Raw genomic sequence first — 57,671 nt, 5'->3', positions numbered from 1 at the left:
TTTTAACAGAAATTGCCACCTGCCCGAGAAGGCTACAGCAATGTCTTTAAGGATGCCAACGAGGAAATCTCAATATGCGGCAACAGGCGCGCATCAGGAATCTTCATCAGATTGCCTTCGCGCAGGTTGATCCAGCAAGACTGCATACCACAGCGCACTGAACCTGCCACGTCAGTGGTAAGGTCATCGCCAACGTGCAGAATATGCGCCATCGGCACATTGAGACGTTCCGCCGCCATCTGATACATATCGACAAACGGCTTTGCGCGACCGTCGCGACCGGCCACCAGCGTAAACTCAAAATACTTTGATAACCCGCACAGGTCAGGATTGGCATTACCATTGGTAATGGCGACCAGCGGCCAACGCTTTCCAAGTTCGGTCAGCGTTTCGTGAGTCTCTTGCGGCACGTCTATTTTGCTGCGCCAGTAGGCAAAGTTCTGCATCGTCGCGTCGGCACCGTCGGCCGCTTCACTTTCTTTCAAACCGCGACGCAGCATGGTGTGATAGAGCGCCTTGTGACGCCAGGCGGTAACGTCGTGATAAATTTCAGCATCCTGCTCGAGCAATTCAGCCCGCACCGCACGCCACTCTTCTGATTCGATATCGGCCATTACCGGATGGTACTGTCGCAAGAACTGCACGGTTTCAGTTTCGGTGCGGCGGATAACCGGATAGTTATCGTAGAGGGTATCGTCGAGATCAAAGGTGATCGCATCGATCTGCTGCAGTGGACGGTAAAACTTCATCAGGATTTTCCTCGTTTAGCGCGGGGATGCGCGGCATCGTAAACCGACGCCAAATGTTGAAAGTCGAGGTGGGTATAGATTTGCGTGGTCGACAAATTGGCGTGGCCTAATAGTTCCTGAACTGCACGCAGATCGCCGCTCGACTCCAGAACGTGAGTCGCGAAAGAGTGGCGCAGCTTATGAGGATGAATATGGCTGTTCACCCCCTGTTTAATGCCCCACTCGGCAAAGCGCTTTTGCACATTGCGGGTAGAAATCCGACGCCCTTGATTAGACAGAAACATCGCGTCGTCCTCTGGGCCAAACAGGTCACGCAGCGCCAGCCAGTTTTCCAGCCAAGTGACCGCCGTGCGCCCGATCGGCAGTTTTCGTTCTTTACTGCCCTTACCTATCACCCAGACTTCTCCGGAAGGCAGGTCAACGTGGCCGAGATTAATCCCTACCAGTTCGGATAAACGCAGGCCCGCGCCATACATCACTTCAAGCATCGCGCGGTCGCGTACTGCCAGCGGATCGTTGAGGTCAATGTCCAGCAGTTGCCCGACTTCATCAACGTCAATATTTTTTGGCAGATGGCGCGGGGCGCGCGGAGTAGAAATGCCCTTTGCGGGATTGGCCTTGAGCACACCTTGATGCACCTGCCAGTCAAGAAAGCTGCGCAGGGCTGAAAGACGCAGCGCCAAACTGGAGGAACCGAGACCGGCACGCTTGCTGCGCGCGGTAAGCATTCTGACTTTAGCTGCGTCAAGCTGCGTCCAGTCGGTCAGCCCAATGTCGTCGGCCATGCCGATCAGGGCCTGAAGCTGATGATGATAACTGCTTTGCGTCAGCGGGCTGAGTTGGCGCTCGACCCGCAGATAACGTAAGAATGCCTCGACTGCGGGTTGCAGCAGCGAGTCAATTTGGCTCATGCCCGCTCAATCCAGCGCGACAGCAGACCGGGTAACATCTTGGCCAGCTGGTCGAGCATCACCGTGCCCATTCCCGCCTGGTAATGCTGCGGGTCTCGGCTACTGAAAATGAGCATACCAAGTTCGCCATTTTCCCCCATCATCGAGAGCGCCACCGATCCTACCGCTTTTGCCTGGGGTAAAACCAATAAAAGCTCCGGGCCGTTAAGGCTGCCGAGGAAGTGGTGGCTGTCACCCAGTCGTTGAATACGCAGTGATTCAAACGCGCTGCGGGTTAGTGCCAGATGGGTAAAGTCAGAAGGCGCACCAATGCGCCAGCTTTCGCTAAACAGGCGAACGTTGGCGCCTGCCAGGCCAAAACCGCGGCCCCAGCGCTGTAGCCGGTTCAGCATGTCTTGCAAACTGGTCGCGTCGGCAAGATTTGCCTGTAGCTCAATCAGTCGGCCAAACAACGTTTCATTGATGGTCGCCTGCTCCATCAACAGAGTAATTTCTTCTTCAAGTTGCGCAATCTGATTGCGCTGCCGTCCGAGCTGCCATTCAACCAGCGAAATGCTGCCTTTAACCGGATGCGGGACGTGCATTTGCTCAACGCTGCGCGCATTCCTGATAAAGAAATCAGGGTTTTGCAGCAAATACTGCATCACCAGCTCGTCGTCTAGCTCGGCGGCGTTAGCGCTTTCAATCTGACCATCAAGATTGTTCATAGATGAATAAATCCGTCATAAACATGGGTGGCGGGGCCAGTCATATACAGCGGATGGCCCGGGCCTTTCCAACGAATGTCGAGGCTGCCTCCCGGCAGTTCCACCTGAACTTCTTCTGCGAGCAGTCCCTGCTGGATACCAATAGCCACCGCTGCACAGGCTCCGCTTCCGCAGGCCTGAGTCTCACCCGCGCCGCGTTCGTAAACCCGAAGCTTCACGCTTTCGCGGTCAAGTACTTGCATAAAACCGACGTTAACGCGCTCGGGAAAACGTTCGTGACTTTCAAGCAGTGGCCCCAAGTGTTCTACGCTGGCAGTGACTACGTCGTCAACCTGCAACACGCAGTGAGGATTGCCCATTGAGACAACGCCGCAGAGCACAGTGTGCTCTTCTGCCCGTAAAATATAGGTTTTTTCTGGCTTAGGGGCGCGAAAAGGAATTTGCTGCGGTTCAAATATTGGCTCACCCATATTGACCTGCACCAGCTCGTCTTCCGTCACCGTGAGGGTCATACGCCCATTCTGGGTGCTGACCTGAATATCACGTTTGTTGGTCAATCCTTTAATGCGCACGAAGCGGGCAAAACAGCGAGCACCGTTGCCACACTGCATCACTTCGCTACCGTCGGCATTGAAAATACGGTAATGAAAATCTAATTCAGGATCGTAAGGCGGCTCAACGACCAGTAGCTGATCAAATCCTACACCACGGTTACGATCGGAAAGTCGGCGGATCAGTTCAGGAGAGAAGTAAACATTTTGAGTGACGGCGTCAACGACCATAAAGTCATTGCCCAATCCGTGCATTTTAGCGAACTGCATATCTGACTCCGCGTGACTTCTGGTCATTACCAGACGTAATTACCCTGTGGCTTGAGGACTAGTACTGTACCGATCCATTTTTTTGCGCATTCTGATCGGGAGATACGCCCGTCACCTGACCCGGCTTGGCGTTAGTCACCACCACCTTTTTGCCGTCGGCCTTGTCGGCAGGCGGAAAGTACAGCGGCCCTTTCAAACCACAACCAGAGAGCGCAAACAGGACCATCGAGGCCAAAGACCAGCGTAATGCGGTTTTCATATTCAAATTTTTCATTTTGATTGTTTTCATTTTAACCAGGATCTGCGATTCATCGTCCAAGCTCTCTATAATCGCAGGTGGATCATGAAAAGCAATAGGAATCGATTATCTAACGCTGTGAGCAGTACCGGAGATAGCGCGCACGAAAGCGCTTAATCAGTGGATTTGATACTGCTGTGCCAGCGTTGCAGGCTCTGAACTGCCTTCTGAGGCGGCGATATTCAGGTGAGACAGGACGTTACTGCGGAAAGGGATCACCTGGGTACGGCCTTCGAGAGAAACAATCTGGTAGAACTGCGGCAGATTGAAATTCACAAAACTTGACCCGTAAGTGAAGCGATCGTGTGACGACGAATAGAAACGACTGACGTCGCGCACCAGGTCTTCTTTACTGCCTTCGCAGTGGTGATACACCTCAACGCGGTTGGACTCATCAAGGATATAAATATTGAATCCAACGTCGTCGCTGCTGGTTTCAAAGAAGAACTGAATAATGCCTTCACTCGCGTAGCCGTCGACGACCGAAGGTAAATGCACCTGTGAGCTTTCAACTTTTACTGACAACCCGTGCAGTTTATTGTTGGAGATCGCGCCGTAAAATTCGATCGCATTTTCAAGCTTTTGTACTGATACGCTGAGGCGCTCAAAGAACAGGCCCCAGGTCTGGCCAGAGACGCGCACCGCTTTGAAACGGCCAGGCTCGAGGCGTTTGCTCGACAGACGCAGTTCAATGCACTCAGAAACCAGTTGCTGAATACGGGTACGAATCAGGCCGCGCAGATGCTGGCTGTAGCAAAAGACCTCCACGGACTCCGGCGGTGCCGCATCCTGATGCATTTTGCCCAAAATCGTTTTCAACGCCTCAAGCACTGCCTGCTCACTGTTGAAATGCAGAGTACGCACCTCATTCCACGAGTTGCGATAGAGCAAATCGATGCTGCCGACCAGGCACTGCTGCTGTTCGCCAAAGCTGAAAACGTCGAGTTTTCGGAAATCGAAATGCACCACCTGATTGCGGAAAGCCGCCGTCGGATCGTGTTCCAAATTAACAATAATAGAAAGATGGCGGATTTCACACGGGCTATACAGCGCTTTTGGCGTCGGCGCCGGCAGGCGAATCGGGAAATTATTTGAAATATCAGCCACTAACTCACGCAGCTTGGAGATATCGCACAGGTTGCCGCTCTTGATGTGCAGACGCGTGGTCGAGGTCAGCAGGCCGTTAAAGTAGGCCCAGGCAACCAGCTTACTCAGGTAGCGGTTATATTCCAGCGGCTGATGGCTGATTATCGAGTCCATCGACGGAGACTGGTTATAAAGATACCAGCCGGTGCGGTTGGCGCGGCCAATCGGCACGTGAATAAAGGTTAAATCGGTTTCTGACAGATCAGGCGAAATCTGCGGATTCACCAGCGTAACTTTACCCGGCAGTGCTTCAAACGCGGCGTAAAGTTTACGGGTTAATACCCCAATATCCTGAGGACTGGCGCTAACGCTTAGATTGTTGCGGCGCGCAAAGCGGATCAGGTTACGATAACTTTGCATCATCGCGTCAAGCAGCTCGTTGTGTGCTTCACGCACGCGCTCTATTTTCCAATTAGCGCGATTATCGAGAATAGCGATACGCTCGTCACTCCAGCCCCATTCGCTGACCAACTGCGTCAACACTTCACGACGCCAACCCACCGCTGCGCGGGCACGGGAAAGTTTTTCGCACACTTTGAGATAGAAGCAGCGGCGAACCAGATCAAGGCGCGTAAAGTCTTCGACCTGAGTCAGGTATCGAGTTACGCGTTCGAGCATCATGCAGTAAGAATCTAGCCCAAAGCAGACGATTTCGCCCTGATGCAAGCGCTGTTTAATGTCCATCGCCAACAGCTGAGTATTGGGATACTCCCAAGAATAGGCTTCGAGCAGCAGCGTTTTTAATACGGCCTTATAAGGCGAGTCGATACTTTTATATAGCTGCCACAGGCTGGCACCAAAGTACTCTTCGGCCGACAGCGTACTGAGGCCCCCGAGGTCCAGCCACTCATTCGGGGTCAACACGCCCTGAGAATAGAGAGAAAGGACATACTCGTCGTAGTGTGCTTCTTCTTCGCCCGGCACCATATTCCACAGAATACGCTTACCGGCAAGTCTTACGGCCGTGCGATAAAACTCGTCAAGCAACAGAATATGTTGGGTGGAACCACAGTCCTCACCGCTCAGGCTGCCGCTTTCATTATGACGGAAACGGTTTTCATCAATAAGGAAGAAGCTGACTTCAACGCCCAGCGACGCAGCCCACGTCTCAAGCATGACGCATTTTTGCTGTAGGCGGCTGCGCTCTTCATTATCAAGCCACGACTGATGGCAGACCCAAATATCGAGATCAGAAGTTTGACTTTGGCCAATCGACGACGTGCTGCCCATGGAATAAACGCCAGTAATCGGCAATTCGCCGCCTACGGTGGGTTCAAACGGACTACCCCATTTCTCTTCAAGGTCGCTTAGGTAGGACTGTTGGTGATCGTCAGGCGTGAAAATACAGACGCCGTGGGGCATTTTACCTTCAAGGTAACCCGGCATCAGTGGATGATGATGATGTAAAAAGACCGGCAACAAACTGTAGACCTGCTGAAAAGCGGGGCCTTGAGCCGCTACAGCGCGATCAACGCGTAGCTGATTTATTGCATCTAATCTTTGCTTTAATGTCTCGATGTAGAGGTACAAGACTTTTCGCCTGATTTTCCAGTGTCTAGAAACAACCCCGTATCCAAATCCGCCGTTAGTTTAAAAACTTTAATTTGATATAGGTATTTGACGGATTATTGCTGGAAACGTGATCAATTTAACACCTTGCTGTTTGACCGTAAAGGAAGTAACGCACCACAATAGCTGTTGCAGCTCTATACATTTTACTTCCTGAATCGCCATGCCACAAATTTCCCTGTTTACCCGTTGTTACTCCCCTGAACGCTGACACGCTTCCACAGTAGATGATAGGATGGTCTGCGAAATAAAAAAACGGTAACAAACATGTTAGACAAAATCATCCGAATTGCTACACGTCAGAGCCCTTTGGCCCTGTGGCAGGCACAATATGTGCAAAGCCAACTCAAGGCATTCCACCCTGATTTGCAGGTTGAATTAGTGCCGATGGTCACCAAAGGCGACATTATACTTGATACGCCGCTGGCCAAGGTTGGCGGTAAAGGTCTGTTTGTTAAAGAACTCGAGCTGGCAATGCTGGACGGGCGCGCGGATATCGCGGTTCACTCCATGAAGGACGTGCCGGTTGAGTTCCCTGAAGGTCTAGGACTGGTCGCCATCTGCGAACGCGAAGATCCGCGTGACGCTTTTGTGTCCAACGAATTTGCCAGCCTCGACGATTTACCCCTCGGCAGTATTGTTGGCACCTCAAGCCTACGTCGTCAGTGTCAGCTGCGCGAACAGCGCCCCGATCTGCAAATCCGCGATTTGCGCGGCAACGTCGGCACGCGTTTGTCCAAACTGGATAAAGGCGAGTATCACGCTATTATTCTTGCGGTAGCCGGTTTGAAGCGACTGGGTCTTGAATCACGAATTCGCACCGCGCTTACGCCCGAAGAGTGCCTGCCGGCGGTTGGACAAGGCGCGGTGGGTATCGAATGCCGTCTTGACGACCTGCGTACCCGCGAGCTTCTGGCGCCGTTAGCGCACGCTGAAACCACGCTGCGGGTAGCCGCAGAACGGGCAATGAATATGCGCCTTGAAGGAGGTTGCCAGGTGCCTATTGGCAGCTACGCCGAGCTTGAAGGCGACACGCTGTGGCTGCGGGCGCTGGTAGGTTCACCTGATGGCAGCCAAATGGTGCGCGGGGAACGTCGTGGCCCGAGTAGTGAAGCTGAAAGCATGGGCATCGACCTGGCAGAAGAACTGCTGGCCGGTGGCGCGCGCGAAATTCTGCAAGAAGTTTACCAAGGTAATGCGCCAAAATGACCATTCTGGTGACCCGTCCCTCTCCCTCGGGAGAACAGCTTGTTGCCCGGCTGCGCATGCTGGGCAGGGTTGCCTATCACTCTCCATTAATAGAGTTTGCGCCAGGAAGCGAGCTTTCTAAGCTCCCAGGAATGCTATCCTCTATGGATCCACAGGACATGGTTTTCGTCCTGTCACAGTATGCGGTGAACTACGCCAACCGCGCGCTACAACAGCAGGCTCAACACTGGCCTGATTTTGTAAGCTATTATGCTATAGGAAGAACAACCGGTTTGCTGATGCACCGCGCAACCAGCCTGCCGATTATTTATCCTCAGGATGGCGAAACCAGTGAAACCTTGCTGCACTTACCCGCGCTGCAGGCGATTCAAGGCAGAAGTGCGTTGATACTGCGCGGCAACGGTGGCCGAGAATTGCTGGCCGACACGCTGCGTGAGCGCGGCGTTAACGTCAGCTACTGTGAGTGTTACAGACGCAGTCCGCTTCACTACGACCCCAGCGAGCAAAGCTCGAGCTGGCAGCGGGCGGGCATCGACACGTTGGTGGTCACCAGCGGAGAAATGTTACAACAGTTATATACGTTAGTTCCTGATTACTATCGAACAACCTGGCTTTTAGGCTGTACGTTGATTGTAGTTAGCGAACGTTTGGCGACCCTGGCCCGCCAACTTGGCTGGCAATCTATTAGGGTTGCAGAGAACGCAGATAATGATGCGCTGATCCGTGCATTAAAATAACCTGACTAAGGGATGTGCCCAGATGACGGAACAAAAAAATCCTTCCGCAAAGGTAGAAGATACAACAACTGCGGTTGAGAGCCCCCAACAGCCAGATGCTGCTTTTCGTGAAACCGTACAAAAGGAAAAGCGTACGGGCCCAATATTGGGCGCAATTGCCATTGTGTTGGTGATTGCACTCGGCGTGGGTATTTATTATCACGGACACCAACAGGCGCAGGCTGATGCGGCGAGCAATGAGGAGCTCCAGGCGCAAATCGCCAGCCTCAAAAGCAGCCAACAGCAGGACAAACAGCAAATTGATACCTTGCTCGGCCAGCAGGATAAATCCCTCCAGGAAGCCTCGCGTCAGCAGGCCTCCTTTAGCCGTCAGTTAAGTGAGTTGCAGGATAAAGTCGCCAGCATCTCTGGCAGCGATGCCAAAACCTGGATGCTGTCACAGGCCGATTTCCTGGTGAAGCTGGCCGGTAGAAAACTGTGGAGCGATCAGGACGTCACCACGGCGGCCGCGTTGCTGAAAAGCGCCGATGCCAGCCTGGCAGACATGAATGACCCGAGCCTGATTGACGTGCGCAAGGCCATCAATGAAGACGTCGGCAGCCTTTCAGCGGTGACACAGGTTGATTTCGACGGCATCATTTTGAAAGTTAACCAGCTTTCCAATCAGGTAGATAATCTGCGTCTGGCCGACAACGACACCGATGATTCACCAATGGACAGTGACAGCGGCGAGCTTTCCAGCTCTCTGACCGAATGGCGTCAAAATCTCAGCAAAAGCTGGCACAGCTTTATGTCGGATTTCATTACTATCCGCCGCCGTGATACCAGTGCAGAGCCTTTACTGGCACCCAATCAGGACGTTTATCTGCGCGAAAACATCCGCTCTCGTCTGCTGATTGCCGCGCAGGCCGTGCCGCGCCATCAGAATGAAATCTACAAACAGTCGTTGGAAACCGTATCGACCTGGGTCCGCGCCTATTTTGATACCTCGGACCCAACGACCAAGGCATTTCTGGCCGACCTCGACACCCTGAGCCAGCAATCTATTTCGATGGACGTGCCCGACCAGCTGAAAAGCCAGCCAATGCTGGAAAAACTGATGCAAACGCGCGTGCGTAACCTGCTTCAGCAGCCCGCAGCCGCGACCACCGCCAAACAGGGGGAATAACGCATGTTACGTGTTCTCATACTGTTTTTGATTGTCATTGCCGGGATTGTCGTTGGCCCAATGCTCGCGGGTCATCAGGGCTATGTGCTTATCCAGACTGACAATTACAACGTTGAAACCAGCGTCACCGGCTTGGTGATTATGGCCATTCTGCTGTTTGTAGTGCTGTTCTTTATTGAATGGATATTGCGTCGCCTATTCCGCACCGGGGCACGCACCCGTGGCTGGTTTGTGGGCCGCAAACGTTCAAAAGCACGCAAGCAAACTCAGCGCGCCATGATTAAACTGGCCGAGGGTGACCATCGCCAAATGGAAAAACTGCTGGCGCGCAATGCCGATCACGCCGAGCAGCCGATGGTTAACTATCTGCTCGCTGCCGAAGCGGCCTCGCAGCGTGGCGACGAGATTCGCACCAATCAGTATCTAGAGCGCGCCGCCGAGATTGCTGATACTGACCAGTTGCCGGTGGATATCACCCGCGTGCGTATTCAACTGGCGCAGGGAGAAATTCATGCAGCACGTCACGGCGTCGACCGCCTGATTGCCCTGTCGCCTCGACACCCGGAAATACTGCGTCTGGCTGAACAGGCCTATATGCGCACCGGTGCCTATGGGTCGCTGATGGAAATTTTACCCTCAATGGCAAAAGCCGACATCTATGACGATGAGCAGCTGCAAGTCGTGCAGGAAAGAGCCTACGTCGGGATGATGGACCAACTGATGTCGGAAGAAGGCAGCGAAGGGCTTAAGCGCTGGTGGAAGGATCAGAGCCGTAAAACCCGCCATGAACCTGCTTTGCAGGTGGCGATGGCAATCCATCTGATTCAGTGCAACGACCACGATTTGGCGCAGGAGGTTATTCTCGACGGGCTGAAACGCCAGTACGACGAACGTCTGGTGGCGCTGATGCCGAAGCTGAAATCTGGCAATCCGGAGCAGCTTGAAAAGTTCCTGCGTCAATCTATTAAGCAAAACGGCGCTACGCCGCTGCTGAACAGCACGCTGGGGCAGATTCTGCTCAAGCACGGGGAATGGTTGCAGGCAAGTGACGCGTTCCGTGAGGCGCTTAAACAACGTCCGGATGCCTACGATTTTGCCTGGCTGGCGGATGCGTTGGATAAACAACATAAGCCTGCCGAGGCTGCCGAAATGCGTCATCAAGGACTGATGCTGACGATTAATAATTCGCAGCAGTAATCAGCCCGATTGCGGTTAACGATGATATTCGTCTCGTCCAATAAAAACCCCGCCAACTTGGCGGGGTTTTTTATATCCAACGGAAAATAACTGACTGTTCGTTCGCGGGTTATTTGTTATCTGCTAAGCGTTTATTTATTTTATAAGTAACACTCAGCGTCGATGTTGTTATATCGTCCTTTGTTGTAGCCTTAACCCACAGCTTGTTACGATATTGGCTAGTTAATGGGGATGCCAGTGAATTGCCGTTGCTAAACTTTTCACCGGCACTCACACCTAACTCTCCCACCTCTTTATTAATAAATGCCGCAAAGTCTTGTGCCCAAAGGAATCGGCTTGAACGCGTCACGGTGAAAGTATGCTCACTCTTTTGCTGGGTAGCAGAATCATTAACGCTAAGCACAATGGTCGATCCCACAGGTAAATCATCACCCTCTTTGGTAATAATTGCTGAAGGTTTTGTATTAAGTACCCACACTGGATCATACCTAAGCTCAGTTTCAGTCGTGGTCAGGCTGGCGGTATACCCTTTTGCCTGATAAAAATCAGGCAGCCACAGATGATTGCGCGACTGGCTGGCAATCGGCTTAATCTCGTCCGCTTCATTCTTAACACCGGCCTTGAGCATGCCTTTACTGTTGTTAATAGCTTCCGATACCAACAACGGCCAGCGATATTTGTCGAGCAGCATAGGATCGATACCATCAATGTTTACACTGCCCAGCTCAACGAGATTATTTTTCTCATCGCGCACTTCCCAGGCAATATTATGCGGTTTTTGCGGCAGGTCTTTGGCTTCAATTTGCTTAATGTCGACCATTTCAACGGGCGTGACGGCAGTTTGGCCGTTCAGACCATAGTTGTATAAGGTGTTATCGACGCTGACATAGAGCAAGCCATTCGAAATAGCCGGCGCAGACATCTTTTCAGCTTTACCTTTACGTACAAGCAGCGTTTTGCTTTGCTTACCGTCGGGTGAAAAACCTATTACGCTAACCAGCGGCTCGGGCGTCGTTTGAATATAACTGGTGTAGGCCCACCCGGTTTGTGGGTCGATAGCCAACTTGCCGGTGAACGCATTGTTTTTACCCTCGTCTATCGGTAGCGCGATTTGGAAAAGCTCTTTGCCCGTTTTAGTGTCGATAGCATAGATTTTATTGAAGAAAGATTCGTAGAGCTGGCCCTCAAGGCCGAGAATATAGTTTCTTTCTCGGAACGAAGGCGACAGTTGCTTACTGTCAAACGTCCACTGTTTAACCGCAGGATTATTAAACGGATGGAACTTAACTACAGAGCTGTCCGCAGCATACATCGGACCATAGAGATAGCCTTGGTCGTCTTGAACAACATCTCCGGAACGAATCTGAGGAAAACCTATGTGGCTAGTTTCTCCCTGTTCGGCATTGAGTAAATAGGCCTCATTTTCGTATTCCGAAGCATAAATTTGGCTTCCATCGTCATTAAGCACAATATAATTTAAGGTATTTTCAATATTCTCCCGCCATAATGGCGACCTTCCCGACGAAGAAACGCTTAATTTAAGGGCATAGACGCTGCTACCTGATAGTTTCCCATGAGGCGTCATCACATAAATTTTTCTATAATCAGGACTAAATAGCACCCCATTAATATTACTTGTCTTTGGCGCCTGAAAAACATAATTCTCCACCTGATAATTATTCGCGGCAATATATTTTGATATAGCTGAATAATTATCTTTAGTGGACGGAATATAAATTCCGTTATCTTTGCCGATGAAAGGCATCACCTGGGTACGCCTGACACCCTGTTCATTATATACCGAAGTCTGAACATGGCCACTCCGATCAACGACGTGAAATCCCTGAGCAGACTTATTTTCCCCTATGCCGGTCACGAAGGCCACGACGGTGCCATCACCTGTGGTGGCTACCTTATCGATCGTCTGGTCAAAGTCTACCGACCACAGCGGTTTTAGCGCCTGCCCAACGCCCTGAGCTATCGCGCTCACTGATGTTAATAATGAGACGGCCAGCAAAGAGGTTAAACCTATTCCAACAAGTGTTTTTTTCAAAGATAAAATTCCTTATTAAATACTTTCCATTATGTTAATAACAATCATAAAATAAAATGAAGACATTCATTTCAAGTAATGAATAAGGATAGTAAACGAGACATGTAATAAAATATATCCACTTATTATTTATTAATAATATTAAAATCTTTATGAAATATAAATAAGAATGAACTGCCGGGAGGGTATCGACTAAGTAACCGTAAATATTACAGGCAAAAAAAAACACTTGCCGGAGAGACAAGTGTAAAAACAATCAGGTCTTAGACAACAGGGGTAGTGTCACACTCAACGTATTGCCTGCTGGATGATAACCACAAGGTTATCGGTCAGATAGACAAGAGACACTGTAATTTGGCTCTGCATCATTCCCAGGTTTATGAAGCTACGCAGTCATAAGAGGGTGGAATGAGCATCTACACGATGGATTATGCAGAACCCATGCCAGCTTTAAAATACCCCTGTAAGTATGATGCAAAACATCAACTAAATAACTGATAATTAACAACTTTAAAAAATTATATTTTTTAAGTGATCCCGCCTGCGAACCCTTATCAGCAATCACTTTACCGTATACCTCGTGCAGAGTGTCGCCCTTGAGAGACAGTTTAGATCTATTAAATATTTATACAACAATATCAATAAGTTAAATGTCTCTTCTCGGCGACAGTTATCCCCCTACACGAGGAGAATAACTGCCTAACCTGCTTTTTTTAATATTAAATAGTCAAATAAAACATAGAGTTAAATCACTGTGTCGCCAAATACTCACAACGCATTGATCCGCTTAAGAATCGCCTGTTTTTCGTCCTGTAATTTTGACGAGTCTTTAGTAAACTCTGGTTTTAGCTTCAGCACCTCATCAAGCTTTTCACCCAGCGTTGGACTGCCCTCAATCCAGGCATTGGTTGCGTCATCCCCTATGACACTAGCAACAATAGTCGCTGCTTTTTCATAGGTTTGAATGTCAATCCACGGCGTATTAAAAGAAAATGCCGGCGTTTTTGAAATGACTAATAACGGTGTTTCAGCACGAATATCACGCGATGAACTGCCAATACGCAGCGTGAATTTACCGGGTTCAAGTACCCAGTCGCCTTTATCCGCGTCATAATAGGAGAAAGCACGCTTATCCAGCCTAAAGGACACACTTTTTTCTTCACCGGCGGGCAGGCTCACCTTTTGAAAAGCCTTTAACTCCTGCATCGGCCGATCGAGGCGTGAAGCGTCGTCATGCACATAAAGCTGCACTACCTCCCTTGCCGCTACCTTAGAAGTGTTTCTCACGGAAATGCTGACCTCTACGCTGCCCTGCTTATCAATGTTGAACTGCGGGCTTTGTGGCGTGATTTTTCCATACTCAATGGTTGAGTAAGAGAGCCCGTAGCCGAAGGGATACATCGGCGCGATGCGGCGGGTATCAAAATAACGATAACCGACGTAAATGCCTTCGCCGTAGTTTACGGTTTTAGCGTTGCCTGGATAATTGCCGTAACTCGGCGAGTCCTCTAAGCGTTTTGGAAACGTCAGCGGCAGCTTGCCGGAAGGATTGACCTTACCGGTCAGGATGTCTGCCACCGCGTTACCCGCCTGCTCACCGGGCTGCCAGGTGAGCAGAACGGCATCGGCGTTGTCCTCCCAGCCATTGATTTCAATCGGTGACCCTACGTTAAGCAGCACCGTGACTTTTTTATGCTGCCGATGGAAAGCCGCCGCCACCTTTTCAATCATCGCAACTTCATCGCCGTGCATAGCCATTGAGTAGCGATCTGCACCTTCAGTGGAGCTGCGTCCGATAGATATCAACGCCATGTCGCTTTCCTGCGCGGCACGGTTAATGATGTCGTCACTGGCCTGCTCATCCAGCTTATGCCCTTCAACGTTGTCTATCAGGGTCAGACCGGCGTTTTTAAGCCCCTGCGGCAGCGTCACCAGACGCTTGGGATCAATATTGACCTCGGCACTGCCGCCGCCCACCACGTAGAAATTATCAATATTATGGCCAAAGCCGGCAATACGCAGATTGGCCGGCACTGGCAGGGTCTGCGACTGGTTTTTCAGCAAAACCATCGAATCGGCTGCGGCCTGACGCGCCAACGCAGAGCGATCGCCAATCGCAGCGGCAACGGGCGCAGACTGTGTTTTAAAACGGTGGGTCTTGATGATGATATTTAAAATATTTTTAATATTTTCGTCTATCTGCTGCGGAGTAATTTCACCGGAATTCAACGCCGCTAATACGACGTCTTTCGGGTCGGTGTTACGTCGCAGAAAAGGGGTGTCTTTTTCGGACAGGCCGCCAGGCATATTAAGATCGTTACCCGCCAGCAATGACCTCACCGGATCGGTCACACCATACCAATCAGACATCACGAACCCGTTAAATTTCCACTGTTTTCGCAGAACCTCTTTCAGCAACCAAGGATTCTGCGACGAAGGCGTGCCGTTAATGGCCGGATAAGAGCTCATCACTGCCCACGGCTGGGCGTGATCCATGACATATTCAAAACCGGGAAAATAGATCTCGCGCAGTGCGCGGTCAGAAATAATCTCGTTCACCGTTTGGCGGCGCGTTTCTTGGTTGTTAGCGGCGAAATGTTTGACCACCGCCCCGACGCCTTCTGCCTGCATCCCGTTAATATAGGCGGCAGTAATCATGGCGTTAAGAAGGGGATCTTCGGTGAAATACTCGAAGTTACGGCCGTTAAGCGGGTTGCGCTGAATGTTAATGGCGGGTCCTAACATCAAATCAACACCGTAGGACTTGGCCTGTTCACCAATAGCGCCGCCTACGCGCTGAATGAGCGCGGGGTCCCAGGTGGCAGCCATCGCAACGGATACTGGAAATCCGGTGGCAAAACGTTTCTCGCCGCCGGTCGGACCGGCGCCTAACCGCACACCTATTGGCCCGTCGGCAAAGACAATCTGCGGAACGCCCAAGCGTGGGATCGCCAGCGTTGAGCCCGCCGCACCGGCAACGTTCGTCGCGTTGTTCATACCGGTGCCGGAAACAAAGGCGGCTTTCTCTTGCAGTGTCATGGCGGCGATTACAGCGGGTATCGAGGCGGCATCGGTTAACTGCGGCACGGCCAGTGCGGGGGCAGACAGCAGAGTAAAGGCAGTAAACAGGCCTATTTTATTTATCTTCATACTCTTCCCTTAGCAAAGTATTTCCAGAAATAAGAAATATTTAAGATTCCATTCCAGTGAGCCTTTTGCACGAATCACTCGGTGAACTGTTCTTATGAACCAATTGGTTATAGCTTTTATGAGGGAGGCTTTGCAGTGATCTGTGCCGCAGGGTAAAGAATTTTAAGCGTGATTGAGAAAATATTTGAGGGGGAAGTAGAAGAGATTAAAAAATCAGAAACGATAGAAAACAAAAAGCCCTGCATTTCTGCAGGGCTCTTTATTTGAATTGGTCGGCGAGAGAGGATTCGAACCTCCGACCCACTGGTCCCAAACCAGTTGCGCTACCAAGCTGCGCTACTCGCCGATGTATTGCCTTTACTATTACAACTTGTCTTTCTGGTTACGCTCAGAGCTTTTAAAGTTTTGTGTGGTGCGAAGAGAGGGACTTGAACCCTCACGTCCGTAAGAACACTAACACCTGAAGCTAGCGCGTCTACCAATTCCGCCACCTTCGCACAGTCACAAACTTTACTCTTTACTACTCACACATTCTTCTTTTAAAGGAAGAAGTGGGGTGGCTAATGGGACTCGAACCCACGACAACTGGAATCACAATCCAGGGCTCTACCAACTGAGCTATAGCCACCATCGTATCTTTACTTCACGTACCGAAACTAACACCGCAACTCTTTGCGCAAAACCGACCGAGGTCAATGGTGCGCCCGACAGGATTCGAACCTGAGACCTCTGCCTCCGGAGGGCAGCGCTCTATCCAGCTGAGCTACGGGCGCTTAGCGCCGTTGCGGGTGGGGATACTACGGCTTAACCGCCATACTGTCTAGTGCTTTTTTTTGAAAAAGTTTCGTTTGGTTACGAATTGCGCATTACGCACTAAAAGTAGGCATATCAAACACCCCACCCCCACTTATTTCCCTAAAAAGTCCTTAATGGCTGTGGCGATTCATCCCTAGAACCCGGTAAATCAGCGAGACGCCCGCGATAAAAATACCGCCAACCAGCAAAGAAACTCGCGTATCTGGGTTAATTGCCATCCCAATTAGCACGCAAAGGAGAAAAGCCAGCGTCAAATAGTTGCTGTAAGGGAACAGAATAGATTTAAACGGATGACTCTTCAGCGCCTCGCGATGCGCTTCACGAAAACGCAGCTGACTCACCAGCACCACAAACCACGGCACCATGCCCGGCAGGACGCTCGCACTGTAGACATAAACGAACACCTGCTCAGGATTGGGGATCAGGTAATTCAGGGCAGACCCCACCAGCAAGCACAGAATCGTTATCGCGATACCGTAAACCGGCACACCGCTGGCCGAGACTTTCGACAAAAATGCCGGCAGTTGACGGTTCTGCGACAGCGCATAGAGCATACGCCCGCAGCTGTACATGCCGCTGTTACAGCCAGAAAGCGCTGCGGTCAGCACCACAAAGTTGATAATACCGGCCGCCGCCGTGATCCCAACCTTAGCAAAGGTTAAAACAAACGGGCTGCCGTGGGTGCCCATTTCATTCCACGGGAAGAGAGTAATAATGACAAAAATCGCGCCGACGTAAAAAATCAGGATACGCCACAGGATGTTGTTGATTGCACGTTTGAGCGTGACCTGCGGATTTTTGGCTTCACCGGCGGTGATCCCCACCAGTTCAACGCCTTGATAGGAGGCGACCACAATACAGAGCGCAAACAGAAAGCCTTTCCAGCCTCCGGCAAAGAAGCCGCCGTGCACGGTCAGGTTATCGAAACCGATTGCCTGCCCATGATTACCAAAGCCAAAGAAAATAACCGCCAGACCGACGACGATCATCACAATAATGGTGGTGATTTTAATCAGTGCGAACCAGAACTCCATTTCGCCGTAGAGCTTGACCGCCGCCAGGTTAGCAGCAGCTACGATAGCTACGGCTGCCAGCGCGGGTATCCACTGGGGAAGCTCGGGGAACCAGTACTGGGCATAAACACCGATGGCGGTGATTTCAGAGATACCCACCGCTATCCACATGAACCAATAGCTCCAGGCGGTAAGATAGCCGAAGTAAGGTCCGAGGTATTTATGCGCGTAAACGGCAAACGAACCGGCAACCGGCTCCAGATGGAGCATCTCGCCCATAGAGCGCATGATGAAAAAGACAAAAACGCCGGCCAGTATGTAGGCCAATAATACGGACGGGCCGGCCCATTTAAGGGTGCTCGCCGCGCCCATAAACAGTCCTACGCCGATAGTCCCACCCAAGGCTATCAACTCGATGTGTCGGGCTTCCAACCCTCGGTGGAGCCCCTGCTTCTCTTCGCTACTCGCCATAAGTCCTCTGTTTCTCAAATTGTTGTGTTTGTTCTTTTCCGGGTTTTCCAGAATATTATTGTTATTTCCCAAGGTAAGGGCAGATAAAACGGCGGTATGTTTCCGTATTTTGCAGTCAGTTGCAAACGGGAATAAGCAAAAAAGCGGAGCAGGTCGAAATTTCGGCGGGATGATGTTAAGAAAAGTGATCGGGCCTGAGCAAGTGCGCAGGCCGTTAGAAGAGGTTACAGCCGGCGAGTATAAAAATAAAATACGTACTTGAGCAGCTTGAGCTGACGCGGTAATCGGCTGGGCTGCTTAACCAGGCGGTAAAGCCATTCCAGTCCGAGCTTTTGCCAAGCCTTGGGCGCACGTTTTACCGTGCCAATAAATACGTCGTAGGTGCCACCAACGCCCATATAGAGGGCATCGGGATACGCCTTGCGGCAGTCGCGCATCAAAATTTCTTGGCGCGGTGACCCCATGGCAACCGTGACCAGCTTAGCGCCGCTAAGGCTGACTCGTTCAAACAGACCGTCGCGCTCGCCTGGGGTGAAATAGCCATTTTGGCTGCCCACAATATTGACGTTCCAAAGACTGCGCAGTTTGGCTTCGGTCTGCGACAGCACGTCCTGCTGGCCGCCAATCAGAAATACCGGCGTACCCAGCTGTCCGGCGCGCTGCATCAGTGCTTCCCAAAGATCGGCTCCGGCCACTCGCTCAACCTCGGCCTGCGGGTACTTACGGCGGATCGACGCTGCAATACTGACGCCGTCGGCGTACTTGTAATCGGCCTCTTTGATAAGCGCACGCAGCTGCGCGTCGCGCTCGGTAGTCAGCACTTTTTCCGCGTTTATCGCCACCAGAGTGCCGATTTTTACGCCATCCTCAGACAGGAGATAGTCGCGGAACTGGTCCATGTTGCGAAAGCCCCACAGCTCAATGCCACGGATAGTGTATTTAGGAATAGGAAGAGGACGCATTATTATCCTTTATCGCGCACGAATGGCTCGGCGACAGCAGCCGGCTCGAGAGTGGACACGCGGCCAGCGCGAATTCGTATGAGTCCGGCCACGTCAAAAAGCCAGTACAGCAGCTTGGCGGCTATCAGACAAAGGCCAAAAATGACCGCAAAAAATACCACCCGCGAGAAGAATGAATCCAGACCTTCGCGCGCCAGCACAATGATATTGAATATTGCTCCGAAACAAAAGCTTTGCAAAATCGCTGCCTTGTAAGGGTTTACCGCATTTTTACCCAGCGTGTAGAGCCAGTCGAACCACTTGATAATCAGCCCTACGGCAATGGCACCCAGCGGAATAAACGCGGCGCCGCCCATCACGACCAGTGAGCCAATCAGCGTGGGAGAAATCGCCAGCCCCGAATGGTTGTCCAGTACTTCCCAGGTGAAATAATTACCGGTATTCATCACGGCCGATGGCCTGCCGTGCCACAGCCAGCTTGGAATGAACACGTAAAAGTCGCGAACAATCGGCATCAGTCCTTGGAAGTGAATTTTGTCGTAATTTTGTAGCAACAGCGCCAGGTTTTCCCACGGCGAGAAGGTGTCGCGGGTTAGATAGAGGAAGGTATAAAAAGCCTCTGGTCCGCTGACGTCGAGGTTATAGCGTTTAAGCGCCAGCCAGAACATGCCAAGCACCGCCATTACCCCGGCAATCAGCAGCATCCAAAGCGTGATCCAGCCGCGAATAATGCCGATAAACAAAAACAGCGCGAGGGCGATGATGATGTTGGCGCGCGTGCCGCCAACAACGACGTAAGTCAGCAGCCCAAAAGCAAAGGTGGCGGCCAAGAAGAGTAACCAGTTGCGGCGGTTTTGCTTGAGGAAATAGACCACTAGCATCGCCGGAATAAAGAAATAGAAGAAACGTTTGAGCGCCACGCCCGAGACGTTACTCGAAAAGATCTGGCTGTAAGTGGCAAGCTTAAACAGCAAGAAACCGTTGTGTGCGAAGAACACCCCTAAGGTGCCGAAGGCCACTAGCGCCATCAGTATCCAGGTTAAATGCGTTTCAACCCGATTCATGGAGAACACTTCACGCCGCGGCCCATCGCGTGCCTTTCTCAGGCGCGTTTTATATACCACGTAGTAGATGGCGTAGAAACAGGTGGCCGAGAGCATGGCCTGTAGCAAATACGGCACCGGCACCACGGTGACGTCAAACTGGAACACCAGCACGCAGGTGAGAGGAAAACCAAAATAGAAGGTGAGCAGATACAGGACCGAGAAAAACAGGTTGAAACTGAATCTGACGCGCCGAAACTCAAGGTAAGTCAGGCTTAAAATAAACAGCAAAGATAGGGCGTACACCACGCTCAGGCCACCCAATTGCGCCAAACTCATGATGATGCTCCGGCAGCCTTGCGCAATGCCTGCACCCAGCCCTGAATATAGTTCGGGCTAAAGAACTGAATATTCTGGCGGTCGGTGGTCAGCAATTGGCGACGCGCTTCCACCAGCGTGGCAGCATCAAGGGCGTCGTCATAGAACAGCACCGGCAAATTTTGCTCGGCCATGTCCTGCCAGAAAGGATTTTTACGACTCAGCACGAAGGGTACGCCAAACTGAATCAGCAGGCATAGCGTGCCAATCCCCTGCTGTCTCTCGAAGATAAAGTAACCCAGCGAACAGGTTTTCAGCATCTCCAGATAGTCGGCAAAGGCCATGGAATCTGTCATCAGTTCGACGTTTTCAGCGGGAAATAGCGCCAACGCTTCGCGGCGGACCTGCTCGATATAAGGCTGATTATTGGCAGGATAACCCATTGGAATAATCACCTTAACGCCCGCGCCCCACTGCTGATGCAGCGCTCGCAGGGCATCAATGTGACGATTGCTCGGGTCACCCGAGTTACCCACCAGCACGCGCGGCATGCCCTGCGGCACCGGCGTATCGGCGGGCAAGGTTAGCGCTGGGTCCATGCGAGTAGGGAAATAAAGCAGTGAAGACGGCACATGGGCATGGCGTTGATGATAGAAAGACAAATCACCGCGGGTGGCAAAAACGTGCCCTATCCGCCCCTGCGCCAGTCGGCGAAGCAAATAAAACATTTTAAACTTCAGACTGCCGGAGGTTTCATACAGATCTGCCCCCCAAATATGCCAAACACCCTGCCGTGCCTTGATTTTACCACTCAGCAACGCTAGCCAAAGGCCGGGATTAAACTGCCCATGAAAGAAGAAACGACAGTTTTTGTCAGCCTGCGCTTTGGCAATCACCGCCTGCGCCAGCGACTTTTTATCGGCGAGCACCTCAATGTGCAAATGCTTGAACTGCGCTAAGGCGGAAGCATCGCGGCTGGCAACCATGAAATTTTGCGCCTGCTCACGCGGGACGTGAGCGAGCAGCACGTCATTAAAGAAATGCAGCACGGTTAAATTATGATGCGGGATATCAGATCCCAAAACGTGAATCAGCGTTGTCATGCTCGTCTACGGTAGATAACAAAAAGGGTACAGCACAGCGCAAAGTAGATGATGTAAGTGGCCATGTAGGCCTGCGCTGCGCCCAGTGCGCCGTGCATCGGGATCAGCCAATGCGAAAACAGCGTGAGCAGCAGAAACTGGCTGATTTCAGTCAACAAATAAAAGCGCAACGACGCCTTGGCTATCACCAAATATCCAAAAATATAGGCGCTGACTTTTAACACATCGCCCACCAACTGCCAGGCAAAAAGGTCACGCATGGCGGCAAATTCGGGTGAAAAAAGTAGCCAGATAGCGAAATCACGCAGTAGCCACACCGTAAAGCTGGCAGCCGCTACCGCCGGAAGCACAAATTTCAGCGCTTTAACAATTTCCTGACTTATCTGCTTTTTGTCCGTCAGTCGGGCCAGCGTAGGCAAAAGATAGACGCTGTACGAGGCGGTAATAAACTGCAAATAAGCGTCTGATATACTGCTCACGCCCTGCCAAATACCTACTGCCTCCCAGCCATCATGCTTGGCCAACAGGTTACGCATCATCACGTAGGCTACTGGCAGAGTGACCGAGGTCATCAGCGCCATCACGGTAAACTTGCCGAACTGGCGGGCCAATGGCCGATCCCAGCGCAGCGCCAGAGCACTGAAGGTAAAGTTGCGACGACGCAGCAGCATTATCGCCGCAGGCCCCACGACCAGCGCGGGCACCAGCGCAAATCCCACCAGCGCACCCGCATAGCCGCCAAGCATAAAGCAGGCGTAATAGGCCAGCAGGCCAATCAGACTGCCGCCGATCACCGCCAAGGCATTGCCCTGCGCGTCGCGATAACCCTTTAAAATAGCCTGAAACAGGTTGGCGTAGGCAATGCCCATTTGAATCAGTGCCACCGCCCGCATCACCGATTGATACTCGGCGTGGCCAAACAGTGCGACGCTCAACGGTTGAGCTGCAACCAAAAAAATCAACGCCAGCGCAGTAGAGAAAACAAGAATCAGGGTTGAGGCGGTGCCCAATACGGCTTTTATCCGCTCGGCGTTGTCTTTGTTTTCGGCGACGTATTTGGTGACGCCGTTAAAAATTCCGGCACCCGAAAGCACGCCAAGTACGGTGATCAGCTGCCGAAAGTTACCGGCCTGCCCAACGCCAGCTGGCCCAAACGCTACGGCTAGCAGCTTGATGACTACCAGTCCGGCACCAATTTTAATCAGCGTCGAGGCGGCAGTCCAGATTGAAGCCTTGGCTAACGACATATCAGGCGAAGAAGCTTTTCAGGGTTGAAATTACCGCCTGCTGCATCGCGTTGCTCATGTTGTAGAACAGCGGTAAACGCAGCAGCTTGCCGCTTTCTTCTGTGGTATGCACGTCTTCACCGAAGAAATAGCCATATTTTTCACCCGCCGTCGAAGAGTGCAAGGGAATGTAGTGGAAAACGGTGAGGATCTCGGCCTCTTTCATATAGGCAATAAGGGCATCACGTTTTTCACTGGTTTCAAACTTTATATAAAACATGTGCGCATTGTGCACACAGCCCGGCGCAAGGGTCGGCAGCACCAGTTGGCCTTTCTCCTGCAACGGTTTCAACGCTTTATAGTAGTTGTTCCACAACGCCAGACGGCGGTTGTTAATCTCCTGCGCCGCTTCGAGCTGGGCCCATAAATAGGCCGCCTGCAAATCGGCCATTAAATAGCTGGAGCCGATATCATGCCAGGTGTATTTATCAACCTGCCCGCGGAAGAACTGGCTGCGGTTAGTGCCTTTTTCACGAATAATTTCGGCACGTTCGATAAGTTCGGGGCTGTTAATCAGCGTCGCGCCCCCTTCCCCACCGGCAGTGTAGTTTTTAGTTTCATGAAAACTAAAGCAGCCGATGTGGCCGATGGTGCCTAGCGCGCGGCCTTTATAGGTCGACATCACGCCCTGCGCGGCGTCTTCAACCACAAACAGGCCGTGCTTCTCGGCCAGCGCCATGATGACGTCCATCTCGCAGGCCACGCCCGCGTAGTGAACCGGCACAATCGCCCGCGTTTTATCGGTAATGGCCGCTTCAATGAGCGTCTCGTCAATGTTCATCGTGTCGGGACGAATATCGACGAAGACAATACGCGCGCCGCGCAGCACAAAGGCGTTGGCGGTCGATACAAAGGTATAGCTCGGCATAATCACTTCGTCGCCAGCTTTGATATCCAGCAAAATAGCGGCCATTTCGAGCGACGCTGTGCAGGAAGGCGTCAACAGCACCTTTGGGCAGCGAAAGTTCTTTTCAAACCACTGCTGGCAGCGTCGGGTAAATCCACCGTCACCGCAAAGCTTGCCGCTGCCCATCGCAGACTGCATGTACTCGAGTTCTGTGCCAACAATTGGCGGGGAGTTAAAGGGGATCATAAAATTACCTGTACAGCCAATAGGCCGAATGAGACAGAACACCGCCGCTAGCGCGATAAAGATTGAGTGCCGCGATGTTTCCGGTTTGAGTCGCGACGTTGAGTTGTCCGATACCGCGCTCGGCGCACCAGTGTCTGGCCGCGTTAATGAGCTGTTTGCCTACGCCACGCCCAGTCGCCTGGGGCTCAACCGCCAGTAAACCCACCCTCGCAACCCGAGGTTCGACGGTGCGCAAGGTGATAAACCCCAGCAGTTGGCCTTCAGGGGCGTTTAGCGTCAAGCAGTGGGTGTCAAAGGTACCGAGAATTGCTTTTTCCGCCCACAGCGCATAGAAACGGCCCGAATCTCTGGCCTGATACCACGGCGCGCGAAAGCGGCTGAGTTGAAAAGCACTGCCCGCCAACAGACTTACCCGAGCGATATCGCGCTCGGAGGCGAGCTGGTGCTGACTGGGAGATAATTCAGCGGAATTCACGTCGAGCGAAAAATCAATCTCGCCCTCAACCAGATGAAATCCGAGTTGATAAAGTGCGTCCAGCGAGTCGGTCTGGTCAGCGGATACTTTAACCTGCACCAGCGGATAGACACTCAGCGCGCTGCGCGTGACGGTATGCGCCGCCGGATCCAGCGTCAGCTTAGCACTTGGCCGGAAGAAAAAATCACTTTCCCACTGCAAATATTCAAGATGCCCGCGAATAAGATTATCGTTCATTTTGCCTCCAGCGCCTTAAGGTCATACTACGAAGGACTTAACGCCACACGCCTTTAGTATCTACCACCCAGCGTTGTTTTATTTGCTGGCCAGGGATCAGTTTAAATGCCGTGTGGTCAACGAGCATCACTATCACGTCGGCCTGCTCAAGCGCCAGTCCGAGTTCGCACAGTTGGACTTTTTTCTCAAGGCTTTCGGGCAGGCTTTCGACGTTGGGTTCCACTGCCCAGGTTTCCCCTGCATGCCAGTCGGCAATCAGTTCTGTGACATGCACAGCCGGGCTTTCACGCAGGTCATCAATGTTGGGTTTAAACGCCAGCCCAAAGCAGGCAATTTTCACCTCGGCTGCGCGTTTACCCGTCGCGGTCAGGCAGTCGGCAACCGCCGCTTTGACTTTATCGACTACCCACAGCGGCTTACTGTCGTTAACCTCACGCGCGGTGCGAATAAGACGAGCCAAATCAGGATGCTGCGATACGATGAACCACGGATCGACGGCGATACAGTGTCCGCCAACGCCGGGACCCGGTTGCAGTATATTGACGCGCGGATGCCGATTGGCCAGGCGGATAAGCTCCCAAACATCGATACCCTGCTCATCACAAATCAGCGATAGCTCATTGGCAAAGGCAATATTCACATCGCGAAAACTGTTTTCGGTGAGCTTACACATCTCGGCGGTACGGCTGTTAGTCGTCACACATTCGCCAAGCAGAAAAATATTATATAACTCACTGGCACGCACCGAGCATCGCGGCGTCATACCGCCGATCACCCGATCGTTTTTAATCAGTTCAACCATCACTTTGCCCGGCAGCACGCGCTCTGGGCAATAGGCAATATTGATATCTGGTGCCGTTGTATCCTGTTGCGGAAAGCGCAGATCGGGGCGCAGCGCCGCCAGCCACTCGGCCATTCGCTCGGTGGCGCCTACCGGCGAGGTCGATTCAAGAATAATCAAATCGCCTTTTTTTAGCACCGGTGCCAGTGAGGTTACTGCTTTTTCGACAAAAACCATGTCAGGCTGGTGACCTTCCCTGAACGGCGTCGGCACCGCAATGAGGAAGGCATCGGCGGGCTCCGGTGCAGTTACTGCGCGAAGATAGCCTACTTCAACGGCATTTTTGACCAACTCTTCAAGATCCGGCTCGATAATGTGCACGCCGCCGCGGTTGATGATGTCGACCGCGCGCTGGTTAATGTCTACGCCAATCACTTTTTTATGGCGTGAGGCGAAAGCTGCGGCCGTTGGCAGCCCAATGTAGCCCAATCCAATCACGGAAATAGTGTTAAAGGCGCTGTCTCTTTCAGCAAATTCTTTGTTTGCAGCGGTCATGGTGTCACTCTATTTTTCTTCAGCTCGGCCAGAATCCGGCCACAGGCATGCCCATCACCGTAAGGATTGTGCGCCCGGCTCATTTTTTGATAAGCATCCGCATCGTTCAACAACTGAGACACTTCATTGACGATAGTCGCGGTATTGGTACCCACCAGCTTGACCGTTCCCGCCTCAAGCGCCTCAGGCCTTTCGGTGGTCTCACGCATGACCAGTACAGGCTTACCCAGTGAAGGCGCTTCTTCCTGAATGCCGCCAGAGTCGGTGAGGATCAGGTAGGCTTTATCCATTAAATAGACAAAGGGCAGATAGTCCTGAGGCTCAATCAAAATAACGTTGTCGATACCCTGCAAAATGCGGTTTACCGGCTCGCTAACCTGAGGATTCAAGTGAACCGGATAAAGGATTTGCACCTCGGGATTCTGCTGGGCTATTTGCGCCAGCGCGCTGCAAATCCGTTCAAATCCGCCGCCAAAGCTCTCGCGTCGATGACCTGTGACCAGAATCAGCTTCTTGTTAGCATCGATAAAACGATAACGTCGGGCAATTTCTTCTGCGCGATCCGGTGAGTCGGTGAATAATTTACGCACGCTCAGCAGCGCATCAATCACCGTATTACCGGTGACGAGAATTCGGGCGTCTTCGATACCTTCGCGCAGCAAATTACCGCGGGCGGTTTCCGTGGGGGCAAAATGCCAATTTGCCAGATGCCCAGTCAGGCGGCGATTGCCCTCCTCTGGCCACGGAGAAAGTAAATATCCCGTGCGTAAACCGGCCTCAACGTGGCCAATGGGGATCTGTTGATAAAAAGCGGCCAGACTGGCAGAAAGCGCCGTGGTGGTATCGCCGTGCACCAGCACGACATCGGGTTTGAATTCTTCAAGTACCGGCTTAAGGCCCTGCAGAATACGAATGGTAATTTCGGTCAGATCCTGTCCGGGTTTCATGATATCGAGATCGTAATCCGGCTTGATAGAAAACAGGTTTAACACCTGATCCAACATTTCACGGTGCTGTGCCGTCACGCAGACTTTTGAAACAAAGGCATCATCCTGAGCCAAAGCATGAACCAGAGGAGCCATTTTTATTGCTTCCGGCCTGGTACCGAAAATCGTTAGTACTTTCACAGAGGCATTCTCTTTTTTATAGGCGCACTTTATTAGGCGCATAGCGTTGACGACTGAACGGGCGCGAATTCCGCACCCGAATATACGTCGCTATCTTTTTATCGTTATTTATTTGACGACGCGACGCCGTGCGAGTGCAACACCCGCACCGATTAATCCACCCACTATCCCCCACATGACAGCCAGCAGCACGCGACGCGGGCTGTCACGCTTCACCGGCTCCTCAGGGGTCCGCAGGTAGCGGTATGTCTGGAATTTTGCATTCAATACCGGCCCAACGTTAAGCGTAGCCAACATCGCTTTATTTTGATCGTAGTCGATATCGAAACTCGGGCCCGAGGCCTGAAGCAGCTTCAGTCGTGCCTGCAGCATCGGCGTGCCCAGCAGGAACATGTCAGAATCAGGCAGGCTGTCCGGCGTGGCCTGCGTCATGCTGTGATCGATATTTTGCTGTTGCGCAATGTTTAGCGCCTGCTGCGTGTTGTTGAGCTCGCGGCTGTAGATAGCATTGGCCACCGCCTCTTGGCGTTTAACCTGCGCCTTCATCGACTGCGCGCGCGTTGCCCAGGCTCCCTGAATTTCATCATAGAGGTTTGAAGCCGCACGGGCACTGGCAAAGTTAACGTACTGACGCAGCAGTTTATTCGCGTCGGCGGCACTTTCTGCGGTCAGTTTCACACTGTCGTTAGGCACTTTTTTATCATCACGCGGGACAAACTGAATGGCGGCGATCAGTTTGTCGAGCAACACCGCATCTTCACCGGCATTACCGGTTTTTCGTTGACTGTAGTAAGGATTAGCGATCCAAAAATCACGGCGCGTATCGTAAGCGGCCAATTGCATGATGAATTCACTGTAGGCACCGTCAGAAATGGACGACTGATCGCCCGCCGGTGTAAACGTATTTTTGGCGTCCAGATTGCGCAGGAACTGTTCCTGAGAGAAGTATGAAGCCAGGTTATTTACCGTGGGTTTATCGGTTACCGCCGTTGAGCTCCACTGCTGAGTCATCAACAGAGAAACCAGCAGTGCCATCAGAGCAAAACCGAGCCCAAGGCCGATAATCCACAGCTTGCCTTGCCACAGGGTCCGGCAAAGACCACGGATATCCAGCTCATTATCAATGGCGAGTTCATTCCTTGTAGACATCGTCTCTGACTTCATTATTCTCACCAATCTTTAAATTAATTCGTCATGCCACTGCACGATAACACATTGTTATTAATGGTTATTGCAAGCGACTGGTCGTATTGAGAGTAAGTGTTAACTGGCTGAATGGCGGCGCAGTCTTCGTTTTACTCGTTTGATAAAACGAGCCACGCGCCACGCACGTTTTATACAATAACCGTAGAGCATAAAAGCGACAAAGAATAAGCCCAGCATCAGCCATTCAGGAAACTGTAGATGTTCGCCAATGACGCCTATAGCTGCCAGCACGGCGGCCGCCAAGGTAATCAGCACAAAAGCCTGACGCGAGGAGAACCCAGCGCGCATGATCAAATGGTGTATATGCTGGCGGTCAGCGGAAAACGGGCTCATTCCTTTACGCAGACGACGGTACATGATGGCAATCATGTCCATCAGTGGAATGGCAATCAGCCACAGCGCCGTGACCGGCGTCATCGGAGGATGGGCAAAAGTACGGGTGGTTTGAGTACACTGGAGCAATATCCAGATCACCGTAAAGCCGATTAGCGTGCTGCCTGCATCGCCCATAAAAACCTTGTAGCGACGGCCAAAGGCCCCAAGATTCAGCAGCACGTAAGGGATAATGGCGGCAATCATTGCGAAGCACCACAGAGCCAACGCGTCATTGCCAGAATAGAGCATGACGATGCCCATTGAGCCAAAAGTTACGCAGGATAAGCCACCCAGTAGGCCATCAATACCGTCAACCATGTTGAAGGCGTTGATAGAAGCCCAAACGGCAAACAGGGTGACCAGATATCCAAACGGACCTAAGACCATCTGCCAGGGGCCGATAATTCTGCCGAGGTCGTGTAAAACCATGCCGCCTTCAGCCATCATTATCACGGCAACCAGCGCCTGAACGCAGGCGCGGAACTTCACACTGATATCGAATTTATCGTCTAGTGCACCGATAAAAACCAACAGGCCCGCACAGGCAAGATAAAGAAGATTATGGGGTACGGTGGAATGACTAATATAAAAGGTGAAGCAGACCCCTGCGTATACAGAGATGCCACCAACCAGGGGGATTAATCCTTGATGGCGTTTACGGAAGTCAGGTTTATCAACTAATCCAATTTTTTTGGCAACTTTACGAGCCAAAAACAAAAAGACAAATGAAAACAATAAGATAGCTACAAGCTCAGTACTCATAGTGAGTAAATTCACAGTTAACACGTCTCTGCATTAAAATAAATCTGCATAATTGATAGGGCAGCTTGGTTTTGAATCTGGCAACAGCCATACCACCACGCGGTTTTGTAGTCATATCCTATGATGACAATTCGGATTTTATGGAATCTTTTAACGTACTCCGAAGGATCCTTCCTGCCCGCTAAATCAGAGATAAAGTAATAAATGGCACCCATCCTGGGTATCCGGTGTTATCTGAATCTGATGCCGACGCGTAATATCACTACATATCGTAGCGACCAAAAGCAGAAAACGCCACGTCTTCACGTAGCGTTTTAACACATTTACGTTCTACTCTGCATTTTCGCGCTTTTGCAGCCTGGGCTGCAGCACTCATGCTAAGAGCACGCCGGTTTTTTTGAAGCTCAGGCTCCCTTCAAACCGGCATTGATGAATTAAGAACGTTTCATCATATCGAAGAACTCATCGTTGGTTTTGGTCATGGCCAACTTGTTGATGAGGAATTCCATTGCGTCGATTTCGCCCATTGGGTGAATGATTTTGCGCAGGATCCACATCTTTTGCAGTTCTTCCGAGGTAGTAAGCAGCTCTTCTTTACGGGTACCTGAACGGTTGTAGTCGATGGCAGGGAATACGCGTTTCTCAGCGATTTTACGCGCGAGATGCAGTTCCATGTTACCGGTACCTTTAAATTCTTCGTAAATCACTTCATCCATCTTCGAACCGGTATCAACCAGCGCGGTAGCGATGATAGTCAGGCTGCCGCCCTCTTCAACGTTACGTGCCGCACCGAAGAAGCGTTTAGGACGATGCAGGGCGTTGGCGTCAACACCACCGGTCAACACTTTGCCTGATGCCGGAACAACGGTGTTGTAGGCACGGGCCAGACGGGTGATTGAGTCGAGAAGGATAATAACGTCCTTCTTGTGCTCAACCAGGCGCTTGGCTTTTTCGATGACCATTTCGGCAACTTGAACGTGACGGGATGCGGGTTCGTCGAAGGTTGAAGCAATAACTTCACCTTTAACCAGACGCTGCATCTCGGTCACTTCTTCCGGTCGTTCGTCGATCAACAGCACCATCAGCACGCAGTCTGGGTGGTTGTAAGCAATGCTGGTTGCAATATTTTGCAGCAGCATGGTTTTACCGGCTTTCGGCGGTGCGACGATCAGGCCGCGCTGGCCACGACCGATTGGCGATGCCAGGTCGAGTACGCGAGCGGTTAAGTCTTCGGTAGAACCGTTACCGCGTTCCATACGCAAACGTGAGTTGGCGTGCAGGGGGGTCAAGTTCTCGAACAGGATCTTGTTACGGGCGTTTTCGGGTTTGTCGTAGTTAACTTCATTAACTTTCAACAGGGCAAAATAACGCTCGCCTTCTTTCGGCGGACGGATTTTACCGGAAATGGTGTCACCGGTACGCAGATTGAAGCGGCGAATTTGGCTGGGAGAAACGTAAATATCATCAGGACCGGCGAGGTAGGAGCTGTCTCCAGAGCGGAGGAAACCAAATCCGTCCTGCAGTATCTCCAGAACACCGTCACCGAAGATATCTTCTCCGCTCTTGGCGTGCTGTTTCAGTATTGAAAAAATGATGTCTTGCTTACGCATGCGGGCCTGGTTTTCCAGTCCCATATTTTCGCCGAGTGTAATCAGGTCAGAAACCGGCGTATTCTTTAATTCGGTAAGATTCATAATGGTGGGTTCTTAAACTCGGGGTGTATCTCGAAAATCTGTCGTGAATGGGGATGGCAAGGACATCCATGCCAGCTTAAATTACTTTAGGGTAGAGACTCTCAATTTGCAGCTTCTGATTACAGATCGTGGGCAAGGCTCGCGAACTATTTCTTGAAAGAGGGCAGACTTAAATTGAAGGTATCTCAAAGCCGATTTTTTTAAAACCGTTAGATTGTCAAAGCACATCGCCATTACACCTGTTTTTCAACAAGTCGTTTTCTACGCAGGCAGTTTTTATCAAAGCAACTTTAATAGGCAGATGTTTTCGACACAGAGTAAAACGCTAGAATCAAACTACAGGTAAGCTTAAATATGCAGTAAGCGTAAACTTAGCACGCTTCTTTGCAGGCGTCTAGCGGTCAGTGTGAAAAACACACGCTCCCCGCCAAACGCCTGATTTAGGTCATTCAAATCTATTACAGATTTGCGTTCAGGAATTCTTTCAACTGACCTTTGGACAGTGCGCCGACTTTCGTTGCCGCCACTTCACCGCCTTTGAAAAGCAGTAAAGTTGGGATGCCGCGAATGCCGTATTTTGGCGCGGTGCCCGGGTTTTCATCGATGTTCAGTTTGGCAACAGTGAGTTTGCCTTCGAACTCGGAGGCAATTTCATCGAGGATCGGAGCAATCATCTTGCAAGGACCACACCATTCTGCCCAAAAATCGACCAGCACCAATCCTTCGGCTTTTAGTACGTCTTTGTCGAAACTGTCATCAGAAAGGTGAATAATTTTATCGCTCATGTTCAACTCCAAAGGATTATCTTTACCTTGTTGATGTAGCATTAACCAACAGTAGGTTGACCGTATTTCACTATGTTTATTTCAACGGATATGCTTTCGTAAAGCAATAGTTAGCTGATATTCTACCACACTATGAGCAAAACACACTTAACTGAACAGAAGTTTTCCGACTTCGCCCTGCACCCGCTGGCAGTCGAAGCCCTTGAAAAGAAAGGGTTTCATTACTGCACGCCTATCCAGGCACTTGCATTGCCTATCACGCTCTCAGGACGTGATGTTGCAGGTCAGGCGCAAACCGGAACCGGCAAGACGCTGGCTTTTTTAGCGTCTACTTTCCATTATCTGCTTTCTAACCCTGCCGCTGAGGGTCGTCAGACCAATCAGCCGCGTGCTTTAATTATGGCACCGACGCGGGAATTGGCAGTACAAATTCATTCAGATGCCGAAGCGTTATCTGAGTCAACCGGACTGAAACTCGGTCTGGCATACGGTGGCGACGGCTACGACAAACAGCTAAAAGTGCTGGAAAGTGGCGTTGATATTCTTATCGGCACAACTGGCCGGTTAATCGATTATGTAAAACAGAACCATGTTAATCTGGGTGCAATCCAGGTCGTGGTGCTGGATGAAGCCGACCGCATGTTCGATCTTGGCTTTATCAAAGACATTCGCTGGCTGTTCCGTCGCATGCCTCCTGCGACTCAACGCCTGAACATGCTGTTCTCCGCGACGCTGTCATACCGCGTTAAAGAGCTGGCGTTTGAAAACATGAACAACGCCGAGTCGATTGAAATCGAACCGGAACAGAAAACGGGTCACCGTATTCAGGAAGAACTTTTCTATCCTTCTAACGAAGAGAAAATGCGTTTGTTGCAAACGCTTATAGAAGAAGAGTGGCCTGACCGTTGTATTATTTTCGCCAATACTAAGCACCGCTGTGAAGATGTCTGGGGCCATTTGGCCGCTGACGGACACCGCGTTGGCCTGCTGACCGGCGATGTCGCACAGAAAAAACGCCTGCGCGTACTCGAAGATTTTACCAAAGGTGATATCGATATTCTGGTCGCCACCGACGTAGCCGCCCGTGGTTTGCACATTCCAGCCGTAACGCACGTCTTTAACTATGACCTGCCTGACGACTGTGAAGACTATGTTCACCGCATTGGTCGTACCGGTCGTGCTGGCCTTAGCGGTCACTCAATCAGCCTGGCCTGTGAAGAATATGCCCTAAATCTACCGGCCATTGAAACCTACACCGGCCACAGTATTCCCGTCAGCAAGTACAATAGCGATGCGTTACTGACTGAATTGCCTGCGCCGAAACGCCTTGCACGTACCCGCAACGGCAACGGCCCACGCCGTAATTCATCATCATCATCACGACGCGGTGGTAGTGCACCACGTAACAACCGCAAACGTTCGGGCTAAAATTATGCTGAGCTCCACCTCACTTTATGCAGCGATCGATCTGGGTTCCAACAGCTTCCATATGTTGGTAGTCCGTGAGGTGGCAGGCAGTATTCAAACGCTGGCAAAAATTAAGCGCAAGGTGCGTTTGGCTGCTGGTCTTGATAAAAATAACCAACTCTCGGTGGAAGCGATGCAGAGAGGGTGGCAATGCCTGAAATTATTTTCTGAACGTCTGCAGGATATTCCCCGCGAGCAAATACGCGTGGTTGCTACGGCGACACTGCGCCTGGCCAAGAATGCCGACGAGTTTCTACAGGTGGCCGAAACCATTCTCGGTTGTCGGATACAGGTCATCACCGGCGAAGAAGAAGCGCGGCTGATTTACCACGGCGTTGCTCACACTACCGGCGGACCCGATCAGCGACTGGTAGTGGATATCGGCGGTGGCAGCACCGAACTGGTAACAGGCTCAGGTGCACAAGCCAATACACTGTTTAGCCTCTCAATGGGCTGTGTAACTTGGCTTGAACGTTATTTCGCCGACCGAAGCCTGGCAAAAGAGAATTTTGAACAGGCCGAGCTGGCCGCCGTTGAAATGATAACCCCCATAGCACCCGAGTTGCTGGCAAACGGCTGGCAAATTTGCGTGGGTGCTTCGGGCACCGTTCAGGCGCTACAGGAAATCATGGTGGCGCAGGGCATGGACGAGCGTATCACGCTGGCGAAGCTGCAACAGCTCAAGCAGCGTGCTATTCAGTGCGGCAAGCTTGAAGAGCTTGAAATTGAAGGCCTGACGCTGGAACGTGCGCTGGTGTTCCCGAGCGGTTTGTCGATTCTTATCGCCATTTTTAAAACGCTGCATATCGAGTCGATGATGCTGGCAGGCGGCGCACTGCGAGAGGGCCTGGTCTATGGCATGCTGCATCTGCCGGTCGAACAGGACATTCGTCAACGCACGCTTCACAACCTGCAACGTCGTTATCTGCTCGACGTGGAGCAGGCAAAACGCGTAGCAACGCTTGCCGAAAACTTTTCGATTCAGGTTTCCAGTGTCTGGCAGTTGGATGCGCGCGCGCGTGAATTGCTGACCAGCGCCTGTTTCATCCACGAAATTGGGTTGAGTGTCGATTTTAAACAGGCGCAGAACCATGCGGCCTATCTGATTCGTCATCTTGATTTACCGGGTTTCACGCCGGCACAGAAAAAACTGTTGGCCACGCTGCTGCAAAACCAGAGTAACAACCTGGATTTGGCGCTACTGAATCAGCAAAATGCCCTGCCCCCGCGTCAGGCAGAACGTTTGTGCCGCATCATGCGACTGGCGATTATTTTCGCCAGCCGTCGCCGTGACGACACACTGCCCGCGGTTCGCCTGCGGGCCAATGATGATGAACTCAACGTCTTAGTGCCCAATGGATGGCTCGAACAGCATCCACTGCGCGCTGAAGAGCTGGAGCAGGAAAGCCACTGGCAAAGTTATGTCCATTGGCCACTTTACGTTGAAGAAGCCAGCAAATAGCCGACGTTAGCGTTAAATAGAGCAAAGTATTAGGGAGCCTCAGGCTCCCTTTTTCTTGGCCTCTGCCAGCTGCGCGCGGATTTTTTCCAGATGACTTTGCCCCTTTACCATTCGCTCCTGTGGCGACACCACTTTGCGCTCACTCTCCCATGCCAGATCATCCTGTGGCAGCTCCAGCAAGAACCGGCTTGGCTCAGGGCGGATCAGTTCACCGTACTGCCTGCGCTCGCGACACAGGGTAAAGAAAAGCTCTTTCTGCGCACGTGTGATGCCCACATAGGCCAGACGACGCTCTTCGTCAACGTTATCTTCATCGATACTGCTTTGGTGCGGCAACAGGCCCTCTTCCATGCCAACCAAGAAGACATAGGGAAACTCCAGCCCTTTTGAGGCGTGCAGCGTCATCAACTGAACCTGATCCAGCTCTTCTTCGTTTTCACCGCGCTCCATCATGTCTCGCAGTGTAAAGCGGGTGACGACCTGCGTTAACGACATAGGTTCGTCGAGGTCAGTTCCCTCAAGCATTTCCGTCATCCAGCTAAACAGTTGGTTGACGTTTTTCATGCGCATCTCGGCGGCCTTTGGACTTGGCGAGGTCTCAAACAGCCAGCTTTCATAATCCATGCCGTGGATCAGGTCACGTACGGCGACGATCGGCTCGCGTTCTGCCAGCTCGGCAATCGAGCCCATCCAGTGAGTAAAGCGCTGCAAAGACTCCAGACCACGTCCAGTCAAGGTTTGACTCAACCCAAAATCGGAGCTGGCCTTGAACAGTCCTTTATTGCGCTGATTAGCCCATTCGCCCAGTTTTTGCAGCGTGGCCGCGCCAATCTCACGCCGTGGCGTATTCACGATGCGTAAAAACGCGCTGTCGTCATCGGGATTGGTCAACACCCGTAGATAGGCCAGTAAATCTTTGATTTCGGGGCGTGAGAAGAACGACGTGCCACCCGAGATACGGTAAGGAATGCGGTTCTGCATCAGCATTTTTTCAAACAACCGCGACTGATGGTTGCCACGATAAAGGATGGCATAATCCCCGTGGTTGGTTTTATTCATAAAACGATGGGCAATCAGTTCACCGACCACGCGCTCGGCTTCATGGTCTTCATTATTGGCGGTGATCACCTTTAAATCCTGACCATAGGCCAGCTCCGAGAACAGTCGTTTCTCGAAAACGTGCGGATTGTTGGCGATCAGAATATTGGCGGCTTTAAGGATGCGCTGTGAAGACCGGTAGTTTTGCTCAAGCTTGATAACCTGTAATGCCGGAAAGTCTTCTTTCAACAGCACCAGATTTTGTGGACGTGCGCCGCGCCAAGAGTAAATCGACTGGTCGTCGTCGCCCACCACGGTAAAACGTGCACGGTTGCCGACCAGCAGTTTCACCATCATATACTGGCTGGTGTTGGTATCCTGATACTCGTCCACCAGCAGATAGCGCAGCTTATTTTGCCAGCGTTCACGCACCTCTTCGTTGCGTTGCAGCAGCAGCGTAGGCAGCAGGATCAGGTCGTCGAAGTCGAGAATATTACAGGCCCGCATATGGTCGTGATACAGGGCATAACAGTGGGCAAACAGCTTGTCGCGCTCCGTTCGTGCTAGCTTGGCAGCACCGGAGGGGTCGACCAGATCGTTTTTCCATTTCGAGATCGTCGAGATCAACTGCTGCAACAGCGTCTTGTCATTTTCCAGCCACTTTTCACTCAGCTCTTTGAGCAGCGCCAACTGGTCCTGATCGTCAAACAGTGAAAAGTTGGACTTCATCCCAAGCGCCGCGAACTCGCGCTTGATAATTTCCAAACCCAGCGTGTGGAAGGTTGAAATCAGCAGCCCGCGGGACTCTTTGCGCCCCAGCGTTTGCGACACACGCTCCTTCATTTCGCGCGCGGCCTTGTTGGTAAAGGTCACGGCGGCGATATGCTTCGCTTGATAGCCACACTCGCGTATTAAGTGAGCAATTTTATTGGTAATAACCCGCGTTTTACCCGAGCCCGCACCGGCCAGAACCAGGCAGGGTCCGGTAACAAATTCGACGGCGTGTTGTTGGCTGGGATTTAATCGCATTGGCTTAATTTTGCTCACTTGTTTGATGCAGGAGGAGGATTGTAGCAGAAACTTCCGTCGGAAATGACAGTCAAAAGTGTCAGGTTCGAAGGTTGGGTGACATCGCGCATTCCACATCCGGCGTTGCAGATGTTACATTACGCCCCTCAGCAGTTTTTGATTAATTTATCTAAAAGGTCACGATTATGGCGAACACCGCTTCTGCATTACACATCCTGGTGGATGACGAAAAGAAGGCTAACGAGCTGCTGGCTCAGTTGGAACAAGGCGCTGATTTCCAGGAGCTGGCGCGCAAGCATTCTACCTGCCCGTCCAAACGCGACGGCGGTTCACTGGGTGAATTCCGTAAAGGCGACATGGTTCCTGCGTTTGATAAAGTGGTATTCAGCGGTGAACTGCTTAAGCCGCTCGGCCCGGTTAAGACCCAGTTTGGTTACCACCTGATCAAGGTGCTGTACCGCAACTAAGTGTGCTCTGCCGGCTGTAAGCACTGTAAAAGAAAAAGCACCGCCTTGGCGGTGCTTTTCAATTGTGTAGGGTAAAACAGGCCGTGCTTTATTTATTAGCTGGCAACCGCGATGCGTTTCATGTCAGTCATGTAGCCGCGCAGTTTGTGGCCTACTGCTTCAATAGCGTGGGCACGGATTGCTTCGTTCACGTCGCGCAGCTGTGCGTTGTCAACTTCGGCGGCCGCAACAGATTTGCCCAGGTCGCCCGCTTGCAGAGTAGTCATAAACTCTTTCAGCAACGGAACAGCGGCGTTAGCGAACAGGTAATTACCGTATTCTGCAGTATCAGAGATAACCACGTTCATTTCATACAAACGCTTACGGGCAATGGTGTTGGCAATCAGCGGCAGCTCGTGCAGTGATTCGTAGTAAGCAGACTCTTCGATGATGCCGGAAGAAACCATGGTTTCAAACGCCAGCTCAACGCCCGCTTTAACCATTGCAATCATCAGTACGCCGTGGTCGAAGTACTCTTGCTCCGAGATTTTCCCTTCAAACTGCGGTGCGTTTTCGAATGCGGTTGCGCCGGTCTCTTCACGCCAAGTCAGCAGTTTAACGTCGTCTGCTGCCCAGTCAGCCATCATACCGCTGGAGAATTCGCCAGAGATGATGTCGTCCATGTGTTTCTGGAACAGCGGAGCCATAATGCCTTTCAACTGCTCTGACAGCGCGAAAGCACGCAGTTTTGCAGGATTAGACAGGCGATCCATCATCAGGGTGATACCGCCCTGCTTCAGCGCTTCGGTAATAGTTTCCCAGCCAAACTGCTGCAGTTTCTCGGCGTAAGCCGGATCAACACCTTCAGAAACCAGTTTGTCGAAGCACAGCAGTGAACCCGCTTGCAGCATACCGCACAGGATAGTCTGCTCGCCCATCAGGTCAGATTTAACTTCAGCAACGAAAGAAGATTCCAAAACGCCCGCACGGTGGCCGCCAGTTGCTGCAGCCCAAGCCTTGGCAATCGCCATGCCTTCGCCTTTAGGGTCGTTTTCTGGGTGAACAGCGATAAGCGTAGGCACGCCGAAACCGCGTTTGTACTCTTCACGAACTTCAGTACCCGGACATTTTGGTGCAACCATCACCACGGTGATGTCTTTACGGATTTGCTCGCCCACTTCAACGATGTTGAAACCGTGAGAGTAGCCCAAGGTTGCGCCGTCTTTCATCAGGGGCTGAACCGCTTTTACCACCGCGCTGTGCTGCTTGTCTGGCGTCAGGTTAACCACCAGATCAGCCTGTGGGATCAGTTCTTCGTAAGTGCCCACTTTGAAACCGTTTTCGGTCGCTTTACGCCATGAAGCACGCTTCTCGGCAATGGCTTCTGCACGCAGGGTGTAGGAAACGTCAAGACCGGAGTCACGCATGTTCAGACCTTGGTTGAGGCCCTGCGCGCCACAGCCAACGATCACCACTTTTTTACCCTTTAGGAAGCTGGCTTCATCAGCGAATTCATCGCGAGCCATAAAGCGGCACTTGCCTAATTGCGCCAGCTGCTGACGCAGGTTCAAGGTGTTGAAATAGTTAGCCATGGTAAAACTCCGTTGCGGTTGTTGGGTACGAAATTGTTGAGCCCTAAATGATTCGAGTTGCAGGAAGGCGGCAAGTTCGTGAGTCCAAGGGCGCTTACTTAGGTAAGTGACTGGGGTGAACGAGCGTAGCCAACACATCTGTAACTTGAAGCATGACGGGTTGCTGTAAAATCACTATATGTCATGCAGAGCATTGCTTAAATTGATATATTAAGAAGATGATATTGCAGTTTATGCAACACGAATAAATCCACACTACACGCATGACACAGTCGGGAAATCTTATGGACTTACGCGATCTGAAACTGTTTCTGAATTTGGCTGAAAGCCGGCATTTCGGGCGTTCAGCCAAGGCTATGCACGTCAGCCCTTCTACGCTCTCGCGTCAAATACAGCGGCTCGAAGAGGAGCTGGGGCAGACACTTTTTCAGCGCGATAACCGCACCGTGCAGTTAACCCAAGCGGGCGAACAGCTTAAAACCTTCGCCCAGCAGACGTTGTTGCAATATCAGCAGCTGCGTCACGCCATGGGGCAAAACGGTCCAACGCTTTCCGGTGAGCTGCGGCTGTTTTGCTCGGTGACGGCCGCCTACAGCCATTTACCGCCAATACTGGACCGCTTTCGCGCGCAGCATCCGCTGGTAGAAATTAAATTGACCACCGGCGATGCCGCCGACGCAGTGCAAAAAGTGCAGTCCACCGAAGCCGACCTTGGCATTGCCGGACATCCCGAACTGCTACCAACAAGTATAGACTTCACGCCGATTGGTGAAATAACTATGGCGCTAATTGTGCCTTCGCTGCCCTGTGCGGTGCGTACGCAGGTTTTAGTGCCGACGCCGGACTGGTCACAAATTCCGTTTATCATTCCTGAACACGGGCCGGCGCGTAAGCGCATCGACAGCTGGTTCCGCCACCAAAAATTGGCTAATCCGCTGATTTACGCCACGGTATCCGGCCATGAAGCCATTGTCTCGATGGTCGCGTTAGGCTGCGGTGTGGCGCTTATTCCGGGCGTAGTGCTCGACAATAGCCCCGAGCCTATCCGCAACCGTATTTCTGTTCTGGACAACGTTGCGCCGGGTGCTCCGCTGCCGTTAGGCGTGTGCGTGCAGCGTAAACGCCTCGACGAACCGCTGATTGAGGCGTTCTGGCAACTGCTGTTGTAAAGCGTCAAACCGCCGAATGAAAAGATCGGTTCTGCGATTAAAGATCGGCAGGATCGACCTGTTTCATGGTTTCAACCCGCATTAGCCAGTGGTACATAGGTTCAAGCTGTTGAAAACCGATGACCAGCTCGTCAACCAGTGCGGGACTGAAAAGCTTCTCGACCTGATTATCCGTGGCCATCACCGCAAACGACTTTCGGTTGTACCAGGTGGCAATCTCGGGGTCCTGCTCTTTTACCAAAAGACGCTTGTAGCTCTCACCCACCAGCTCAAAAGGCGCACGACAACACTCTGCCACCTCAAGAAACTGATCGGGTTGGCGAGAAAGCGTGTGGCGGAACAGGTCCATCGTGTGTTTATTGGCGCTGTAATAACCCAGGCCATAGCGCAGCATGTCGGGGCCTAGCTCGAAGAAATAGACCGGCGCGTCTTTCCAGTCTTTACTCGGGCGTTTAAAGGTCAGCCACATGCGGCTGCGATAACGCGATTTATCATGGGAGAAACGCGTGTCGCGATGAATGCGCGACAGCGTTTTACCGATAGCAGGACGGATTTCGAACTGAGGATCGATGAGCAGCATGCTGTCGCTCAGCGCTTCCACCAGCGCGCGAAACGGCGTAAGAATTTCCCGATCGTACACGTGCCGGTTTTCTTCAAACCACTCTTTGTCGTTTTCAATCCGCACCTGCTGAAGAAAATTCAGCCCTTGCTGGCTAAAACCGCTGAACGTGGAGCTCATACGCCGTCCCTGTTTTCAAATACCACTTTTTAGTAAAAAACTAGCCCTGCAGAAAGAATCTGAACGCCGGATTGTCCGATTCATTGTGGCAATCGTAACCCAGTGCAGAGAGATTCTTTTCAAACTCAGGCTCTTGCTCCGTCAGCTCAAACGCGGCCAGCACGCGACCAAAATCGGTGCCGTGGCTGCGGTAGTGGAACAGAGAAATATTCCAGTGCGTTCCCAAGGTATGCAGGAATTTCAGCAGCGCGCCCGGTGACTCAGGGAATTCGAAGCTGTAAAGACGCTCACGCAGCGGCTTGCTCGGACGACCGCCGACCATGTAGCGTACGTGCAGTTTTGCCATCTCGTCATCGGACAAATCCACTACCTGATAACCGCCTTCGTTCAGCAGATCGATGATCTCTTTGCGCTCGGCGTTACCACGCGTCAAACGAACGCCAACAAAAATGCAGGCATTATCGGCATCAGCGTAGCGGTAGTTGAATTCCGTGACTGAACGACCGCCCAGCAGCTGACAGAAGTTCAGGAAGCTGCCCTTACGCTCAGGGATCGTTACGGCCAGCAGGGCTTCACGCTGTTCGCCAATCTCGCAGCGTTCTGAAACATAACGCAAACCGTGGAAATTAACGTTAGCCCCTGACAGCACGTGCGCCAGGCGCTCGCCCTGAATATTATGCTCTTGCACATATTTCTTCAGACCCGCCAGCGCCAGCGCACCCGAAGGCTCGGCGATGGCACGCACGTCTTCAAACAGGTCTTTCACTGCCGCACAGATGGCGTCGCTGTCTACGGTTATCACGTCGTCGAGATATTCACGACACAGGCGGAAAGTTTCATTGCCGATGCGTTTAACCGCTACGCCCTCTGCAAACAAACCCACACGCGCTAGGTCTACCGGTTCACCGGCGTCCAGCGCCGCGCGCAGGCAGGCTGAGTCTTCGGCTTCAACGCCAATGACTTTAATTTGCGGCATCAGCTGTTTGATTAACACCGCAACACCCGCCGCTAGACCGCCGCCGCCGACCGGAACAAATACTCGGTCGAGGTGCGCGTCCTGCTGAAGCAGTTCCATCGCCAGCGTTCCCTGTCCGGCGATCACCGCTGGATGGTCAAACGGTGGCACAAAGGTCATGCCCTGCGACTGTGAAAGCTCAATCGCCTTGCCTTTAGCTTCATCAAAATTAGCACCATGCAGCAGAACTTCCCCGCCGAAATTACGCACGGCATCCACTTTGATATCGGCCGTCGCGACCGGCATCACAATCAGCGCTTTTATCCCTTTTCGAGTCGCCGACAGGGCAACGCCCTGCGCGTGGTTACCGGCCGAAGCCGTGACCACGCCGCGTGCGCCCTGCTCTTCGGTCAATCCAGCAATCATCGCGTAGGCGCCGCGCAGTTTAAAACTGTGCACCGCCTGACGGTCTTCGCGCTTGACCAAAATAACGTTATTCAGGCGGGTCGAAATTTTTTCCATCACCTGCAATGGGGTAACTTGCGCCACCTCATAAACCGGCGCCCGCAACACGGCGCGCAGATATTCTGCACCGCTAGGTTGCTCAGGCAGAGGTTGTGATACCGCCATGACAGTTAGCCTCCCAGCTTACTTTTGTCGCGAATTGCGCCTTTGTCAGCGCTGGTTGCCAGTAATGCATAGGCACGCAGGGCATAGGAAACTTCACGAACGCGATTTTTCGGCGTCCAAGCTTTATCGCCACGGGCCAGTTCAATTTCGCGACGCGCAGCCAGTTCGCTGTCTGACACGTCAAGCACCATGCCGCGATTAGGAATGTCGATGTCGATGATGTCGCCGTCTTCGATAAGCGCAATCAGGCCGCCGCTGCCCGCTTCAGGAGAAACGTGGCCGATAGACAGGCCAGAAGTACCGCCGGAGAAACGACCGTCGGTGATAAGCGCACAGGCTTTACCCAGACCCATTGATTTCAGGTAGGTCGTCGGATAGAGCATTTCCTGCATACCCGGTCCTCCTTTAGGTCCTTCGTAACGAATAACGACCACGTCACCAGCAACCACTTTGCCACCGAGAATCGCTTCTACCGCCGCATCCTGGCTTTCGTACACTTTGGCCGGGCCACGGAAGGTCAGGTTGTCTTTATCAACGCCTGCGGTTTTCACGATGCTGCCGTCGAGCGCCATATTGCCGTAAAGCACGGCCAGGCCGCCTTCTTTGCTGAATGCGTGGTCAATAGAGCGAATGCAGCCCTCTGCACGGTCATCGTCCAGCGTGTCCCAGCGGCAATCCTGTGAGAACGCCTTGGTGGTGCGGATACCGGCCGGGCCTGCGCGGAACATTTTTTTAATCGCTTCGTCTTCGGTCAGCATGATGTCGTATTTTTGCAGCGTCTCAGGGAAGTTCATCTCCAGCACGTTGCTAACATTACGATTCATCAAACCCGCGCGGTCGAGCTCGCCCAGAATACCCCAGACGCCACCGGCGCGGTGAACGTCTTCCATATGATACTTCGGCGTACTTGGCGCAACTTTACACAGGTGTGGGACCTTGCGGGACAGCGCGTCGATGTCAGTCATGTTGAAATCGATTTCGCCTTCCTGCGCGGCGGCCAGCAGGTGAAGAATGGTGTTAGTTGAGCCGCCCATCGCGATGTCCAGCGTCATGGCGTTTTCGAACGCGGCCTTGCTGGCAATGCTGCGCGGCAATACGCTTTCGTCGTCTTTTTCGTAGTAACGCTTGGCCAGGCTTACGATGCGTGTACCGGCAGACAGGAACAGCTCTTTACGGTCGGCGTGGGTCGCCAGCAGTGAGCCATTGCCAGGCTGGGACAGGCCCAGCACTTCGGTCAGACAGTTCATCGAGTTGGCGGTGAACATACCAGAGCATGAACCACAGGTCGGGCAGGCAGAACGTTCAATTTGCTCGCTGTCGGCGTCGCTGACTTTCGGGTTGGCACCTTGAATCATCGCGTCAACCAAGTCGAGTTTGATGATTTTGTCAGACAGCTTGGTTTTACCCGCTTCCATAGGACCACCGGAAACGAAGATAACCGGAATGTTGAGACGCAGAGCGGCCATCAGCATCCCCGGGGTAATTTTGTCACAGTTGGAGATACACACCATGGCGTCGGCGCAGTGCGCGTTAACCATATACTCCACTGAGTCGGCAATCAGCTCGCGCGAAGGCAGTGAATAAAGCATGCCGCCGTGGCCCATGGCAATACCGTCGTCCACGGCAATGGTGTTGAACTCTTTTGCCACACCGCCGCAGGCTTCTATCTGTTCTGCAACCAGTTTGCCCATGTCGCGCAGGTGAACGTGACCCGGTACGAACTGGGTAAAGGAGTTAACGACGGCGATAATCGGTTTATTAAAATCGTCGTCAGTCATTCCAGTGGCGCGCCATAATGCGCGGGCGCCGGCCATGTTGCGGCCTTGAGTCGTGGTAGCGGAACGTAACTTTGGCATGCTCTATTTACTCCAATTAATGCTTTTATGCGGACGGCGCAACCGCCGCCCACGACTTTATTTCTCACCCTATAGATTTCATGGTGCAGGAAGGCGGCAACTGAATGAATCCCCAGGAGCTTACTCAAGTAAGTGACTGGGGTAAGTGAGGGCGGCCAACGCACCTGCAACGTGAAAGATGACGGGTGTTTTTATTAAGGATTTACCTGGTCTAACCAACCATATTTGTCTTCGGTTTCACCGGTGAACAGGCCGAAGAATGCGCTCTGTATTTTCTGAGTAATCGGACCTCGTTTGCCTTCTCCGACCTGAATACCGTCTACGCTGCGAACCGGCGTAATTTCTGCCGCGGTGCCAGACATGAACACTTCGTCGGCCAGATAAAGAGACTCGCGAGACAGCACCTGCTCACGCACTTCGATGCCCAGATCTTTCGCTAATTTAATGATGGCGTCACGGGTGATGCCCGGCAGTGCAGATGAAGTGAATGGCGGAGTAAACAGAATGCCCTCTTTCACTTCAAACAGGTTTTCGCCCGCGCCTTCAGAAACGTAGCCATTCACGTCCAGTGCAATACCTTCCTGGTAACCGTGGCGGCGCGCTTCACTGCCCACCAGCAGGGAGGAAAGGTAGTTACCCCCGGCTTTCGCGGCGGTTGGAATGGTATTTGCCGCAACACGATTCCATGAAGAAACCATGGCATCGATACCGTTTTCCAACGCTTCAGCACCGAGGTAAGCACCCCAAGGGAAGGCCGCAATGATCACATCAGTTTCATAACCGTCCGGCGGGTTAACGCCTAAACCTACGTCGCCAACAAAGACCAGCGGACGAATGTATGCGCTTTTCAGATTATTTTTGCGCAGCACGTCACGGCAGGCTTCCATCAATTCTTCAACGGACTGCTTAACAGGGAATCGATAGATTTTTGCAGAGTCATGCAGACGCTGCATATGTTCACGATGACGGAAAACTACTGGTCCTTTGTGCGAGTCGTAGCAGCGGACGCCTTCAAATACTGACGTGCCGTAGTGCAGTGCGTGGGACATTACGCTTACCTTTGCGTCTTCCCACTTAACCATCTCGCCATTGAACCAAATAAAATCAGCTTTCTTCGTAGACATTCTTCTTTTCCTTACTTACGCGTTGGCGCGTATTTGTTGGTTAGTTAGTTGTGATGTGTGTTGCTGGACTTCGACACAGGCGACATCCATTAATTTGCTTAACTGTACTGACAGTAAATCGACTGACCGCAGGCTGGCAACGGTCAATTCAATATTAATATTTTCGTCATTGCCCCTTGAGGACATGTTCATGGCGCAAACCTGAAATCCGCGGTGGCGAACAACGCGCAGTACGCGCTCCAACATTTCCGGACGGAAACGGGCCTGAATTGAGACGTTATGCTGCATCATGACATTTTCTCCAACATGGTTTCGTTGCCTGCACCCGGCGGTACCAAAGGCCAGACATTTTGATTTTCGTCGATGGATACCTGAAGCAGATAAGGGCCTTTACTATTGAAGAAAGCGTCCAGAGCAGCGTCGACTTGGTCTTTACGGCTAATACGTTGGCCCGGGATATCGAATGCGCTGGCCAACGTTATAAAATCGGGGTTATCTGAAAGGTTGGTTTCACTGTAGCGTCCATCAAAAAACAGTTCCTGCCACTGTCGAACCATCCCCAACCGCTGGTTATCCAGCAGCAGGATTTTCAGCGGTAACTGTTTTCGTTTAATGGTGCCCAGTTCCTGAACGTTCATCATGAATGAACCATCACCAGAAACGCAGATAACCATATCATCAGGGCGAGCAACCTGTGCACCTACGGCGGCGGGAACGCCAAAGCCCATCGTTCCCAGACCGCTAGAGGTGATGAAATTCTCGGGACGTGAGAAAGTCATGTGCTGCGCGGTCCACATTTGATGCTGGCCCACGTCGGTTGTCACCACGGTATTGGCGTCCTTGCGATCGGAAATTTGCTTGAGCAACAGCGGGGCGAAAATAGCCTCACCCGGGTGGTCATAGCGCCACTCACCGGTTGCTTTCAACGTCATGACTTCATCACGCCACGCATTGATTGATAATGACTGTGCCAGCGCGGGCAGCATTGCGGATAACGAGCCCTGAAGTGCAACGTGCGTCTGACGCAGTTTGTTTAATTCTGCCGGATCGATATCCATGTGGATAACGCGGGCATGTGGCGCGAAGGTGTTCAGCTTGCCGGTTACGCGGTCGTCGAAACGTGCACCGACGGCGATCAGCAGGTCGCAGGACTGCACCGCCACGTTGGCGGCCTTGGTGCCGTGCATGCCCAACATGCCCAAATAGCAAGGGTCGTTGGCATCCGGTGCGCCCAATCCTTTAAGTGTAGCAACACAGGGAATTCCTGTAGCACGAATAAACGCGCGCAGGGCGGGAACGGCTCCGGCAATACCCACGCCACCGCCGACGTAAAGCATCGGTTTCTGCGCGGCGGCGATCATGTCATACGCCTGTGCTAATTCGGTAAGGGGTTGCGGCATTTCTTGCTCAACAGGCATCAGATGCGGTAATAAATCGCCCACCGCCAATTGGATGTCTTTAGGGATATCAACCAATACCGGCCCTGGACGGCCGCTGCTGGCTATGGCGAAGGCTTCCGCCATGATTTCCGGCAGTGCCTCCAGCGACTCAACCAAAAAGCTGTGTTTGGTGCAGGCCAGAGACAGGCCCAATACGTCGATTTCCTGAAAGGCATCGGTGCCAATGAAGGCGGAGCCTACCTGACCGGTGATAGCAACCACCGGAACGGAGTCCATCAACGCGTCGGCAAGGCCGGTTATCAGATTGGTTGCTCCCGGACCGGAGGTGGCGATACATACGCCAACTTTGCCGGTTGAACGGGCATAGCCGATTGCTGCCATTGCCGCGCCTTGCTCGTGTCGGCACAGTAGGTGTTCCACGCCGCCGTCATAGAGTGCGTCGTATACTGGCATAATTGCTCCGCCAGGATAACCAAAGACCATCTCGACCCCTTGCGAACGCAAAGCTTGTACTACCCACTGTGCACCATTCATCTTTATTCCCCTGCCTTTTGGCTACTAGCGCAGAATATTATGCTGTTGTTCATATTTTCTCCCGCCTCTTTCCGCTACAAATTAATCTGACCAAAAAAAAACCCCCGTACCTTTCGGTGCGGGGGTTCTTTTCAGGTTCAGGCTTGTTTATTAAGCCTTTCTTCGTCCAAGTGCAGCCCCGCACGGTGGGATAATAATCACCACCACACGAATAACGACTAGGCTTAGTACTAGGACGAGGGCTTTCATTTTTAGGTTTCTTAATTTCTTATTTCGAACGATTGCCTACAGAGTTATCACAGTTAGATAAGTAAAGACAATACTTTTCTTACGTTATTAACTCAGGCCGTTGTACAAAAAATCACAAAAAACTCAGGTTTTTCAGGCTCTCGAGTCGATATCTTAGCCTTTAGCAATTGATGCGGCAGTAATGACCTTACCGCGAGTATCGCGTCCGAAGAACACCAGCACTGAAATCACAATCGCCACCGTTCCGGCGACCATCGCCATCGCTAATCCGTAGTTGTGGCCATGACTTTCGGCAATATAAACTTGCAGTGTTGCGTTAACTGAAGCGATCAGGTTACCCAACTGATAAACGAAACCAGGAAGAACGGCTCGCGTATTGTCCGGCACCAGTTCGGTAAGGTAACTCGGTATCACACCCCATGCACCCTGCACCGTAAACTGCATCAGGAAAGCACCGAGTCCCAAAGTCCATGACCCACCGGCAAACGCCCACAGCGGCAGAACCGGCAGCGACAGCAGCGCGGCGATAATAATGGCTTTCTTGCGGCCAATTCGCTCGGACAAGATGCCGAAGGTGACACCACCAATGATCGAGGCGATGTTGTAGCAGATAGCGATAATACTGACGGTATGGGCGTCAAATCCGTGCTGAACTTTCAGGAAGGTCGGATAAAGATCCTGAGTTCCGTGGCTGAAGAAGTTAAACGCCGCCATCAGTACCACCAGATACACGCACAGTTTCCAGTGCGTTTTCAGCACCGGCAGCAGTGCAGTACTTTCATGACGTTCTCGAGCCGCCAGCCAGACCGGTGACTCCTGAACTTTGAAATAGATAAACGGCAGCAGGAAAATCGGCACCGCGCCGATAACAAACATGCCGCGCCAGCCCACTACGTTATAGAGCAACCCATAAACCACGCCCGCCAGCAGATATCCAAACGGGTAACCTGCCTGGAAAATACCGGACATTAGACCGCGTGAACGGTCTGGAATAGTCTCCATCGCCAGCGATGATGCCACACCCCATACGCCGCCCATTGCCACGCCGTAAATCACCCTGAGGATCAGGAAAACGGTCAGCGACGGCGCCGCAGCGGTGCAGAGTTCGAAGAAGGAGAAGAACAGAATATTGACCATCAACACCGGCTTGCGCCCGAACTTTTCAGCCGCGCGGCCAAACAGCAACGCACCAATCGGTCGCACGGCTAACGTAAGTAAAATGGCCAACGTTACGTCTTTAATATCAACGTGATACGAGGTGGCGATATCACTGAGCAAAAAAACCAGCAGAAAGAAGTCGAAGGCGTCCAGAGTCCAACTAAGGAAACTGGCAATGGCGACATTACGTTGCCGGGAAGTCCAACCAAACATGATGAGATACCTTATTCGAATAGTAGGGGTAACGACGGCTCAGGAAAGATGTATTTGTTTATTTATTGTTAAATACACTGCTTTAATTAATACACGCGGCTTAAAAAGCCAGCAAGATTATTAGCGGGCTAATTTGTATCGAAAAAAGGCTAAGTGTTAATGAGTGTTGCGGAGGATTTGGAGACACTTCCCACAAAAATGCATTTTGGTAAGTGTTGCAAAGAAAACCTGCGGCAGGTCTTGGAGAAAAAAGCTTTGCCAATTCACGGCCAGAGTTTGCACGACCATAATGCGTTTTTCATGCACACAGGGAGGCTGCATGTCGCTGTCGATTGTGAACACTCGGGCATCGTTAGGCGTGGTCGCCCCCCGCGTATCCATTGAGGTTCATATCAGCAACGGATTACCCGCCCTCACGCTGGTCGGCCTGCCGGAGACGGCGGTTAAAGAGGCCAGAGACCGCGTTCGCAGTGCGCTAATCAACTGCGGATTCACCTTTCCCCCCAAACGCATTACGGTAAATCTCGCCCCCGCCGATTTGCCCAAAGAAGGTGGCCGTTATGACCTGCCGATCGCGCTGGCGATTCTGGCGGCCTCTGAGCAACTTGCTACCGACCAGTTAGGGAAATACGAGTTTATTGGTGAATTAGGGCTATCAGGCGCGATACGCGGCGTTAATGGTGCTATTCCGGCGGCTATTGCTGCACAAAAAGAGGGGAGGAAGCTGATTTTACCCGCGGATAACCAGCGGGAGATGGCACTGCTTGAAGAAGATCAGGTGTGGGTGACCGATCACCTGCTGCAGGTTTGCGCCTTTTTACAGGGAACCGGCAGCTTGTTGGCCGTAGAGCGCGATGCCGAGTTATCATCCGAACCCGAGGTTGGAGATCTCAGCGAGATTATCGGCCAGGAGCAGTCAAAAAGAGCGCTCGAAATTGCCGCCGCCGGGGGGCACAATCTTTTGTTGCTCGGCCCTCCGGGTACGGGGAAAACCATGTTGGCCAGCAGGTTGCGTGGTATTTTGCCGCCGCTCACCCAGCAGGAAGCACTAGAAACTGCGGCCATAGCCAGTCTGGTTTCTTCATCACAAGGGCAGTACGAAGGCTGTTCAGCCAATACACGCCTGCGCCCTTTTCGCTCACCTCATCACAGTATTTCGCTTAATGCCTTGGTCGGCGGCGGCACCATTCCGCGCCCCGGAGAAATTTCGCTGGCGCATAACGGCGTACTGTTTCTTGACGAGCTGCCCGAATTTGAGCGCAAAGTGCTCGACGCGCTGCGACAGCCGATGGAGTCAGGCCAAATCACCATCTCGCGAACCCGTGCAAAGGTTGATTTCCCTGCACGTATGCAGCTTATAGCGGCGATGAACCCTAGTCCGACCGGCCACTACCAAGGTCAGCACAACCGAACGCCGCCACAGCAGATACTGCGCTACCTGAGCCGATTATCCGGACCGTTTCTCGACCGGTTCGATCTTTCCCTTGAGGTGCCGCTATTGCCGCCCGGGTTGCTTAGCCAGCAGCACCAGCAGGCGAGTCGCGTAACGCAGGAAACCAGCCAGCAGGTGAGAACGCGCGTGATCGCCGCCCGCGAGCGTCAGCTGGCTCGAGCCGGTAAGCTAAATGCGCATTTAAGCAGTACGGAGGTACAGCAATTTTGCAAATTAACTCGGGAGGATGCCGTGTTTCTGGAAAGTGTGTTACAAAAGCTGGGGTTATCAGTACGGGCGTGGCACAGGATATTGAAAGTCGCCAGGACGCTGGCCGATCTCAATCGGCAGGAAACAATACAAAAAGCGCAACTCGCTGAAGCATTAAGCTATCGCTGTATGGATCGGCTATTGTTAACGTTGCATAAAAATTTGGCATAAAAAAACGGGGACAAGCCCCGTTTTGTTAATCGTCGCTGTCTGTATAGTCTTCCACCGTGTCAGCCTGCGGTTTGCCGCCTGACAACGTATGGAATTTCTTTGGACGACGGGTGCGAATAATATATTTATTCCACACTTTTTCAGCGTCGGTTGCTGGCTCGCGGGTGCCGCGGCAAACATCCAGAAACAGCTTTTCTTCTTCGGTTACCGGTTCGCGTTTTCCCAGATCCAGCTCGTTGAAAGCATAGCCATAACGTTCTAGCAATTGCGCTTCTTTAATGGTGAAATCGCCATGCCGGGAGAACCCGCGAGGGTAATGTTTATTGTCAAAAAAACGATTTGTCGTGGTGAAGCTTTCCGCCATCTGACACGCTCCTAATTCTCTCATGGTCGTGCTGTTATGGCGCGGAGTATTAGATAGGCTTGACAATCTGTAAAACAAAACATTTAAATCTTAACGACAAAAAAATTTGGAGATGGTAGTGGACACGGAATTACTGAAAACCTTTTTGGAGGTCAGTAGAACTCGTCACTTTGGTCGGGCGGCTGAATCTCTGTATTTGACGCAGTCAGCGGTGAGCTTTCGAATACGCCAATTGGAGACCCAACTTGGCGCAAATTTGTTTACACGTCATAGAAATAATATCCGCCTGACGCCCGCAGGAGAGCGCCTGCTGCCTTACGCAGAAAACCTGATGTCAACATGGCAATTAGCCAAAAAAGAGGTTGTACGCTCTCTACAGCACACAGAATTATCGATTGGTGCAACGGCTTCGCTTTGGGAGGCTTATTTAACACCGTGGCTACAGGCTTTATATGAGCAACGTGAATCATTACGTCTGGAGGCACGAGTTGCGCTGCGCCATTCATTAGTAAAACAGCTGCATGAAAGACAGCTCGATTTGCTCATCACCACCGAGCCGCCAAAGATGGATGAGCTCTCCAGTCAGCTTCTGGGTAATTTTTCGTTACGTCTTTTTTGCTCGCATAAACAAGATAAAACGGCTCAGGGGGCGTACATCAGACTGGAATGGGGCGCGGATTTTCCACAGCAGGAAAGCCGAATGCAGGCCAGCGATCAGGAACCTGTGCTAACGACGACGTCGGCACATCTAACCCGCCAGCTGCTTGATACTACTGGCGGATGTGCCTTCCTCCCAAGCCACTGGGAGAAAGACTATCCTCAACTGTCGGTTTATAAAGATATTCCGCCGGTTATCAGGCCGCTATACGCCGTTTGGCTGCAAAACAGCGATCAGCAAGTACTGATCAGACAGCTACTGAAAACGCCGATGAGCACCGGTATTTAGCTCTGGACTGGTGAGTCAGGTTGTTTTTAGCTGCGGGTGACGGGCTCGGCGAGTTAACCAATAGGAGCCCATGCCTTTTTGCAGCGCGATGAAAATAAACAGCAGCACGCCCATCACTATTTTTGTCCACCACGAGCTCAGCGTTCCGTCGAAGGTGATATAGGTTTGAATCAATCCCTGGATCATCACGCCAAACAGGCTGCCCAGCACCGTACCTACGCCGCCGCTCAACAGCGTACCGCCGATAACCACTGCGGCGATAGCATCAAGCTCTACGCCGCTTGCCGCTAGGGCATAACCGGCCGAGGTATAAAGCGAAAAAATAATGCCTGACAGCACTGCCAGTGAGCTTGAAAGCATATAAATATAAATCGTGGTTTTTCTCACCGGCACGCCCATCAGTCCGGCAGAGTGCGCATTGCCACCGATGGCATAAACGTTGTTACCAAACCGCGTCCTGTGAGCCAGAATAATCCCCACCGCCACCACGCAAAGCATCACCAGCGCCAGCAGGGTAAATCGCCCTCCTCCGGGCACCTTCCAGGCATAATTGGCCAGGGTGGCATACAGCGGATGATTAATCGGTAAAGACTCCTCAGAGACCACAAAACTCATGCCGCGAATAAAGAACATCCCGGCCAAGGTTATGATAAAAGCTGGCAGCTTGAGGGTGTCGATTATCCACCCCATCAGTCCGCCAAAAAGCGCGCCCATAATCAATACGATAGCAAACGCATAGACGGGCGGTACGCCGTAATCACCAATAAGTTTTGCTAACGCAACGCCGGTAAAAGCGATGACTGATCCGACTGAAAGGTCTATGCCACCGGAAAGAATAACAAAAGTCATGCCCACGGCGACGATACCGAGGAAGGCGTTATCCGTCAGCAGGTCGCATAATACGCGCGTGGAAGCGAAGCCGGGGAACTGATAAAAACAGTAGCCGTAGCCTGCGATAAAAACCAAAATGGTAATCAACAGGGGGAGATTGCGCTTGAGCATTACTCTTTCCTCCGAAACAGACCGCGAAGAGAAACGCGAGGTGACTGGACGACCAGCACGGCTAACACCACCACCGCTTTGAGCACCAGGTTAAACTCGGGTTTGAAGCCCGAAAGAAGAATACCGGTATTCATGCCCTGAATAATAAGCGCACCGATAAGTGAAAGAAGCAGATTGAATCGCCCTCCCAAGAGTGAACCGCCACCGATAACCACGGCTAAAATGGCGTCCAGCTCCAGCCACAGTCCGGCGTTATTGGCGTCGGCTCCGCGAATGTCAGCCGTTACAATCACGCCCGCCACCGCGGCGCAGACTCCGCAGATGATGTAAACCGAAATTAGCACCAGACGCGCATTAACGCCGGCGTTGTAAGACGATCGAACGTTGATACCCACAGATTCGATAAACAGCCCCAGCGCCGTTTTACGCGTTAACAGCCACAGCAACAACAGCATCACCGCGGCAATAATCACCGGCATCGGCAACGTCAGCAGCGATCCGCTGCCAAACTGCGAGAGTCCATTGTGCTCGAAGGTGACGATTTGTCCCTCGGTGATCAACTGCGCAATACCGCGTCCGGCAACCATTAGCATCAGCGTGGCAACGATCGGCTGTATTTGCAGTACGGCGACTAAAAAGCCGTTCCACAGGCCACAGACTGCGCCAACGCCAACGGCGGCCAGTATTACCGTGGTAAGAGGATAGCCATTGACGGTCATCGTGGCCGCCGTGGCACCCGCAATGGCCATCACGGCACCGACGGAGAGGTCTATTCCTCCGGTGGCGATAACCAGCGTCATACCCAGTGCAAGAATAGCTACTGGGGCACCGCGGTTGAAAATATCGACCAAACTGCCAAACAGTCGGCCGTCCTGTAGGTGAATGTTAAAAAAACCGGGCGCGACAAGGCTATCAATTACCAAGATAGCCAGAAACGCGCCAACCTGAGTAGCCCCTTTGGGAAATACCCAGCGGACCTTGCGCGGCCTTCCTGTCATCGGCAGACTCCTGTTCGTCATGGATATCCCCTTATTGAACCGCAATCGCAGTCATGATGGCCGGAACCGAAATTTGGTCCTGCTCGATTTGAGTAATATGACGACGGTCGCGAAGAACCACGATTCGGTCAGCGTAGCCCGCAAGCTCCTCAAGTTCGGAGGAAATAACCAGCAGTGCCAGCCCTTCATCACAGAGTTTTTCAATCAGACGAATAATTTCAGCATGTGCGCCGACGTCGATGCCGCGAGTAGGCTCATCGAGGATAAGAAAGCGGGGATTGGTCGCCAGCCAGCGCGAAAGCAGCACCTTTTGCTGATTACCGCCCGACAGGTACTGTATTTCCTGTTCGGCACTGGGGGTGCGGATCCCCAACAGTTTGATAAACTTGTCGGCAATCTGATTTTGTTCTTTCATCGAAAGGGGACGTAGCCAGCCACGCTGGGCCTGCAGCGCCAAAATAATGTTTTCACGCACCGTCGCGGCACCAATAATACCGTCAGTTTTGCGATCCTCCGGGCAGTAACCAAACCCCAGCTTTGCCGCTTTGCGCGGGGTACGAATGGTCACATCCTGACCATTAACTTTAGCGGTACCCGTATCATGACTTTTGATGCCAAAGATAAGCTGAGCGGTTTCAGTACGCCCAGACCCCAGCAAACCGGCAAGCCCGACAATTTCGCCACGCCGTACGCTGAGGTCAAAGTTCTCGACCAGTCCACGTCGGCCATAATTTTTAAAATCAACCAGCGGATCGCCCGTCACTGCACGGTGCTCGCCGCGCTTGAGTAAGGCCTCATCGAAACTGTGTCCCAGCATCATTGGCACCAGTTCGATGCGCGGCAGATCTTGGGTAAGCGAGGTGCCGACCAGTTTTCCGTTACGTAATACGGTGATTCGATCGCTGATGCGGTAAACCTGATCGAGAAAATGGGTGACAAACACCATGCCCATCCCTTTATCTCTCAACTGCGTCAGGATATCGAGCAGCATGCTGACTTCTTTTGCATCGAGGCTGGCGGTAGGCTCATCCAGAATAAGGACTTGTGCAGAAAGGTCCACAGCGCGGGCAATAGCCACGATTTGCTGAATCGCGATGGAATAGGCGGCAAGAGGCTGGCCGACGTCAAGATGGAGCCCATAACCGGCGAGCAGCGTTTCTGCCTGCTGGTCCATTTTTCGCTGGTTCACCAGCCCGAAGCGTGTGGGCTCTCGGCCAATAAATAAATTAGCTGCTACGGAAATATTCGGCAGCAGGTTCACTTCCTGATAAACGGTGCCAATGCCCAGCGCCTGAGCGTGAGCGGTATTGATGGCCTCAATAGGCTCACCATTGAGATAAACGCTGCCTGCCGAACGTTTATAGACGCCGGTAAGCGCTTTAATCAACGTGGATTTACCTGCGCCGTTCTCACCTAATAGCGCCACGATCTCGCCACGATTAAGCGTAAAATCCACTTTTTCCAGCGCTTTTACTCCAGGAAACTCAACGGATAAACCGCGCACCTCAAGTAAGGTTGATGATTGGAGATGATCCATTAGATTCTCGACCCCGACAGCATGCGCACGATAACGCCTGTATGTGCAAAATGGGATGATGAAACCGGCTCTCCGTTATGAATAATATTGAATTAATATTACTCATCAACCAGAGCCGGAAAGCAGGTTTAGTAGCCCATGTCTTTTTTCATGTCGTACTCTTTCTGCGCCATGTCAGGCAGCACCAGAGTTGATTGAGTCTGAATAAACTTTGGAGGCTGGGTGCCGTCTTTTTTCATCTTGATCAGCGCATCCAACGCTGGCCCAGCCATGTTTGGCGTTAATTCAACAGAGGCATTAGATTCACCGTTGAGCATGGCTTTGTAGATATCAGGCACACCGTCAATCGAGACGACCTTAATCTGCGAACCGGGTTTCAAACCTGCTTCTTTAATGGCCTGAATCGCACCAATCGCCATATCATCGTTGTGCGCATAGACCGCGCAAATATTTTTGCCGTTTTGCTCAGCCTTGATGAAGCTTTCCATCACTTCCTTGCCCTTGCTGCGGGTAAAGTCACCGGACTGAGAGCGAATAATTTTCACATTAGGGGCCGCTTTCAAGGCGTCAGCAAAACCTTGCTTACGGTTTAGCGCAACGCTCGCACCGACGGTTCCCTGTAGTTCAACGACGTTGCAGGGCTTACCTGCCACCTCTTTGACCAGCCAATCCCCTGCGACTTTGCCTTCGTGTACGCTGTCTGACGCCACGGCGGCGGTATAAAGAGTGGGATCGCTGACTTCGATAGTACGGTCTAGCAGGAATACCGGGATCTTGGCTTCTTTAGCTTCCGTCAGTACCGGCGCCCAGCCAGTAGCGACCACTGGGGCGATAAAGATGGCATCTACGCCCTGGGCAATGAACGAACGTATTGCCTTGATTTGATTCTCTTGTTTTTGTTGAGCGTCGGCTATTTTCAGAGTTATTCCGCGTTTTTGTGCCTCCAGTTTGGAGACTTTGGTTTCTGCGGAACGCCAGCCCGATTCAGAACCGATTTGAGAAAATCCGACGACTAAGGGGGCAGCGTGAGCCGCTCCACAAAATGCCGTTGCGACCGCGGCTGCCAGTAATAAACGTTTATACATTATTCTTTCCTCACGCGTAGTCTGAGCTACTTTTTGTTGTGTCATGTAGGGTGCGGCATAGAAAAGCGCTAAAACCGAGTTTCGCGGGTGAACAAAGCTTCACCTGGCGACACTTAGTTTTAGCGTATTGTAAAAACGGGAGGTTGAGCGCGGTCACATAGATGATTAACAATCAATTCGTGCATGTATTCAGCTAGAAAATCACAAAAATTAGGCAGTAAAACACACAACGGCACGTTCGAAATTTATTCATAGAGAGCTTAAGAGCGTCAATGAGGAAAATTTTCGTCTTCTTTTTGAACATAAAAGGGGATATTTTAGGCATTCGAAGGAATTATGGGGCGGGAAGAGTGCAGTTTCGTCTTATTCAGAACGAAAAAAAACCCTTCACTTTCGTGAAGGGTCTTTAATATGGCAGGGGCGGAGAGATTCGAACTCGCGACACCCGGTTTTGGAGACCGGTGCTCTACCAACTGAGCTACGCCCCTAAATCTACTTAGTATTATGCCTGCTAAATTTTAGCAGGCATAATTTTGATAATTGGCGGAACGGACGGGGCTCGAACCCGCGACCCCCTGCGTGACAGGCAGGTATTCTAACCAACTGAACTACCGCTCCACCGGTTCTTTCACTCACTTCAGACAATCGGTCTGAGGTCAGTTTGTCTTCGTTGTTATTCCTTGTCAGGGGAATAGAAGACTAATTTGATGCCTGGCAGTTCCCTACTCTCGCATGGGGAGACCCCACACTACCATCGGCGCTACGGCGTTTCACTTCTGAGTTCGGCATGGGGTCAGGTGGGACCACCGCGCTACTGCCGCCAGGCAAATTCGTTTTATTCTAACCGCTTTCCCCATCATTCAGGGTAAGCCATCAGAACCAATCTTTGAACAAGCTGTTTTTTCTTGAAACTTAAGTCTTTGTGTCTCTCTAAAACACCTTCGGTGTTGTAAGGTTAAGCCTCACGGGTCATTAGTACTGGTTAGCT

At 52.0% G+C, this 57,671-nt stretch carries 46 protein-coding genes, 6 tRNA genes and 1 rRNA gene; 10 read left to right on the top strand and 43 right to left on the bottom strand.

The genetic code is table 11. The features are described 5' to 3' along the window. Nucleotides 1–32: 32 nt before the first annotated feature. The 6 genes from yigB to BS639_RS03435 all read right to left on the bottom strand — a co-directional run bounded on the left by yigB (nt 33) and on the right by BS639_RS03435 (nt 6,162). Nucleotides 33–749 carry a 5-amino-6-(5-phospho-D-ribitylamino)uracil phosphatase YigB gene (gene yigB / locus BS639_RS03460; protein WP_084982267.1) on the bottom strand — a complete coding sequence of 239 codons (717 nt, stop codon included), beginning with the start codon at nt 747–749 and terminating at the stop codon, nt 33–35. After that, nucleotides 749–1,660 carry a tyrosine recombinase XerC gene (xerC, locus tag BS639_RS03455; RefSeq protein WP_084982266.1) on the bottom strand — a complete coding sequence of 304 codons (912 nt, stop codon included), beginning with the start codon at nt 1,658–1,660 and terminating at the stop codon, nt 749–751. Before xerC ends, yigB begins: the two co-directional genes overlap by 1 nt. Continuing rightward, on the bottom strand, nt 1,657–2,367 hold the full coding sequence (locus BS639_RS03450; RefSeq protein ID WP_084982265.1) for a DUF484 domain-containing protein: 711 nt from the start codon (nt 2,365–2,367) through the stop codon (nt 1,657–1,659). The genes xerC and BS639_RS03450 overlap by 4 nt, the downstream gene beginning before the upstream one ends. Beyond that, on the bottom strand, nt 2,364–3,188 hold the full coding sequence (dapF, locus tag BS639_RS03445; RefSeq protein ID WP_055773351.1) for a diaminopimelate epimerase: 825 nt from the start codon (nt 3,186–3,188) through the stop codon (nt 2,364–2,366). Before dapF ends, BS639_RS03450 begins: the two co-directional genes overlap by 4 nt. Nucleotides 3,189–3,246: 58 nt before the next feature. After that, nucleotides 3,247–3,447, bottom strand: a complete 201-nt coding sequence (gene lptM, locus BS639_RS25225) for an LPS translocon maturation chaperone LptM (protein WP_055773430.1) — start codon at nt 3,445–3,447, stop codon at nt 3,247–3,249. Between the two features lie 156 nt (nt 3,448–3,603). Next, the gene (locus BS639_RS03435) at nt 3,604–6,162 is read right to left on the bottom strand and encodes a class I adenylate cyclase (RefSeq protein ID WP_084982264.1); all 2,559 of its coding nucleotides are present in this window, start codon (nt 6,160–6,162) and stop codon (nt 3,604–3,606) included. Nucleotides 6,163–6,468: 306 nt separating this feature from the next. Between BS639_RS03435 and hemC the strand changes: the two genes are divergently transcribed. From hemC to hemY, 4 genes are read left to right on the top strand one after another with little or no spacing between them, the layout of a single operon-like run. Then, nucleotides 6,469–7,410: a hydroxymethylbilane synthase gene (hemC, locus tag BS639_RS03430; RefSeq protein WP_055773432.1), complete on the top strand. Its 942-nt coding sequence runs from the start codon at nt 6,469–6,471 to the stop codon at nt 7,408–7,410. Then, nucleotides 7,407–8,147, top strand: a complete 741-nt coding sequence (gene hemD, locus BS639_RS03425; RefSeq protein ID WP_084982263.1) for a uroporphyrinogen-III synthase — start codon at nt 7,407–7,409, stop codon at nt 8,145–8,147. The genes hemC and hemD overlap by 4 nt, the downstream gene beginning before the upstream one ends. 22 nt (nt 8,148–8,169) lie before the next feature. Then, nucleotides 8,170–9,315, top strand: a complete 1,146-nt coding sequence (hemX, locus tag BS639_RS03420) for a uroporphyrinogen-III C-methyltransferase (protein ID WP_055773357.1) — start codon at nt 8,170–8,172, stop codon at nt 9,313–9,315. Between the two features lie 3 nt (nt 9,316–9,318). Next, nucleotides 9,319–10,512: a protoheme IX biogenesis protein HemY gene (hemY, locus tag BS639_RS03415; protein ID WP_084982262.1), complete on the top strand. Its 1,194-nt coding sequence runs from the start codon at nt 9,319–9,321 to the stop codon at nt 10,510–10,512. A gap of 109 nt (nt 10,513–10,621) precedes the next feature. Here the strand turns inward: hemY and BS639_RS03410 are convergent, their stop codons facing one another. The 19 genes from BS639_RS03410 to trxA all read right to left on the bottom strand — a co-directional run bounded on the left by BS639_RS03410 (nt 10,622) and on the right by trxA (nt 31,817). Continuing rightward, nucleotides 10,622–12,565, bottom strand: coding sequence for a hypothetical protein (locus BS639_RS03410; protein WP_084982261.1), 1,944 nt, complete (start codon nt 12,563–12,565; stop codon nt 10,622–10,624). Between the two features lie 768 nt (nt 12,566–13,333). After that, on the bottom strand, nt 13,334–15,715 hold the full coding sequence (locus BS639_RS03405; protein ID WP_084982260.1) for a glycoside hydrolase family 3 C-terminal domain-containing protein: 2,382 nt from the start codon (nt 15,713–15,715) through the stop codon (nt 13,334–13,336). A 269-nt stretch (nt 15,716–15,984) separates the two neighbouring features. Then, nucleotides 15,985–16,061, bottom strand: a tRNA-Pro gene (locus BS639_RS03400). A gap of 64 nt (nt 16,062–16,125) precedes the next feature. Continuing rightward, a tRNA-Leu gene (locus BS639_RS03395) sits at nt 16,126–16,212 on the bottom strand. Nucleotides 16,213–16,267: 55 nt separating this feature from the next. Continuing rightward, nucleotides 16,268–16,343, bottom strand: a tRNA-His gene (locus tag BS639_RS03390). Between the two features lie 68 nt (nt 16,344–16,411). Then, nucleotides 16,412–16,488, bottom strand: a tRNA-Arg gene (locus tag BS639_RS03385). 153 nt (nt 16,489–16,641) lie between these two features. Beyond that, nucleotides 16,642–18,015, bottom strand: a complete 1,374-nt coding sequence (gene thrP / locus BS639_RS03380; protein WP_084982259.1) for a bifunctional threonine/serine APC transporter ThrP — start codon at nt 18,013–18,015, stop codon at nt 16,642–16,644. A 224-nt stretch (nt 18,016–18,239) separates the two neighbouring features. After that, a complete protein-coding gene (wecG, locus tag BS639_RS03375) occupies nt 18,240–18,977 on the bottom strand; it encodes a lipopolysaccharide N-acetylmannosaminouronosyltransferase (protein ID WP_055773367.1) in 738 nt (245 codons plus the stop codon). A 2-nt stretch (nt 18,978–18,979) separates the two neighbouring features. Beyond that, entirely contained in the window at nt 18,980–20,359 is a 1,380-nt protein-coding gene (gene wzyE / locus BS639_RS03370; RefSeq protein ID WP_084982258.1) for an ECA oligosaccharide polymerase, read from the bottom strand. Next, nucleotides 20,356–21,441, bottom strand: coding sequence for a TDP-N-acetylfucosamine:lipid II N-acetylfucosaminyltransferase (locus BS639_RS03365; RefSeq protein ID WP_084982257.1), 1,086 nt, complete (start codon nt 21,439–21,441; stop codon nt 20,356–20,358). The genes wzyE and BS639_RS03365 overlap by 4 nt, the downstream gene beginning before the upstream one ends. After that, nucleotides 21,438–22,688: a lipid III flippase WzxE gene (gene wzxE, locus BS639_RS03360; RefSeq protein ID WP_055773373.1), complete on the bottom strand. Its 1,251-nt coding sequence runs from the start codon at nt 22,686–22,688 to the stop codon at nt 21,438–21,440. The genes BS639_RS03365 and wzxE overlap by 4 nt, the downstream gene beginning before the upstream one ends. Before the next feature lies 1 nt (nt 22,689). Beyond that, nucleotides 22,690–23,820: a dTDP-4-amino-4,6-dideoxygalactose transaminase gene (gene rffA / locus BS639_RS03355; protein WP_055773374.1), complete on the bottom strand. Its 1,131-nt coding sequence runs from the start codon at nt 23,818–23,820 to the stop codon at nt 22,690–22,692. A gap of 4 nt (nt 23,821–23,824) precedes the next feature. After that, entirely contained in the window at nt 23,825–24,532 is a 708-nt protein-coding gene (gene rffC, locus BS639_RS03350; RefSeq protein WP_084982256.1) for a dTDP-4-amino-4,6-dideoxy-D-galactose acyltransferase, read from the bottom strand. A gap of 37 nt (nt 24,533–24,569) precedes the next feature. Then, nucleotides 24,570–25,868 (bottom strand): UDP-N-acetyl-D-mannosamine dehydrogenase, encoded by a 1,299-nt coding sequence (gene wecC / locus BS639_RS03345; protein ID WP_055773378.1) that lies wholly within the window; start codon nt 25,866–25,868, stop codon nt 24,570–24,572. Beyond that, nucleotides 25,865–26,995 carry a non-hydrolyzing UDP-N-acetylglucosamine 2-epimerase gene (wecB, locus tag BS639_RS03340; RefSeq protein WP_084982292.1) on the bottom strand — a complete coding sequence of 377 codons (1,131 nt, stop codon included), beginning with the start codon at nt 26,993–26,995 and terminating at the stop codon, nt 25,865–25,867. The genes wecC and wecB overlap by 4 nt, the downstream gene beginning before the upstream one ends. 108 nt (nt 26,996–27,103) lie before the next feature. Then, on the bottom strand, nt 27,104–28,159 hold the full coding sequence (wzzE, locus tag BS639_RS03335) for an ECA polysaccharide chain length modulation protein (RefSeq protein ID WP_173882066.1): 1,056 nt from the start codon (nt 28,157–28,159) through the stop codon (nt 27,104–27,106). A 99-nt stretch (nt 28,160–28,258) separates the two neighbouring features. Continuing rightward, a complete protein-coding gene (wecA, locus tag BS639_RS03330; protein ID WP_084982254.1) occupies nt 28,259–29,353 on the bottom strand; it encodes a UDP-N-acetylglucosamine--undecaprenyl-phosphate N-acetylglucosaminephosphotransferase in 1,095 nt (364 codons plus the stop codon). Between the two features lie 419 nt (nt 29,354–29,772). Continuing rightward, nucleotides 29,773–31,032 carry a transcription termination factor Rho gene (gene rho / locus BS639_RS03320; RefSeq protein ID WP_055773386.1) on the bottom strand — a complete coding sequence of 420 codons (1,260 nt, stop codon included), beginning with the start codon at nt 31,030–31,032 and terminating at the stop codon, nt 29,773–29,775. Nucleotides 31,033–31,490: 458 nt separating this feature from the next. Continuing rightward, on the bottom strand, nt 31,491–31,817 hold the full coding sequence (gene trxA, locus BS639_RS03315) for a thioredoxin TrxA (RefSeq protein WP_055773388.1): 327 nt from the start codon (nt 31,815–31,817) through the stop codon (nt 31,491–31,493). A gap of 132 nt (nt 31,818–31,949) precedes the next feature. Here trxA and rhlB point away from each other — a divergent pair, with 132 nt between their 5' ends. Together rhlB and gppA are read left to right on the top strand one after the other, a co-directional pair. Further along, nucleotides 31,950–33,245, top strand: a complete 1,296-nt coding sequence (gene rhlB / locus BS639_RS03310; RefSeq protein WP_055773390.1) for an ATP-dependent RNA helicase RhlB — start codon at nt 31,950–31,952, stop codon at nt 33,243–33,245. A gap of 4 nt (nt 33,246–33,249) precedes the next feature. Beyond that, the gene (gene gppA / locus BS639_RS03305; protein WP_084982253.1) at nt 33,250–34,746 is read left to right on the top strand and encodes a guanosine-5'-triphosphate,3'-diphosphate diphosphatase; all 1,497 of its coding nucleotides are present in this window, start codon (nt 33,250–33,252) and stop codon (nt 34,744–34,746) included. A 39-nt stretch (nt 34,747–34,785) separates the two neighbouring features. On the opposite strand, the gene rep is transcribed toward gppA, so the two are convergent. Next, on the bottom strand, nt 34,786–36,813 hold the full coding sequence (gene rep, locus BS639_RS03300; RefSeq protein WP_084982291.1) for a DNA helicase Rep: 2,028 nt from the start codon (nt 36,811–36,813) through the stop codon (nt 34,786–34,788). Nucleotides 36,814–36,998: 185 nt separating this feature from the next. On the opposite strand from rep, the gene ppiC reads away from it, so the two are divergent. After that, nucleotides 36,999–37,280 carry a peptidylprolyl isomerase PpiC gene (ppiC, locus tag BS639_RS03295; RefSeq protein WP_055773394.1) on the top strand — a complete coding sequence of 94 codons (282 nt, stop codon included), beginning with the start codon at nt 36,999–37,001 and terminating at the stop codon, nt 37,278–37,280. A gap of 95 nt (nt 37,281–37,375) precedes the next feature. On the opposite strand, the gene ilvC is transcribed toward ppiC, so the two are convergent. Next, a complete protein-coding gene (gene ilvC, locus BS639_RS03290) occupies nt 37,376–38,851 on the bottom strand; it encodes a ketol-acid reductoisomerase (protein ID WP_055773396.1) in 1,476 nt (491 codons plus the stop codon). Between the two features lie 284 nt (nt 38,852–39,135). Here ilvC and ilvY point away from each other — a divergent pair, with 284 nt between their 5' ends. After that, nucleotides 39,136–40,020, top strand: coding sequence for an HTH-type transcriptional activator IlvY (gene ilvY, locus BS639_RS03285; RefSeq protein ID WP_055773398.1), 885 nt, complete (start codon nt 39,136–39,138; stop codon nt 40,018–40,020). Between the two features lie 37 nt (nt 40,021–40,057). On the opposite strand, the gene BS639_RS03280 is transcribed toward ilvY, so the two are convergent. The 8 genes from BS639_RS03280 to BS639_RS03240 form a co-directional block, all read right to left on the bottom strand. After that, nucleotides 40,058–40,759, bottom strand: a complete 702-nt coding sequence (locus BS639_RS03280) for a DUF2461 domain-containing protein (RefSeq protein WP_084982252.1) — start codon at nt 40,757–40,759, stop codon at nt 40,058–40,060. Between the two features lie 40 nt (nt 40,760–40,799). After that, nucleotides 40,800–42,344 (bottom strand): threonine ammonia-lyase, biosynthetic, encoded by a 1,545-nt coding sequence (gene ilvA, locus BS639_RS03275; protein ID WP_055773403.1) that lies wholly within the window; start codon nt 42,342–42,344, stop codon nt 40,800–40,802. Nucleotides 42,345–42,349: 5 nt separating this feature from the next. Continuing rightward, the gene (ilvD, locus tag BS639_RS03270) at nt 42,350–44,200 is read right to left on the bottom strand and encodes a dihydroxy-acid dehydratase (RefSeq protein WP_084982251.1); all 1,851 of its coding nucleotides are present in this window, start codon (nt 44,198–44,200) and stop codon (nt 42,350–42,352) included. Nucleotides 44,201–44,394: 194 nt separating this feature from the next. Then, the gene (locus BS639_RS03260) at nt 44,395–45,324 is read right to left on the bottom strand and encodes a branched-chain amino acid transaminase (protein WP_084982249.1); all 930 of its coding nucleotides are present in this window, start codon (nt 45,322–45,324) and stop codon (nt 44,395–44,397) included. Nucleotides 45,325–45,339: 15 nt separating this feature from the next. Continuing rightward, nucleotides 45,340–45,615, bottom strand: a complete 276-nt coding sequence (gene ilvM / locus BS639_RS03255) for an acetolactate synthase 2 small subunit (protein ID WP_084982248.1) — start codon at nt 45,613–45,615, stop codon at nt 45,340–45,342. Next, nucleotides 45,612–47,258 carry an acetolactate synthase 2 catalytic subunit gene (gene ilvG / locus BS639_RS03250; protein WP_055773412.1) on the bottom strand — a complete coding sequence of 549 codons (1,647 nt, stop codon included), beginning with the start codon at nt 47,256–47,258 and terminating at the stop codon, nt 45,612–45,614. The genes ilvM and ilvG overlap by 4 nt, the downstream gene beginning before the upstream one ends. Before the next feature lie 150 nt (nt 47,259–47,408). Further along, nucleotides 47,409–47,507 (bottom strand): ilv operon leader peptide, encoded by a 99-nt coding sequence (ilvL, locus tag BS639_RS03245; RefSeq protein WP_072156395.1) that lies wholly within the window; start codon nt 47,505–47,507, stop codon nt 47,409–47,411. A gap of 153 nt (nt 47,508–47,660) precedes the next feature. Next, nucleotides 47,661–48,878, bottom strand: coding sequence for an MFS transporter (locus BS639_RS03240; RefSeq protein WP_055773413.1), 1,218 nt, complete (start codon nt 48,876–48,878; stop codon nt 47,661–47,663). A gap of 319 nt (nt 48,879–49,197) precedes the next feature. On the opposite strand from BS639_RS03240, the gene BS639_RS03235 reads away from it, so the two are divergent. Beyond that, nucleotides 49,198–50,751 carry a YifB family Mg chelatase-like AAA ATPase gene (locus tag BS639_RS03235; RefSeq protein WP_084982247.1) on the top strand — a complete coding sequence of 518 codons (1,554 nt, stop codon included), beginning with the start codon at nt 49,198–49,200 and terminating at the stop codon, nt 50,749–50,751. 25 nt (nt 50,752–50,776) lie between these two features. On the opposite strand, the gene BS639_RS03230 is transcribed toward BS639_RS03235, so the two are convergent. Beyond that, entirely contained in the window at nt 50,777–51,115 is a 339-nt protein-coding gene (locus BS639_RS03230) for a DUF413 domain-containing protein (protein WP_055773416.1), read from the bottom strand. Nucleotides 51,116–51,233: 118 nt separating this feature from the next. Here BS639_RS03230 and hdfR point away from each other — a divergent pair, with 118 nt between their 5' ends. Then, nucleotides 51,234–52,061, top strand: coding sequence for an HTH-type transcriptional regulator HdfR (gene hdfR, locus BS639_RS03225; protein ID WP_055773418.1), 828 nt, complete (start codon nt 51,234–51,236; stop codon nt 52,059–52,061). Between the two features lie 15 nt (nt 52,062–52,076). Here the strand turns inward: hdfR and yjfF are convergent, their stop codons facing one another. From yjfF to rrf, 7 genes are all read right to left on the bottom strand, one after another. Further along, a complete protein-coding gene (gene yjfF, locus BS639_RS03220) occupies nt 52,077–53,063 on the bottom strand; it encodes a galactofuranose ABC transporter, permease protein YjfF (protein ID WP_055773420.1) in 987 nt (328 codons plus the stop codon). Beyond that, nucleotides 53,063–54,082: a galactofuranose ABC transporter, ATP-binding protein YtfT gene (gene ytfT / locus BS639_RS03215; RefSeq protein WP_139804033.1), complete on the bottom strand. Its 1,020-nt coding sequence runs from the start codon at nt 54,080–54,082 to the stop codon at nt 53,063–53,065. Before ytfT ends, yjfF begins: the two co-directional genes overlap by 1 nt. Nucleotides 54,083–54,092: 10 nt before the next feature. Beyond that, nucleotides 54,093–55,598 carry a galactofuranose ABC transporter, ATP-binding protein YtfR gene (gene ytfR / locus BS639_RS03210; RefSeq protein ID WP_084982245.1) on the bottom strand — a complete coding sequence of 502 codons (1,506 nt, stop codon included), beginning with the start codon at nt 55,596–55,598 and terminating at the stop codon, nt 54,093–54,095. A gap of 128 nt (nt 55,599–55,726) precedes the next feature. Next, a complete protein-coding gene (gene ytfQ, locus BS639_RS03205; RefSeq protein WP_084982244.1) occupies nt 55,727–56,683 on the bottom strand; it encodes a galactofuranose ABC transporter, galactofuranose-binding protein YtfQ in 957 nt (318 codons plus the stop codon). Nucleotides 56,684–57,095: 412 nt separating this feature from the next. Continuing rightward, nucleotides 57,096–57,171, bottom strand: a tRNA-Trp gene (locus BS639_RS03200). Nucleotides 57,172–57,224: 53 nt separating this feature from the next. Further along, nucleotides 57,225–57,301 (bottom strand) — tRNA-Asp (locus BS639_RS03195). 91 nt (nt 57,302–57,392) lie between these two features. Continuing rightward, nucleotides 57,393–57,508: ribosomal RNA gene (gene rrf / locus BS639_RS03190) — 5S ribosomal RNA — on the bottom strand. Nucleotides 57,509–57,671 lie beyond the last annotated feature (163 nt).

The sequence above is a fragment of the Rouxiella silvae genome (genome assembly GCF_002093625.1).
GTDB classification, from domain to species: Bacteria; Pseudomonadota; Gammaproteobacteria; order Enterobacterales; family Enterobacteriaceae; genus Rouxiella; species Rouxiella silvae.
Note: the sequence above shows the minus strand (reverse complement) of the source record. Positions and strands in the feature narration are given on the sequence as shown.

What these genes read in the sequence shown, in the direction of transcription:
- BS639_RS03240 (WP_055773413.1), bottom strand. Translation starts at nt 48,878, where the DNA reads ATGTTTGGTTGGACTTCCCGGCAACGTAATGTCGCCATTGCCAGTTTC.
- ytfQ (WP_084982244.1), bottom strand. Translation starts at nt 56,683, where the DNA reads ATGTATAAACGTTTATTACTGGCAGCCGCGGTCGCAACGGCATTTTGT.
- wzyE (WP_084982258.1), bottom strand. Translation starts at nt 20,359, where the DNA reads ATGAGTTTGGCGCAATTGGGTGGCCTGAGCGTGGTGTACGCCCTATCT.
- ilvM (WP_084982248.1), bottom strand. Translation starts at nt 45,615, where the DNA reads ATGATGCAGCATAACGTCTCAATTCAGGCCCGTTTCCGTCCGGAAATG.
- ilvA (WP_055773403.1), bottom strand. Translation starts at nt 42,344, where the DNA reads ATGGCGGTATCACAACCTCTGCCTGAGCAACCTAGCGGTGCAGAATAT.
- ilvY (WP_055773398.1), top strand. Translation starts at nt 39,136, where the DNA reads ATGGACTTACGCGATCTGAAACTGTTTCTGAATTTGGCTGAAAGCCGG.
- rffA (WP_055773374.1), bottom strand. Translation starts at nt 23,820, where the DNA reads ATGATCCCCTTTAACTCCCCGCCAATTGTTGGCACAGAACTCGAGTAC.
- ilvL (WP_072156395.1), bottom strand. Translation starts at nt 47,507, where the DNA reads ATGAAAGCCCTCGTCCTAGTACTAAGCCTAGTCGTTATTCGTGTGGTG.
- trxA (WP_055773388.1), bottom strand. Translation starts at nt 31,817, where the DNA reads ATGAGCGATAAAATTATTCACCTTTCTGATGACAGTTTCGACAAAGAC.
- hemX (WP_055773357.1), top strand. Translation starts at nt 8,170, where the DNA reads ATGACGGAACAAAAAAATCCTTCCGCAAAGGTAGAAGATACAACAACT.
- rffC (WP_084982256.1), bottom strand. Translation starts at nt 24,532, where the DNA reads ATGAACGATAATCTTATTCGCGGGCATCTTGAATATTTGCAGTGGGAA.
- yjfF (WP_055773420.1), bottom strand. Translation starts at nt 53,063, where the DNA reads ATGCTCAAGCGCAATCTCCCCCTGTTGATTACCATTTTGGTTTTTATC.
- ppiC (WP_055773394.1), top strand. Translation starts at nt 36,999, where the DNA reads ATGGCGAACACCGCTTCTGCATTACACATCCTGGTGGATGACGAAAAG.
- rep (WP_084982291.1), bottom strand. Translation starts at nt 36,813, where the DNA reads ATGCGATTAAATCCCAGCCAACAACACGCCGTCGAATTTGTTACCGGA.
- hemY (WP_084982262.1), top strand. Translation starts at nt 9,319, where the DNA reads ATGTTACGTGTTCTCATACTGTTTTTGATTGTCATTGCCGGGATTGTC.
- thrP (WP_084982259.1), bottom strand. Translation starts at nt 18,015, where the DNA reads ATGGCGAGTAGCGAAGAGAAGCAGGGGCTCCACCGAGGGTTGGAAGCC.
- ytfR (WP_084982245.1), bottom strand. Translation starts at nt 55,598, where the DNA reads ATGGATCATCTCCAATCATCAACCTTACTTGAGGTGCGCGGTTTATCC.
- BS639_RS03405 (WP_084982260.1), bottom strand. Translation starts at nt 15,715, where the DNA reads ATGAAGATAAATAAAATAGGCCTGTTTACTGCCTTTACTCTGCTGTCT.
- BS639_RS03450 (WP_084982265.1), bottom strand. Translation starts at nt 2,367, where the DNA reads ATGAACAATCTTGATGGTCAGATTGAAAGCGCTAACGCCGCCGAGCTA.
- ytfT (WP_139804033.1), bottom strand. Translation starts at nt 54,082, where the DNA reads ATGACGAACAGGAGTCTGCCGATGACAGGAAGGCCGCGCAAGGTCCGC.
- rho (WP_055773386.1), bottom strand. Translation starts at nt 31,032, where the DNA reads ATGAATCTTACCGAATTAAAGAATACGCCGGTTTCTGACCTGATTACA.
- wzzE (WP_173882066.1), bottom strand. Translation starts at nt 28,159, where the DNA reads ATGAAGTCAGAGACGATGTCTACAAGGAATGAACTCGCCATTGATAAT.
- wecC (WP_055773378.1), bottom strand. Translation starts at nt 25,868, where the DNA reads ATGACCGCTGCAAACAAAGAATTTGCTGAAAGAGACAGCGCCTTTAAC.
- wzxE (WP_055773373.1), bottom strand. Translation starts at nt 22,688, where the DNA reads ATGTCGTTAGCCAAGGCTTCAATCTGGACTGCCGCCTCGACGCTGATT.
- BS639_RS03260 (WP_084982249.1), bottom strand. Translation starts at nt 45,324, where the DNA reads ATGTCTACGAAGAAAGCTGATTTTATTTGGTTCAATGGCGAGATGGTT.
- gppA (WP_084982253.1), top strand. Translation starts at nt 33,250, where the DNA reads ATGCTGAGCTCCACCTCACTTTATGCAGCGATCGATCTGGGTTCCAAC.
- lptM (WP_055773430.1), bottom strand. Translation starts at nt 3,447, where the DNA reads ATGAAAACCGCATTACGCTGGTCTTTGGCCTCGATGGTCCTGTTTGCG.
- yigB (WP_084982267.1), bottom strand. Translation starts at nt 749, where the DNA reads ATGAAGTTTTACCGTCCACTGCAGCAGATCGATGCGATCACCTTTGAT.
- ilvC (WP_055773396.1), bottom strand. Translation starts at nt 38,851, where the DNA reads ATGGCTAACTATTTCAACACCTTGAACCTGCGTCAGCAGCTGGCGCAA.
- BS639_RS03280 (WP_084982252.1), bottom strand. Translation starts at nt 40,759, where the DNA reads ATGAGCTCCACGTTCAGCGGTTTTAGCCAGCAAGGGCTGAATTTTCTT.
- rhlB (WP_055773390.1), top strand. Translation starts at nt 31,950, where the DNA reads ATGAGCAAAACACACTTAACTGAACAGAAGTTTTCCGACTTCGCCCTG.
- hemD (WP_084982263.1), top strand. Translation starts at nt 7,407, where the DNA reads ATGACCATTCTGGTGACCCGTCCCTCTCCCTCGGGAGAACAGCTTGTT.
- BS639_RS03235 (WP_084982247.1), top strand. Translation starts at nt 49,198, where the DNA reads ATGTCGCTGTCGATTGTGAACACTCGGGCATCGTTAGGCGTGGTCGCC.
- wecG (WP_055773367.1), bottom strand. Translation starts at nt 18,977, where the DNA reads ATGCGTCCTCTTCCTATTCCTAAATACACTATCCGTGGCATTGAGCTG.
- ilvG (WP_055773412.1), bottom strand. Translation starts at nt 47,258, where the DNA reads ATGAATGGTGCACAGTGGGTAGTACAAGCTTTGCGTTCGCAAGGGGTC.
- xerC (WP_084982266.1), bottom strand. Translation starts at nt 1,660, where the DNA reads ATGAGCCAAATTGACTCGCTGCTGCAACCCGCAGTCGAGGCATTCTTA.
- BS639_RS03230 (WP_055773416.1), bottom strand. Translation starts at nt 51,115, where the DNA reads ATGGCGGAAAGCTTCACCACGACAAATCGTTTTTTTGACAATAAACAT.
- dapF (WP_055773351.1), bottom strand. Translation starts at nt 3,188, where the DNA reads ATGCAGTTCGCTAAAATGCACGGATTGGGCAATGACTTTATGGTCGTT.
- BS639_RS03365 (WP_084982257.1), bottom strand. Translation starts at nt 21,441, where the DNA reads ATGACAACGCTGATTCACGTTTTGGGATCTGATATCCCGCATCATAAT.
- hemC (WP_055773432.1), top strand. Translation starts at nt 6,469, where the DNA reads ATGTTAGACAAAATCATCCGAATTGCTACACGTCAGAGCCCTTTGGCC.
- ilvD (WP_084982251.1), bottom strand. Translation starts at nt 44,200, where the DNA reads ATGCCAAAGTTACGTTCCGCTACCACGACTCAAGGCCGCAACATGGCC.